The 57,671-nt window shown below is 62.9% G+C and carries 47 protein-coding genes, 1 tRNA gene and 1 riboswitch (2 of these 49 running past the window's edge); of the genes, 25 read left to right on the top strand and 23 right to left on the bottom strand.

Features of this window, described 5'->3' with window-relative positions; genetic code table 11:
* Positions 1-302, bottom strand: the 5' portion of a protein-coding gene (apaG, locus tag DMY87_RS04690; protein ID WP_110790078.1) for a Co2+/Mg2+ efflux protein ApaG. Its footprint begins 91 nt before the window's first position; only the first 302 of its 393 coding nucleotides appear in the window; the start codon lies at positions 300-302; its stop codon lies beyond the left edge, outside the window.
* Positions 303-492: 190 nt separating this feature from the next.
* On the bottom strand, positions 493-1,671 hold the full coding sequence (locus DMY87_RS04685; RefSeq protein ID WP_110790077.1) for an O-succinylhomoserine sulfhydrylase: 1,179 nt from the start codon (positions 1,669-1,671) through the stop codon (positions 493-495).
* Positions 1,672-1,720: 49 nt separating this feature from the next.
* A riboswitch (SAM riboswitch) is annotated at positions 1,721-1,799 on the bottom strand.
* Between the two features lie 73 nt (positions 1,800-1,872).
* On the opposite strand from DMY87_RS04685, the gene DMY87_RS04680 reads away from it, so the two are divergent.
* Complete coding sequence (locus DMY87_RS04680) at positions 1,873-2,973, top strand: 2'-deoxycytidine 5'-triphosphate deaminase (RefSeq protein WP_110790076.1); 1,101 nt, start codon at positions 1,873-1,875, stop codon at positions 2,971-2,973.
* A gap of 71 nt (positions 2,974-3,044) precedes the next feature.
* Positions 3,045-3,118 (top strand) — tRNA-Gly (locus DMY87_RS04675).
* Positions 3,119-3,172: 54 nt separating this feature from the next.
* On the opposite strand, the gene DMY87_RS04670 is transcribed toward DMY87_RS04675, so the two are convergent.
* Together DMY87_RS04670 and DMY87_RS04665 are read right to left on the bottom strand one after the other, a co-directional pair.
* Positions 3,173-3,652 (bottom strand): hypothetical protein, encoded by a 480-nt coding sequence (locus DMY87_RS04670; protein ID WP_110790075.1) that lies wholly within the window; start codon positions 3,650-3,652, stop codon positions 3,173-3,175.
* Positions 3,653-3,760: 108 nt separating this feature from the next.
* A complete protein-coding gene (locus tag DMY87_RS04665; protein WP_110790074.1) occupies positions 3,761-4,315 on the bottom strand; it encodes an NADPH-dependent FMN reductase in 555 nt (184 codons plus the stop codon).
* Between the two features lie 53 nt (positions 4,316-4,368).
* Here DMY87_RS04665 and DMY87_RS04660 point away from each other — a divergent pair, with 53 nt between their 5' ends.
* Positions 4,369-5,916 carry a VOC family protein gene (locus DMY87_RS04660; RefSeq protein WP_110790073.1) on the top strand — a complete coding sequence of 516 codons (1,548 nt, stop codon included), beginning with the start codon at positions 4,369-4,371 and terminating at the stop codon, positions 5,914-5,916.
* Here DMY87_RS04660 and DMY87_RS04655 read toward each other — a convergent pair.
* Complete coding sequence (locus DMY87_RS04655; RefSeq protein ID WP_110790072.1) at positions 5,865-7,808, bottom strand: glycosyltransferase family 2 protein; 1,944 nt, start codon at positions 7,806-7,808, stop codon at positions 5,865-5,867. The genes DMY87_RS04660 and DMY87_RS04655 overlap by 52 nt on opposite strands.
* Positions 7,809-7,907: 99 nt before the next feature.
* On the opposite strand from DMY87_RS04655, the gene DMY87_RS04650 reads away from it, so the two are divergent.
* The gene (locus tag DMY87_RS04650) at positions 7,908-8,801 is read left to right on the top strand and encodes a transporter substrate-binding domain-containing protein (RefSeq protein WP_110790071.1); all 894 of its coding nucleotides are present in this window, start codon (positions 7,908-7,910) and stop codon (positions 8,799-8,801) included.
* A gap of 24 nt (positions 8,802-8,825) precedes the next feature.
* On the opposite strand, the gene DMY87_RS04645 is transcribed toward DMY87_RS04650, so the two are convergent.
* From DMY87_RS04645 to DMY87_RS04625, 5 genes are all read right to left on the bottom strand, one after another.
* Positions 8,826-9,239: a tellurite resistance TerB family protein gene (locus DMY87_RS04645; RefSeq protein WP_110790070.1), complete on the bottom strand. Its 414-nt coding sequence runs from the start codon at positions 9,237-9,239 to the stop codon at positions 8,826-8,828.
* Between the two features lie 124 nt (positions 9,240-9,363).
* Positions 9,364-10,086, bottom strand: coding sequence for a thermonuclease family protein (locus DMY87_RS04640; protein WP_110790069.1), 723 nt, complete (start codon positions 10,084-10,086; stop codon positions 9,364-9,366).
* A 12-nt stretch (positions 10,087-10,098) separates the two neighbouring features.
* Entirely contained in the window at positions 10,099-10,767 is a 669-nt protein-coding gene (locus DMY87_RS04635; RefSeq protein WP_110790068.1) for a S24 family peptidase, read from the bottom strand.
* A 114-nt stretch (positions 10,768-10,881) separates the two neighbouring features.
* Positions 10,882-11,529, bottom strand: a complete 648-nt coding sequence (locus tag DMY87_RS04630) for a response regulator (RefSeq protein WP_110790067.1) — start codon at positions 11,527-11,529, stop codon at positions 10,882-10,884.
* A gap of 121 nt (positions 11,530-11,650) precedes the next feature.
* Positions 11,651-12,199 (bottom strand): hypothetical protein, encoded by a 549-nt coding sequence (locus DMY87_RS04625; RefSeq protein ID WP_425353462.1) that lies wholly within the window; start codon positions 12,197-12,199, stop codon positions 11,651-11,653.
* Between DMY87_RS04625 and DMY87_RS04620 the strand changes: the two genes are divergently transcribed.
* Positions 12,186-12,542 (top strand): DUF952 domain-containing protein, encoded by a 357-nt coding sequence (locus DMY87_RS04620; RefSeq protein ID WP_110790065.1) that lies wholly within the window; start codon positions 12,186-12,188, stop codon positions 12,540-12,542. The two genes, DMY87_RS04625 and DMY87_RS04620, sit on opposite strands and share 14 nt — an antisense overlap.
* A complete protein-coding gene (locus DMY87_RS04615; protein ID WP_110790064.1) occupies positions 12,542-13,630 on the top strand; it encodes a quinone-dependent dihydroorotate dehydrogenase in 1,089 nt (362 codons plus the stop codon). Before DMY87_RS04620 ends, DMY87_RS04615 begins: the two co-directional genes overlap by 1 nt.
* On the opposite strand, the gene DMY87_RS04610 is transcribed toward DMY87_RS04615, so the two are convergent.
* The 3 genes from DMY87_RS04610 to DMY87_RS04600 are packed head-to-tail and all read right to left on the bottom strand — an operon-like array spanning position 13,606 to position 15,755.
* On the bottom strand, positions 13,606-14,949 hold the full coding sequence (locus DMY87_RS04610; protein WP_110790063.1) for an MATE family efflux transporter: 1,344 nt from the start codon (positions 14,947-14,949) through the stop codon (positions 13,606-13,608). The two genes, DMY87_RS04615 and DMY87_RS04610, sit on opposite strands and share 25 nt — an antisense overlap.
* 35 nt (positions 14,950-14,984) lie before the next feature.
* Positions 14,985-15,482 (bottom strand): CAP domain-containing protein, encoded by a 498-nt coding sequence (locus DMY87_RS04605; RefSeq protein ID WP_110790062.1) that lies wholly within the window; start codon positions 15,480-15,482, stop codon positions 14,985-14,987.
* Between the two features lie 6 nt (positions 15,483-15,488).
* Entirely contained in the window at positions 15,489-15,755 is a 267-nt protein-coding gene (locus DMY87_RS04600; RefSeq protein WP_110790061.1) for a DUF6460 domain-containing protein, read from the bottom strand.
* Positions 15,756-15,910: 155 nt separating this feature from the next.
* On the opposite strand from DMY87_RS04600, the gene DMY87_RS04595 reads away from it, so the two are divergent.
* The 5 genes from DMY87_RS04595 to pdeM all read left to right on the top strand — a co-directional run bounded on the left by DMY87_RS04595 (position 15,911) and on the right by pdeM (position 21,536).
* Positions 15,911-16,849 (top strand): class I SAM-dependent DNA methyltransferase, encoded by a 939-nt coding sequence (locus DMY87_RS04595; RefSeq protein ID WP_110790060.1) that lies wholly within the window; start codon positions 15,911-15,913, stop codon positions 16,847-16,849.
* A 118-nt stretch (positions 16,850-16,967) separates the two neighbouring features.
* A complete protein-coding gene (locus DMY87_RS04590; protein ID WP_110790059.1) occupies positions 16,968-17,606 on the top strand; it encodes a DUF6198 family protein in 639 nt (212 codons plus the stop codon).
* A 69-nt stretch (positions 17,607-17,675) separates the two neighbouring features.
* A complete protein-coding gene (locus DMY87_RS04585; protein ID WP_110790058.1) occupies positions 17,676-18,194 on the top strand; it encodes a hypothetical protein in 519 nt (172 codons plus the stop codon).
* Between the two features lie 58 nt (positions 18,195-18,252).
* Positions 18,253-20,760: a ligase-associated DNA damage response DEXH box helicase gene (locus DMY87_RS04580; protein WP_110790381.1), complete on the top strand. Its 2,508-nt coding sequence runs from the start codon at positions 18,253-18,255 to the stop codon at positions 20,758-20,760.
* An 89-nt stretch (positions 20,761-20,849) separates the two neighbouring features.
* On the top strand, positions 20,850-21,536 hold the full coding sequence (pdeM, locus tag DMY87_RS04575) for a ligase-associated DNA damage response endonuclease PdeM (protein WP_245408833.1): 687 nt from the start codon (positions 20,850-20,852) through the stop codon (positions 21,534-21,536).
* Between the two features lie 10 nt (positions 21,537-21,546).
* Here pdeM and DMY87_RS04570 read toward each other — a convergent pair whose 3' ends face one another.
* Entirely contained in the window at positions 21,547-22,101 is a 555-nt protein-coding gene (locus DMY87_RS04570) for a dihydrofolate reductase family protein (RefSeq protein WP_110790056.1), read from the bottom strand.
* Between the two features lie 89 nt (positions 22,102-22,190).
* Here DMY87_RS04570 and DMY87_RS04565 point away from each other — a divergent pair, with 89 nt between their 5' ends.
* A complete protein-coding gene (locus tag DMY87_RS04565; RefSeq protein ID WP_110790055.1) occupies positions 22,191-22,739 on the top strand; it encodes a winged helix-turn-helix transcriptional regulator in 549 nt (182 codons plus the stop codon).
* Here DMY87_RS04565 and DMY87_RS04560 read toward each other — a convergent pair.
* From DMY87_RS04560 to DMY87_RS04550, 3 genes are all read right to left on the bottom strand, one after another.
* On the bottom strand, positions 22,699-23,490 hold the full coding sequence (locus DMY87_RS04560) for a TIGR02186 family protein (RefSeq protein ID WP_425353468.1): 792 nt from the start codon (positions 23,488-23,490) through the stop codon (positions 22,699-22,701). The genes DMY87_RS04565 and DMY87_RS04560 overlap by 41 nt on opposite strands.
* A gap of 19 nt (positions 23,491-23,509) precedes the next feature.
* The gene (locus tag DMY87_RS04555) at positions 23,510-24,427 is read right to left on the bottom strand and encodes a sulfite exporter TauE/SafE family protein (protein WP_110790053.1); all 918 of its coding nucleotides are present in this window, start codon (positions 24,425-24,427) and stop codon (positions 23,510-23,512) included.
* A 204-nt stretch (positions 24,428-24,631) separates the two neighbouring features.
* Positions 24,632-28,480 carry a peptidoglycan-binding protein gene (locus DMY87_RS04550; protein WP_110790052.1) on the bottom strand — a complete coding sequence of 1,283 codons (3,849 nt, stop codon included), beginning with the start codon at positions 28,478-28,480 and terminating at the stop codon, positions 24,632-24,634.
* Between the two features lie 395 nt (positions 28,481-28,875).
* On the opposite strand from DMY87_RS04550, the gene DMY87_RS04545 reads away from it, so the two are divergent.
* The 3 genes from DMY87_RS04545 to DMY87_RS04530 all read left to right on the top strand — a co-directional run bounded on the left by DMY87_RS04545 (position 28,876) and on the right by DMY87_RS04530 (position 34,470).
* Positions 28,876-30,669, top strand: a complete 1,794-nt coding sequence (locus DMY87_RS04545) for an acyl-CoA dehydrogenase C-terminal domain-containing protein (protein WP_110790051.1) — start codon at positions 28,876-28,878, stop codon at positions 30,667-30,669.
* 195 nt (positions 30,670-30,864) lie between these two features.
* Positions 30,865-32,073, top strand: coding sequence for an acetyl-CoA C-acetyltransferase (locus tag DMY87_RS04540; protein ID WP_110790050.1), 1,209 nt, complete (start codon positions 30,865-30,867; stop codon positions 32,071-32,073).
* A gap of 180 nt (positions 32,074-32,253) precedes the next feature.
* The gene (locus DMY87_RS04530; protein ID WP_110790049.1) at positions 32,254-34,470 is read left to right on the top strand and encodes an FAD-dependent oxidoreductase; all 2,217 of its coding nucleotides are present in this window, start codon (positions 32,254-32,256) and stop codon (positions 34,468-34,470) included.
* 63 nt (positions 34,471-34,533) lie between these two features.
* Here DMY87_RS04530 and DMY87_RS04525 read toward each other — a convergent pair whose 3' ends face one another.
* Entirely contained in the window at positions 34,534-35,571 is a 1,038-nt protein-coding gene (locus tag DMY87_RS04525) for a glycerophosphodiester phosphodiesterase family protein (RefSeq protein WP_245408816.1), read from the bottom strand.
* A 151-nt stretch (positions 35,572-35,722) separates the two neighbouring features.
* On the opposite strand from DMY87_RS04525, the gene DMY87_RS04520 reads away from it, so the two are divergent.
* Positions 35,723-37,438 carry a GH32 C-terminal domain-containing protein gene (locus tag DMY87_RS04520; RefSeq protein WP_110790048.1) on the top strand — a complete coding sequence of 572 codons (1,716 nt, stop codon included), beginning with the start codon at positions 35,723-35,725 and terminating at the stop codon, positions 37,436-37,438.
* A 26-nt stretch (positions 37,439-37,464) separates the two neighbouring features.
* Here the strand turns inward: DMY87_RS04520 and DMY87_RS04515 are convergent, their stop codons facing one another.
* On the bottom strand, positions 37,465-38,925 hold the full coding sequence (locus DMY87_RS04515; RefSeq protein ID WP_110790047.1) for a serine/threonine protein kinase: 1,461 nt from the start codon (positions 38,923-38,925) through the stop codon (positions 37,465-37,467).
* A gap of 14 nt (positions 38,926-38,939) precedes the next feature.
* The gene (locus DMY87_RS04510; protein WP_110790046.1) at positions 38,940-39,680 is read right to left on the bottom strand and encodes a metallophosphoesterase family protein; all 741 of its coding nucleotides are present in this window, start codon (positions 39,678-39,680) and stop codon (positions 38,940-38,942) included.
* Between the two features lie 157 nt (positions 39,681-39,837).
* Here DMY87_RS04510 and DMY87_RS04505 point away from each other — a divergent pair, with 157 nt between their 5' ends.
* Positions 39,838-41,331, top strand: coding sequence for a pyruvate kinase (locus DMY87_RS04505; RefSeq protein ID WP_110790045.1), 1,494 nt, complete (start codon positions 39,838-39,840; stop codon positions 41,329-41,331).
* A 10-nt stretch (positions 41,332-41,341) separates the two neighbouring features.
* Here DMY87_RS04505 and DMY87_RS04500 read toward each other — a convergent pair whose 3' ends face one another.
* The gene (locus DMY87_RS04500; RefSeq protein ID WP_110790044.1) at positions 41,342-44,848 is read right to left on the bottom strand and encodes a hybrid sensor histidine kinase/response regulator; all 3,507 of its coding nucleotides are present in this window, start codon (positions 44,846-44,848) and stop codon (positions 41,342-41,344) included.
* Between the two features lie 196 nt (positions 44,849-45,044).
* Between DMY87_RS04500 and mscL the strand changes: the two genes are divergently transcribed.
* The 6 genes from mscL to DMY87_RS04470 all read left to right on the top strand — a co-directional run bounded on the left by mscL (position 45,045) and on the right by DMY87_RS04470 (position 53,147).
* Complete coding sequence (gene mscL / locus DMY87_RS04495) at positions 45,045-45,470, top strand: large conductance mechanosensitive channel protein MscL (RefSeq protein WP_110790043.1); 426 nt, start codon at positions 45,045-45,047, stop codon at positions 45,468-45,470.
* Positions 45,471-45,611: 141 nt separating this feature from the next.
* Positions 45,612-46,781, top strand: coding sequence for a pyridoxal phosphate-dependent aminotransferase (locus DMY87_RS04490; protein WP_110790042.1), 1,170 nt, complete (start codon positions 45,612-45,614; stop codon positions 46,779-46,781).
* A gap of 178 nt (positions 46,782-46,959) precedes the next feature.
* Positions 46,960-47,988: a UDP-glucose 4-epimerase GalE gene (gene galE, locus DMY87_RS04485; RefSeq protein WP_110790041.1), complete on the top strand. Its 1,029-nt coding sequence runs from the start codon at positions 46,960-46,962 to the stop codon at positions 47,986-47,988.
* A 187-nt stretch (positions 47,989-48,175) separates the two neighbouring features.
* On the top strand, positions 48,176-49,246 hold the full coding sequence (locus DMY87_RS04480; RefSeq protein ID WP_110790040.1) for an HlyD family secretion protein: 1,071 nt from the start codon (positions 48,176-48,178) through the stop codon (positions 49,244-49,246).
* A 1-nt stretch (position 49,247) separates the two neighbouring features.
* Positions 49,248-52,031, top strand: coding sequence for a ribosome-associated ATPase/putative transporter RbbA (rbbA, locus tag DMY87_RS04475; RefSeq protein WP_110790039.1), 2,784 nt, complete (start codon positions 49,248-49,250; stop codon positions 52,029-52,031).
* A gap of 3 nt (positions 52,032-52,034) precedes the next feature.
* Positions 52,035-53,147, top strand: a complete 1,113-nt coding sequence (locus DMY87_RS04470; RefSeq protein ID WP_110790038.1) for an ABC transporter permease — start codon at positions 52,035-52,037, stop codon at positions 53,145-53,147.
* Between the two features lie 106 nt (positions 53,148-53,253).
* Here the strand turns inward: DMY87_RS04470 and katG are convergent, their stop codons facing one another.
* A complete protein-coding gene (gene katG / locus DMY87_RS04465) occupies positions 53,254-55,431 on the bottom strand; it encodes a catalase/peroxidase HPI (RefSeq protein WP_110790037.1) in 2,178 nt (725 codons plus the stop codon).
* Between the two features lie 241 nt (positions 55,432-55,672).
* Here katG and DMY87_RS04460 point away from each other — a divergent pair, with 241 nt between their 5' ends.
* Positions 55,673-56,581, top strand: coding sequence for a hydrogen peroxide-inducible genes activator (locus DMY87_RS04460; protein WP_110790036.1), 909 nt, complete (start codon positions 55,673-55,675; stop codon positions 56,579-56,581).
* Here the strand turns inward: DMY87_RS04460 and DMY87_RS04455 are convergent.
* A complete protein-coding gene (locus DMY87_RS04455; protein WP_110790035.1) occupies positions 56,578-57,276 on the bottom strand; it encodes a FadR/GntR family transcriptional regulator in 699 nt (232 codons plus the stop codon). The two genes, DMY87_RS04460 and DMY87_RS04455, sit on opposite strands and share 4 nt — an antisense overlap.
* Before the next feature lie 159 nt (positions 57,277-57,435).
* Between DMY87_RS04455 and DMY87_RS04450 the strand changes: the two genes are divergently transcribed.
* On the top strand, positions 57,436-57,671 hold the 5' portion of the coding sequence (locus DMY87_RS04450; protein ID WP_110790034.1) for an ABC transporter substrate-binding protein. The gene runs 562 nt beyond the window's last position; 236 of the gene's 798 nt are visible here — the first part of the coding sequence; it begins with the start codon at positions 57,436-57,438; its stop codon lies beyond the right edge, outside the window.

Raw genomic sequence — 57,671 nt, 5'->3', positions numbered from 1 at the left:
TAGGTGCCGTACATCATGCCCGAGGGCGTATCGAGCGGACAGCCTGAGGAATATTCGTAACTGTCGCCGGGGTCGAGCCGGGGTTGCTCTCCCACCACGCCCGGACCGCTGACCTCGTCAACCTGGCCGTTCTGGTCGGTGATATGCCAATAGCGATGGGTCAGGCGCACGGTGGAAGCCGAATGGTTGGAGATCACGATCCGGTAGCCCCAGACATAGCGGCTGTCATCCGGGTCGGACTGTTCCTCGAGATAGTAAGGTTCGACCTGAACCTCGATGTCCCGTGTCAGTGCGCGATACATGCCTGGACCTTGCGATATCTGCCTGCGTTCATGACGACATGAAACATCGACGCCGGCAAGACGCACCGGCAAGATGTTTGTGACCATGGCATGGGATAACGACGCAACTGTGTGCGTCAAGGCCGATTGACCAGCCGCAGCATGGGCTGCGGCTGAATATTTTTGGATTTGATGCATTTCTGCGGTAAAATCAGAGCCCTTTCAGGGCCTTGGCAAAATCTTCCAGCAGGTCGTCGGTGTCCTCGATGCCGCAGGACAGGCGCACGGTCCCACCGGAGATTCCGAGTTCCGCACGCGCCTCGTCGGTGAGATTCTTGTGCGTCGTCGTTGCCGGATGGGTGATCAGGCTCTTCGCGTCGCCGAGATTGTTGGAGATCTTGATCACTTCGAGCGCGTTCTGCAGCTTGAAGGCCGCGTCCTTGCCGCCTTTCAGCTCGAAGCAGACCAGCGTCGAGCCTCCGGTCATCTGCTTGGCGATGATATCGGCCTGCGGATGGTCGGCGCGGCCGGGATAGATCACCTTGGCAACGGCCGTCTGCTCGGCGAGCATATCGGCGATCGCGGCGGCATTCGCCGTCTGCTGCTTGACGCGCAGCGGCAGCGTTTCGATGCCCTTCAGAAGCGTCCAGGCATTGAACGGCGACATGGCCGGGCCGGTGTGGCGGAAATAATCGTGCAGGTTCTCGTCGATCCATTCCTTGGACGACAGAACGACGCCGCCGAGGCAGCGGCCCTGGCCGTCGATATGTTTGGTCGCGGAATAGACGACGACATGGGCGCCGAGTTCCAGCGGCTTCTGGAAGAGCGGGGTCGCAAACACGTTGTCGACGATCAGCTTGGCGCCGACCTGGTTGGCGAGCTTGGCCACACCGGCGATGTCGACCACCTCAAGCGTCGGGTTCGTCGGGCTTTCGAGGAACATGACCTTGGTGTTCGGCCGGATGGCGGCTTCCCAATTGGCAAGGTTGCGTCCATCGACCAGCGTGCATTCGACGCCGTAGCGCGGCGCGAGCGTCTCGACGACATAGCGACACGAGCCGAACAGGGCGCGGGCGGCAACGATATGGTCGCCGGCCTTCACCTGGCAGAGAACGGCTGCGGCAACGGCGGCCATGCCCGACGCCATGGCGCGGGCATCCTCGGCACCTTCCAGCAGGCACATGCGCTTTTCGAACATGTCGTTGGTCGGGCTGCCGTAACGGGCGTAGATATAGCCGTCGTTCTCCCCCTTGAAGCGGGCTTCCGCCGCTTCCGAGGTTTCATAGACGAAACCCTGGGTCAGGAAGATAGCTTCGGAGGTTTCGCCGAAGGGAGACCGCAACGTGCCGCCATGGACGAGTTGGGTTGCCGGGCGCCAGTTCTTGCTCATGCCGTTGCCTTTTCGAACACAAAAAAACCGGTCGCGAAAAACGGACCGGTTTACAAGTAACCCGGTCTATTTAGCCACTTGTTTAACGTGGCTGCAAGCCGACCGGCCAAATCACCACGGGATAAGGCTGCCTTACGCCTTCGCGGCCCTTGCGTCAATTGGCGGGCTTTGGTTTTGTCGAGCCCAAACAGGATAGAGAAAATGACCAGTAAATCCGGCATTCTGGCGGACCGTGCCATCGGCGCCTTGTTCGGTGAGGGCCAGCTGAAAAGCGAAGCCATGCTCGACCACGACCAGATCCAGCCGGCGAGCCTGGACCTGCGGTTGGGCGGCAAGGCAATCCGCGTGCGCGCGAGCTTCATGCCGGGCCGGGGCCACACGGTGGCCGAGAAGCTGGAACGGCTGACCCTGCACGAGATCGACCTCGAAAACGGGGCGGTGCTTGAGACCGGCTGCGTCTATATCGTGCCGCTGATGGAGAGCCTCGATCTGCCGGCGGAGATCTCCGCCTCTGCGAACCCCAAAAGCTCGACCGGCCGCCTCGACATCTTCACCCGCGTGATGGTCGATTACGCCCAGGAATTCGACAAGGTGCCGGCCGGTTACAAGGGCCAGCTCTATCTCGAAATCTCCCCGCGCACCTTCCCGATCATCGTGCGCCGAGGTTCGCGCCTGTCGCAGATCCGCTTCCGCGTCGGCCATGCACTGCTGGGTGAAACGGAACTGGTCGATCTGCACAAGACAGAGACCCTGGTCGCGAGCGACATGCCGAACGTCTCTGGCGGCGGCATTGCGCTGTCGATCGACCTGAAGGGCTCCGGCCCGCAAGGCCTGATCGGCTATCGCGGCAAGCACCACACCTCGGTCATCGATGTCGACCGCAAGGGCGCCCACGAGGTGCTGGATTTCTGGGAGCCGCTCTACAGCCGCGGCCGCGACGAACTGATCCTCGACCCCGATGAATTCTACATCCTCGTGTCGAACGAGGCGGTGCATGTGCCGCCGCTTTATGCTGCCGAAATGACGCCCTATGACCCGCTGGTCGGCGAATTCCGCGTCCATTACGCCGGTTTCTTCGACCCCGGCTTCGGCCACGCGCCGGCCGGTGGCTCCGGCAGCCGCGCCGTGCTGGAAGTCAGAAGCCACGAAGTGCCCTTCATCCTCGAACACGGCCAGGTCATCGGCCGCCTCGTCTACGAGCACATGCAGGAACGCCCGGAGGGCCTTTACGGCACGGGCCTCGGCTCCAACTACCAGGCCCAGGGCCTGAAGCTGTCGAAGCATTTCCGCCTGCCGGAGTAGTGAAGGCTCCGGCAAAGCCAGCCGCCGGCGCTTGACACCGGCGGCGAACTGGTGGATTTCTCATCCCCGTCGCGGGTGTAGCTCAATGGTAGAGCAGCAGCTTCCCAAGCTGAATACGAGGGTTCGATTCCCTTCACCCGCTCCAGCCTGTTACCTATCTCTCAGGTAGGGCGTTCCAAACACTTCGATGCCAATTCCGCTACAGCCGCTGTTTTACCTCTTTCTGGGCCGCAATGACGGCGGCCCGCAATGTAACGACGCAGATGCTCAATCGGTCGCGAGCATCAAAAGATTGAAATGCGCCTGAGCTTCCCTTTTCGAGCGTTCGGGCGATTATTTCCTGGTCCTCTTTTGAGAAGCAGGAGTAGAAGTTGTCAGCGTCATGAGACGCGAATTCTGCGTCGAGCGTGTGCGCGAAACGATTTCGTAGCCGCGCCATTGCTCGAAGCGGAGTGATGAATCTCGGTTGGAGTCCGAGCGCGATCATCAGCATGACCTTTTGATCGTAGGTCATTTTCATTTTTACCAACGCGTCAGGGTCGATAAAGGCGAGCCGAAATAATTCTTCCATCTCGACTTCGATTGCGATCGCAGATTTTATAATAGCTTCAAACGGATCTGCTGTCGCTATCAGTTGAAAATATTCAGCATCATCCAATCGTTTTAATGGCTTCGGCACTCGCTACACTCCTGCATGAAAACATTGGGGTTCAAATTTTCCTGATAAAGTCCATTTAGATCTAGCTCCCAAGCTGGATAATAGGGTTCTGCCCGCTCCAATTCTCCTTCACTTCTCCCCCGCAAACCGCCCAAACGCCGCCAGCAAGTCCCCCAGCCGCTTGGCCGTGGCCTCATCCGTGAGCTTGCCGTCTGCATCGAACAGCGTATGCGCCCGTGACACCATCAGCCGCTTTTCCGAAAACACCCGGCAGCCGAGCGTGTGCAAGACGCTGAGCCAGGCGTTCTGGCTGAGCAGCGTGCCGAAATTGCCGGGCGAGGCGCCTGTCAGCGCGAAGGCTTTGCCGCCGAAGACTTTTGCCATGTCCGAGGAGGGGCGGGACAGCCAGTCGATGGCGTTCTTGAAGGTGCCGGGAATGCCGTTGTTGTATTCGGGGGTGAACAGGATCACGCCGTCGGCGGCGATGATCTTGTCCTTGAGGGCAGCTACGGCGGCCGGAATGCCCTCAGATTCTTCAAGATCACCGTCATAGAGCGGAATGCCGTGGATGGTGGCGGCCTCCAGCGTGTAACCCTCGCCCTTGATCTCTGTTGCGGCCTTCATGAGCGCCGTGTTGAGCGAGCCCTTGCGCAGGCTTCCCGAAATGCCGAGCAGTTTTGCCATGTCTTTTCCTCGTCTCGATTTGTTGTAAGGGAGGGTAGAACAGGGAGACGAACATGACCAGCGGCCTGCACCACATCACGGCGATCACCCGAAAGATCCAGGCCAATGTCGATTTCTATTGCGGTTTCCTGGGCCTGCGCCTCGTCAAGCGCACCGGCGGCTTCGAGGATGCGGCCCAACTGCATCTGTTCTACGGCGATGCGGTGGCGAGCCCCGGTTCGCTTGTCTCCTTCCTTGCCTGGGAAGACGGCTCTCCGGGCCGCGTCGGGCATGGCGCTGCAAGCGAAATCGCCTTTGCCATCCGCCCGCAGGCGATCGGTTTTTGGCTGACCCGGGCGTTGCAATCGGGAATCGGAACGGAAGGGCCGGCCATGGAGTTCGGCGAGCCGGTATTGCGGCTGAAGGATCCCGACGGCATCATCATCAAGCTGGTTGGGACTGAAACGGTCAGGGGCGGCGCGCCTTGGGGCGTACGCGGCATCGAGGTTGAGGACGCGATCCTCGCCTTGCGCGGCGCGACGCTTCTGTCCGAGCATCCGGCGGAGACCGCCGGTTTTCTGACCCGCCATGGCAGGTTCACGGCCGCTGAAACGGCCGGCAGCATTACCCGCATGACATCGCAGAGCGGCCAGATCCTCGACGTCAGAGATGCGACCGGCTTCTGGCCGGCGGCCCCCGGCACCGGCGCCATCGACCATGTGGCGCTCCGCCTGCCCGACGTCGCCGCCGTCAATGGTGAGGTCAAGGCGTTGGCGGTCGAGGGGATCGATGCGGTCAATGTGCATGACCGCAAATATTTCTATTCGCTCTATGTGCGCGAGCCGGCCGGAGGCCTGATCGAACTGGCGACCGATGACGGTCCGGGTTTTGCCGCGGACGAACCGCTGGAAACGCTGGGAACCACTCTCTTCATTCCCGAGCATTTTAGCCTGCGCCGTGAGGACATCGTACCCATGCTGCCGCAGTTCGGCCTGCCCGGCGAACCGCGCATCCTCTACCGCGACCTGCCCTTCGTGCACCGCATCCACGAAGCGGAGGTTCCGGATGGATCGACGCTGGTCCTGCTGCACGGAGCGGGCGGCAATGAGGCGAGCCTTCTGCCGCTCGGCCGCAAGATCCTGCCCGCAGCGACGCTGATCGGACTGCGCGGCCGCGCGACCGAAGAAGGCGTCGCGCGTTTCTTCCGGCGCTTCGGGCCGATGCAGTTCGACCAGGCGGACATCCGTGCCGAAGCGGAAGCCTTTGCCGGCTTCCTCGAACAGGCCGGGCACGCTTACGGTCTGGCGTCAGGGAAGACAGCCTTTCTCGGCTATTCGAACGGCGCGAACCTGCTGGCGGCGGCCATGGAGCTTCATCCGGGTCTGGTTCACCGCGCAGTCCTCCTCCGACCGATGGCGGTGCTCGAGCCGGAGCCCGCAAGCAATCTGGCGGGAGCCGACGTGCTGATCGTTGCCGGTGATCAAGACCCCTATCTTGGGCATTCCGAGCAGCTCTCCGAGCGCCTGATGCGGGCAGGCGCCGATGTCAGCTACAAGCGCGTGGCCGCCGGTCACGCGCTTTCGGACGAGGACGTGGCCGTGGCGAGAGAATTTCTCCGCTGATCGATGACCACCCGGCTCGGGCTGTGCGGGGTCTTGTTCCAGTAGAAGGGGCGCAACCGAAGCTCGATCACGGCCTTCCAGGCGGCGAGCGACACGCCCATCCAGTAGACGGGGATCATCGCCCACTTCCAACCCATGCCGTGTTTCTCCCGGTCGGTCATCGGGGTCGCGCCAAGCGCGAAGAAGACGGCATAGCTGCCGATGATGTTGAAGATGTCGATGCCCAGCATCATCGAGGTGAAGACGCCAGGCTGGGGCGCCGGGATCTGCATCAGGGACAGGATCGACAGCGTGACGAAGATCAGCATGCCGGGATGGCTGAGTGCCGCCACCAGCATGCCGCCGACGAGCAGCTGCGAAACCAGGAAGGAGAGCCAGCCCATCTCCCGGCAGGTCCGGATCGGTTGACGCATCATCACCAGCCAGGTCTGCAGCCAGCCCTTGTACCAGCGCGTCCTCTGCCCAAGCCAGACCCGGAAATTCACCGGCGCGTCCTCGAACGTCGGCAGCGTCAGGGTCGCGGCGCGGTAGCCCATGCGGTAGAGCCGCATGCCGAGATCGGCATCCTCGGTGACATTGTACGGATCCCAGCCGCCGCTTTCGATCAGTGCCTGGGCGCGGAAATGGTTGGATGTCCCGCCCAGCGGCAGCGGCATGCGGTGAAAGCCGAGCGCGGGCAAAAGGCGTCGGAACAGCGCGGAATATTCCAGCGCGAAGATGGCGCTGACCCAGCTTTCGCCGGCATTGGCAATGACCAGCGGCGCCTGCAGGCACACCAGGTCCGGCGGACCCATGCAAAAACCGTGATAGGCTTCGCGCAGCTGTTGCGGATGCGGCCGATCTTCTGCGTCGTAGATGGTGACGAAGCTGCCGCGCGCGCCTGCAAGCGCATAGGTCAGCGCCTTCGGTTTGGTCCGGGGTGCCATGGAGGGCACCGCGATCACCTCGATATGGGGGCCGGGCCCAGCCGCGCGGATGGCGGCCAGCGTCTCCGCATCATCCGCTTCGCAAACCAGCTTGATGTCGAGCCGACTTTTAGGCCAGTCGAGGGCATCGAGCGCCGCCAGCAATTGCGGCACGACGGCAGCTTCGCGATAGATCGCGACCATGACGGTATAGATCGGCACAGCCCCCGCATCTCCCTCGAATGCCAGCTTTCGCACGGGTTGGTTTTGACCATAGGCAACCACGAAAAGGCGGAGGAAAAGGCCGCCGAGATGAAAGGCCGAGACCAGGAAATGCGCAAGGCTCAGGCTGAGATAGGGCGCGATGGTTGCCGCAAGCGTCACCACGCTGAGAAAGAGGCCCGCGAGGAAGCCCTGATCGCCGGTGACGACGAGGCGTGCCGACAGCGGCCGCGCCGTCTCGAAAAGTTGGTGTACGGCGTGATGCGCCCGCCGTTCTTCGCCGACCTGCCACACCGCGCGCCGGATCGCAGAAGGCGTGGTGGTTACGCAGGCCTCAGCCAGGTTGCCGCTGCGTTTCAGCCGGGCATTCATGCTCTCGATCTGGGTAATGGTCGGCACAAGCGCCATCACCGGTGGACGATCGGGGTAGTGCAGCCGCAGCATGCGCGGCTCTGTCAGCTGGCTGTCGATGGCGCGGTGGTCGTCGACGAGTTCTGCTGGGATTTCGGCCAGGAAGGGGAGGCCGTACATGCGTGCGAGCCCGGCAAAATAGGCGTCCTCTTCGATCTCGCCGCTCGACAGCAGTTCCTGCTCGATCGTCGTTCCGCGTTGCATGGCGGTGCGTGCCATGCGCGCCATGAGCGGTTTCGAGATGCCGAGCGTGTGCAGCAGACGGGCTTCTTCCCGCAGAGACGCCGTGGTGTCAGGTCCGAGAGGTCCGCGCTCTCCTGGCCTGTCGTTACGCAATGCTGACGGACGGCGCATGGCAACAAGCCTCGGGCCGTATTCCCTCGTCCACACCAACCTGATACACGTCACCGGATCACGACGACGCCCCCACTTGCCCGGTAGAAGATGATAGAGATGCGCGTTAAAGTTACATCCCTAGATTTTGCGGGGTTGTGCCGGCGGATCGCGGCCTTTGCTCTCGTCCTGCCCCTGCTGGCACCGGTTCCGGCTGGAGCCCAGGCGGAGACTGCGGGCCAGCCCGCAGACCTGCCCGTGCTCTTCGATGCGCGCGAACGGCTGGTGCGGCCGGATATCAGCGGCATGCTGCGTCTGCGGTTTCTGACGACGACGGATTTTCCGCCCTTCAACTTCACCGACCAGGCCGACCGCCTCTCCGGTTTCCATATCGATCTCGCGCGGGCGATCTGCGAGGAGCTCTCCATGCAGGCACGCTGCCAGATCCAGGCCTTGCCGTATGAACAGCTGGCAGATGCGCTGGATGCGGGGCAGGGCGAGGCCGTGCTGGCCGGCGTCGCGGTAACGCCGGAACTGCGCAAGCGCTTCCGGTTCACCAGGCCCTACCTGCTGCTGCCGGCCCGTTTTCTCGTCGCGCGCGACAGGAAGCTTGCCCGGCCCGACGCCGAGAGCCTGTTCGGACGGCCGGTCGGCGTGGTGGAGAATACGGCCCATGCCGCAATGCTGAAGGCCTTCTTTCCCGATATCCGCGCGGTGCCGTTCAAGGATCGTGACAGCCTGATGCAGGCGCTGACAGACAAACGCATCGATGCCGTCTTTGCCGACGCGCTGCAGTCGTCCTTCTGGATGCAGAGCCCGGCCGCCAGCAATTGCTGCGCCTTTCTCGGTGGCGCCTATCTTTCGGAAAGCCATCTTGGCGAAGGCATGACCGTGATGGTCGCCGGCAAGGATCAAAGCCTGGCCGCAGCGCTGGAAAGTGCGCTGGCCATGCTCTCGAAGAACGGGCGCCTGGAAGAAATCTATCTGCGCTATTTCCCGGCCGGGCTCTACTGAGAGCGCCGGACGCGGATAAGCGGATCAGGACCGACGGTAACGGGCCGATGCACTGCGCTCCAGTGCCGCACAGGTCAGCTTGTCGAGGCCGAAGCGATCGCGCAGCAGTTGCAGCAGGCGAAGTTCCTCCCGCTTGACCGAAAGGTCGACCGCAACGATTTCAACGGCCAGCGCGTAGGCCGTCTCGTGCAGCCATTCCGGCAGCGCGTCGCGGATCGTTTCCAGCGCAATGTCCAGGCCTTCGGGGCCAGCCAGGATCTTCGCACAGCGTTGTGAGACTTCGAGCAGGTCCTCTTTCTCGAAGTCGTCGAAAACCGGCAGGATGTCGATCAGCTGGCCGATCCGCACGAGTTCGGTTTCGGCCATGGCATTGTCGACCGCAGAGGCCATCACCATGACGAAGATCAGGGCTTCCTGCGGCGAAACGTGGTTGGTCATGGGTGTCTTGTTCCTGTTGCTCGCGAAAGAGTAGGAAGTGCGGTCCCGCGTTTCAAGCGAAGGACGGTTCTTTCATGGCGATCCGGCTGGGTGGCGAGGTGACGCGGCAATCATACACTCACGTCTAGCGCACGGCATCACCAAAAAGCCCGCGTCTTTCCGCGCGCGCAAGTTCCGTCAGTGGAAAGAGCGAGGATTTCGGCTCGGCTTCGGCCCAGCCCTGCTTGGCGAGCCAGGCGGAGACATCCTGCAGGCCGATCCAGCAGCGTGTGCGGATTTCGCCCTGCCAGGCGGCGCTGGCCGTCTCGCAGGCAAGAGAGCGGTTGCGGATGAAAAGGCGCTGCTGCGTGCGGGCCATCACCCCGCAGGCCCAGCGGCCATCGCTGGCATCCGGGCAGGTTCGCTCCAGCGCGGTTGCCGAGATGTCGACCAGCCGCACGGTCTGTGTCTGGCCGAAGCCGATGACGCCGGCCTGCAGGCTCGTCGGACGGTGCAGCAGAACCACCTTGGCCTTCGCCCGCTTCGGCGGATCGGCCAGCGGCGCCCGGGCCGCAACCCGCTGGAGGTCGCCGGTGTCGGAATAGGCCGGCGACGCGAATTGCTGTGGCTCTATGGCGCGCACCCGACGCGGGGTCTGGAGCGCTGCAGCCGTGACGGCAGGGTCCGTGGAGGCCTCAGGCGCCGCGCTCACATCCGGCAGGTCGAGTTCGGCAGGGTCCGGCACGTCGAGATCCTGCATGTCGTAATCAACGGGATCTTCGCGGAAACTCTGGCCGGCAGTCACGACGAGAAAGCCCCAGACAAGGAGCCCGATCACGCCCGCGATGAAGGTGACGGTCCGTCGCATAGGTTCGAATTCCTACTGGCTCGCCCAGATGATCCGCGCCACCCATTCCACATCGCTCATCTCGAGGCTGCGCGGCGGGTGTTCCGGATTGAGGGATTGCAACTCGATGGTCTTGGCACTCTGACGGGCGAGGATCTTGGCCATGACCTCGCCTTCGCGGGTCTTCACCACGACGCGGTCACCACGCCTGACCTGCGCACCCGGCTCGACGATCAGGATGTCGCCGTCCCGGTAGAGCGGTTTCATGCTCTCGCCCTGGACTTCGAGTGCGTAGACCCCGTTGTTGCGGCCGGGTGCTGCCGGAAACTCGACGAGATCCCAGCCCTGACCGGCCGGAAAGCCGCCATCGTCGAAAAAGCCGCCTGCGCCCGCTTGCGCCATGCCGAGCAGCGGGATGGAGCTTGCCTGCGGCGGGAAGGACCCCTCCGGCAACTGGTTTCCGCGCAGGCCATCAGGCGACACATAGCGCATGAACTGGTCGAGGCTGGCGCCCGTCGCCTCCAGCACTTTGGAGATGGATTCGGTTGACGGCCAGCGCATGCGGCCATCGGCGCCGACGCGCTTGGACTTGTTGAAGGAGGTGGGATCGAGGCCGGCACGGCGTGCGAGACCGGAAGGCGTCAGCGCGTGCTGCTCCGCCAGCCTGTCAATCGCGGCCCATATGCTGTCATGCGAAAGCATTTTCGCGCCCCACCCGGCGCCGAGAGATCGGATGATCCCGTCCGGCAGTCGGCAGAACCATAATGGAGCACGCCCGTCGAGTAAAGCGAAAAGGAATAAAATCCTCTAATCCGCTCAGGCGACCATCGCCATATTGATCTTGCCGAGCTGGATCACCGCCTGGGTGCGGCTGTCCACCTTGAGCTTCAGCAGGATGGCCGAGACATGTGCCTTGATCGTCGCTTCCGAGACGCCGAGTTCATAGGCGATCTGCTTGTTCAGCAGGCCTTCACCCAGCATGCCGAGAACGCGGCTCTGCTGCGGGGTGAGCGTGCGCAATCGGTTGATCAGGTCGGCGACATCTGGGTCTGTTTCCTGCCCGCCGGTATAGCTGGCGGGTGTGGCGATATCGCCTTCCAGGACCGACTGGATGCCGGCGCGGATATCCTCGATGCCGGCCGACTTCGAGATGAAGCCGGAGGCCCCGAGTTCGAGCGCCCGGCGAATGGTGACCGGATCGTCGGTGGCGGACACGATGACCAGCGGCAGGCTTGCGAATTCGGCCCTGAGCGACATCAGACCGGAAAAGCCGGAGACACCCGGCATGGCGAGGTCGAGCAACATCAGGTCGGCATCCGGATGGCTGGCCGCTGCCTTGCGCGCGGCTTCGAAATCGCCGGCCTCGATAATGGTCTGGGGTCCGTCGATGCCGGTCACGGCCTGACGCAGAGCGCCACGAAAGAGCGGATGATCGTCGGCGATGATGAAGGTCGATGCAGCCATGTCAAAGCCCCCTCCCAAGAGCGATGTCAAAGTGCGCGTGATCGCGTCTTCATCTTTTAGCGCTTGCAGGCCCACTAGACAATGGTTGTGCGCAGATTGCCCCTTTGGACGCGCAGAAGTTTCATGTCCGGTCGGGTGTGGGTTTGGCCTCGTCATCGCGGAATTCCTGCACGAGGTTGAAAAAGGCGCGCATGAAACGCTCCATGATGCCGATGGAGCGGTCGATCTCGGCGTCGCTCGGAAGCGGGGCTGCCGCCGCCGGACGCCCGGAAGCCAGCTGCCGTTCCAGGGTCTCAACGCGTTTTTCAAGCCGGGCGAGATCCGCGTCATAGGCCGCGCGCTCGTCGGCGCCCATGCGGCAGGTCAAGGTGCCCTCAGCCTCGGTGCAGAGTGTCACGGCGCCGGTCTGACGGTCCAGCCGGACGAAGCCGTTTTCCGATCTTTCCAGTGTGTAGCGATCGTTCGCGCCGTCTTGCGCGGCGGCGAGTTGCGGCAATGCCGGGGCAATGAGGCATGCGAGCGCGATCAGCAGTCCCGCTGGTTTCAAGTCACACATCGTCACCTCCTCTTGATCCGACAGTCCTGTAGCGTGGACATTTGGCGCGGTTTGCGGCAAACCGCAGCCCGACGCCTGATCATCTGCGAGGAGCCGGACCGTGGTGAAGACCATATACAAGATCGTGCCGCAAGAATTATGGCAGGAGGCCCGCAAGCAGGGTGTTTTCCAGGGCGCGCCGATCGACCGCAAGGATGGCTATATCCATTTTTCCACCGCCGCCCAGGCCGTTGAGACCGCGCGGCTGCACTTTTCCGGCGAGACGGATCTCCTTCTGGTGGCAGTGGATGCGGCTGTCTTCGGCGAGGCCTTGAAATGGGAGCCGTCGCGCGGCGGCGATCTCTTCCCGCATCTCTTTGCCGACCTGCCGCTCGATGCCGTGATCTGGGAAAAGCCGCTGCCGCTGGGGCCGGATGGCACCCATGTCTTCCCTGCTGATTTTGATGAGGTGCCCTGATGCTCGATCTGTTTTCGCTCGGCCGACGGGGCCTGTTCCTCTTTGATGCCGAAACCGCGCACGGACTTTCGGTCGCGGCCCTCAAGACGGGCCTCGTGCCCGCCTGCAGAGCCCCCGCCGATCCACGCCTTGCCCAGACCGTGGCAGGTCTCCGGTTTGAAAACCCGCTCGGCATGGCCGCCGGTTACGACAAGAATGCCGAGGTGCCGGATGCGCTGCTCGGGCTCGGCTTCGGTTTTGCCGAAGTGGGAACGCTGACCCCGAAGGCGCAGTCGGGCAATCCGAAGCCGCGCATCTTCCGGCTGGAACGCGACCGCGCGGTGATCAACCGCCTCGGCTTCAACAATGAGGGCCATGAGGCGGCGCTCAACCGCCTGTTGGCCCGTGGCAACCGCCCCGGCGTCGTCGGCGTCAATATCGGTGCCAACAAGGATGCGCCGGACAGGATTGCGGATTATGTCGCCGGCATCCGCCGCTTCTATTCCGTGGCGAGCTATTTCACCGCGAACATCTCCTCGCCCAACACGCCGGGCCTGCGTGACCTGCAGGCGAAGGAAAGCCTGGATGCGCTCCTCTCCGCCGTGCTGGCCGCCCGCAAGGAGGAGGCGATCCGGGCCGGCAAACGCCTGCCGGTCTTCCTGAAGATCGCGCCTGATCTCACAGAGGAAGGTTTGGACGATATCGCGGAAGTGGCGCTCGCCCATGATCTCGACGGCCTGATCGTCTCCAACACCACGCTGTCGCGTGATGGTCTCTCCGACCGCACCCATGCCGACGAGGCGGGGGGCCTGTCCGGCGCGCCGCTCTTCGACAAGTCGACGGCGGTGCTGGCACGCATGCGCAAGCGGGTCGGCCCGGCCCTGCCGATCATCGGGGTCGGCGGCGTGTCGTCGGCGCAAACCGCGCTCGAAAAGATCCGCGCCGGTGCAGACCTGGTGCAGCTCTATTCCTGCATGGTCTATGAGGGCCCGGCTTTGCCCGGCCGCATCGTCAAGGGCCTCTCGACCCTCCTGGACCGCGAGGGGGTGTCAAACATCCGCGACCTGCGCGACACGCGGCTCGATCACTGGTTGTCGGCAAAGGTCTGATCGGTCTTTGCCTTCAGGCGCGACAGAAGCAGCAGGCCGCGCAGCGCCAGGAACATGTTGAGCGCGATCCATAACCCGTGATTGCCGAGGAGAGGCACGAGCACGGCCACGCTTGCGAGATAGCCAAGAAGCGCCAGGATCATCATGTTGCGCATCTCGGACGACCAGGTCGCGCCGATGAAGACGCCATCCATCTGGAAGGCCAGCGCCCCGGTGAGCGCCGTCAGAGCGGCATAGAGCAGATAGGTTTGCGCCACCGCCCGCACATCGCCGGCGGTGGTGATGAAGCCGACGATGGCGTCGCCGAAGGCGAGGAAGAAGCCGAGGCTGGCGATCGCAAGACCGAAGGACCAGAGACCGGTCAGTTGCACCGCCTTGACGAAGGCCGGGCGGTGGCGGGCGCCGACCGCTTCGCCGACGATCTGTTCGGCGGCTGTCGCCATGCCGTCGAGATAGAAGCTCGCGATCATGAAGAAATTCATCAGGACGGCATTGGCGGCGAGCGTCACGGCACCGAAACCGGAACCGATGCGGGTCATCGCGGTAAAGGCTGTGATCAGCGAGAAGGTGCGGATGAGGATGTCGCGGTTGAGCCGGAAGAGCGCCATGAGTTTGGCACCATCGGTCAGCATCGACATCCGGGGCATGGCCGACTTACCGTAACGCCAGAAGACGAAGCCGAAACCGGCCAGCATCGCCACCGTTTCCCCGAGCACAGTGCCCCAGGCGACCCCGGCAATGCCGTAGCCGAAGGTGAGACCGAGAAGGATCGACATGGCGATGTTGACGCCGTTGAGCACGATCTGGAGGGCGAGCCCGACCTTGCCCAGTCCCCGCCCGAGCACGAAGCCAAGCAGGGTGAAATTGGCAAGCGTGATCGGGGCGGCGAGGATGCGGATGCCGATATAGGTGGCCGCTGCCGTCTGCACGTCCCCGGCAGCCCCCATCAGCGCCGGGCCGCCGGTGATGATGATCGGCGCCACGAGCAGTATCAGCAGGCCGAAGCCGACCGAAAGCACGATCGACCGCCAGAAGACGGCAAAGAGTTCATCTGCTTCACCGCGCCCCTGCGCCTGCGCCACCAGCGCTGTCGTCGAAGCGCGCAGAAAATTGAGGCTGGCAAAGAGCAGGTCGAAGAGGGCTGCTGCGATTGCGAGACCCGCCAGGGCTTCGGCAGACCCCGAGCGTCCAACCACGGCCGTATCGGTCAGCCCGAGCAGCGGCGTCGTGACGAAGCCGAGCGTCATCGGCACCGCGATCGCAAGCACGGTGCGGTGGGAGACCTCGATATCTCGAAAGGGCGTGGACGGACTGGTCATCGCATGCTCCGGCAGGGACCGGAGCGGAGAATCGCTCAGGCCGAGAGTACCATGGCCCAATAGGGGCGGTTACCGGAAGAGGAATCCCAGGCGACGGCGACCCCGAGGCCGTTGAAGTTGCCGAGCATGTTGTCGAGATGGCGCTTCGAATCGATCCAGGCCTGCACCGCGCGCTGCACCGTATCCTGGCCGGCGGCGATGTTCTCGGCGGCCGGCAGGGGTACACCATGGCCCTTCATGCGCGCAGCAAAACTGTCGTTGAAGCCGATCAGATGGGACATCTTGCCGGCGCGCGCCATGCGTTTCGCCTGGGCGACCGCCGCGATCTCGGCTTGCGCATTGCGGCTGAGGGCGGAGAGACCGCGCGACTGTCGCAGCGTATTGACCATGGTGAGTGCCGTCGTCGTCTCCACGCGCGACTGTCCGTCGGAGGGAGACAAGACATCGGTCGTGCGGCAGCCGGCCATCGCGGCGGCGAAGCCGCCGGCAGACAGGAGAAGAAGCCGCCGGCGCGGCAGGGAGGGCATGGCCATCAGCGATCAGTTCCGGGATGCGAAGAGGCGCAGAATGATGAAGGCCGGGATCACCACAGTTGCGCCGATGAGGAAATACTGGCCCACTCGGCCCAGCGCATCGAAGCCGGTATGCCAGAGATCGATGATGAAGTAACGGACGCCGTTGATGAGGTCCATCGGCTCGAGCCCGAAGACGGCCATGACGAAGCCGACGATCAGCGAGACGACGATCAGCTTGACCAGCGTCCTGCCGGGTGTGTCGCCGAGAAACCGATTGATGCCGTCAGCCATGCCTGTCTCCTGTTGTTGGCCAGAGATATGGGCGACCCGCCCAGTCCATGCAAGCGGATGGGGCAGGTCCTGCCGATAGGACTTGAGTTTTTTCTGCCGATCGGTCAAGACCGCGCGCCTTGCCCGCGTTGGAAAAGGTCTTGAGGAACGGGCCGATGCACCCCACGCAATTCTCGTCCGGCGACGTGATCGCCGATCGTCGCGCCGATTATGCCCGCATGCTCGCCGACAATGGCGAACATGAGGCCGCCGTCGAACTGATGGAGCAGGCGCTGGAACTGGCGCCCGACTGGCCGGCGGGCCTCGTGCGCCTCGCCGATTATGCCGAGAAGGCGGGTGTTCCGGACAAGGCCGTGGCCGCATTGCGCAAGGTGCTGGAACGCGACGCCGAGGATCTCTTCGGCGCCCGCCTCAAGCTCGCCTTGCTCGGCGCGGAGGAGGTGCCGGACGCGCCGCCGAGCGCCTATGTCGAGGCGCTGTTCGATGATTATGCCGATCGCTTCGACAAGGCGTTGGTCGAGCGGCTCGACTATACCGTGCCAGGCAAGCTCGCCGCGCTGGTCGCCGAGCACCATCCCGAGCGGTTTCACACGACAGTCGATCTCGGCTGTGGCACGGGTCTCTTCGGCGCGGAAATCCGTGAGCGGACCGCCCGTCTCGAAGGCTTCGACCTCTCGGTCAACATGCTGACCAAGGCGGAGGAAAAACAGCTTTATGATCTTCTGGCCAAGGCGGACTTGTCGCTCGATAGCACGGCGTCCGGCCTCTTTGCCGATGACTTGCCCCAGGCGCGCGCCGATCTCGTCTCCGCGGCGGACGTGTTGATGTATTTGGGGGATCTCGGCAACGCCTTTTCGCTAGCCTCGGCGCTTGCCGCACCGGGCGCGCTTTTTGCCTTTTCGGTGGAGGATGCCGGCGAGGGCGACGGGTTCCAGCTCGCGCCCAGTCTGCGTTACGCCCATAGCGAAGCCCATGTTCGTGCGCGCCTCACCGAAAACGGCTTCGAACTGATCACCCTGCGCCGCACGACCATTCGCATGGATGGCGGCAAACCGGTCTTGGGCATCCTGTTTCTTGCGTCGAGAAGGCCTTGAAAAGCAGCTTTCTTGCGATTTCTCCGATAGGTCAGCTTTCCTGACCCATCGCTATTGCGATCCGGTGATTCTCGCGTAGCATTTCGGCTTGGGAGGCCACCTTTTCCGGAGAGATGTGATGGCGCAAATGACGAGCATGCTGGGCATCTGGAATTCCAATCCCACCCGCCACACCCCGGCGGAGGATCTGCAGGGCCTTGTGGCCGGCAGCCTGATTGCAGCCCTCGGGCTTTATTTCCTTGCCAAGGTTGGCCTTCTGACGGGCGGCATGGCCGGACTCGCCTTCGTCCTGCACTACTGGAGTGGCTGGAGCTTCGGTCTGCTTTTCTTCCTGCTGAATCTGCCCTTCTACATCCTGTCCTTGCGCCGCGTCGGGCTCGATTTTACCATCAAGACCTTCATCGCCGTCGGTCTGACCTCTTTCCTCGTCGAAATCGAAAGCCGTTTCCTTTTGATCGAAAGTATCGCGCCGCTTTGGGCCGCAGTCCTCGGCGGACTGCTGCTCGGCTTTGGTCTCTTGGCGCTCTATCGCCACCGCGCCAGCCTCGGCGGTCTCGGCATCCTCGCTGTCTACATCCAGGATCGCTTCGGCATCCGCGCCGGCCTGGTGCAGCTGGCCTTCGACCTCTGCGTCATGGCCCTCGCTTTTGCCGTCGTCAGCCCAGGCGTGGTGCTCTATTCGGTCATCGGCGCCGTGGTGCTGAACCTGTTCCTGGCCATCAACCATCGTTCGGACCGCTACATCGCGCTGAGGTGAAGACCCGGATTGCGGAGAGACGGGAATATTCGTATACTTATCTCGCCTTCAGGTTGTGAAAGGTCGCCCATGGCAGAGGACAGAGAGTTTCAGAATAGCCTCGTCAATCATCTCTCGTCTTTGATTGACGGGATGAAGATGCTCAATCAGAGCGTCGCGAACAACCTTCAGACGACGCATCGTTTCGATGCGGAGTTCATCAAGCTCTCACGTCAAAACATGCAGCTGCGCGACGATATGATCGCTTTTCGGTCCGAAATGCACGGAGATTTTCACGATGTTCGCTCCGAAATGACCACGCTGAAAAGGGATGTAGCAACCCTGACAGGAGAAATGATTTCTTTCAGAACTGAGATGGCAAAGTTCCGAACTGAGGTGAACACGCGCCTGGACGCACTTTTCCACCGTGTCGGAGAACTTGAAAACACCGCCGAAGGCTGCGCCACGCAGCTCCGCGAACTCGCAATCGAGGCGCGCAGCCAGTACAATGAGATCCTGAACGCCTTGCAGGGCAATCTGCAAAACCGTCGCGCGATCGAGGATCTGAACGAACGGCTTGAAGCCCTGGAACGGCGTTTCGGCGTCTGACGATACCGTCGCGCCCTTATCCCCTTCTCTTTCCGCCTGCGTCCACTACCTTGGGGCCGTGAGCACCTCTGATTCCGATCTCTCGCAATTGCCTGCCCCCTTCCTTCGCTGGTTCGGCGAAAAGGGTTGGCGGCCGCGTGCGCACCAGCTGGAACTTCTGTCCCGCGCCAAGGGCGGCGAAAGCCTGCTTCTGATCGCGCCCACCGGCGCCGGCAAGACCTTGGCTGGGTTCCTGCCATCGCTGACCGAACTCACCGAGCGCGGGCCTAAGAAGCCGGGAGAAGCCTTTACCGGCATCCATACGCTCTACATTTCGCCCTTGAAGGCGCTCGCCGTCGACATCGAGCGCAACCTGATGAAGCCGGTCATCGAAATGGGGCTTTCGATCACCATCGAGAACCGCACCGGCGACACCCCAGCCTCCAAGCGTCAGCGCCAGAAGACCAACCCGCCGGATATCCTGTTGACGACCCCGGAGCAGCTGGCGCTGCTCATTTCCCATTCCGATGCCGTCAGGTTCTTCAAGGATCTGCGCTACGTCATCTTCGACGAACTGCATTCGTTGGTCACGTCCAAACGCGGCCACCTGCTGTCACTGGGATTGGCACGCCTGCGTCGCCTGGCGCCGGGCCTCAAGACCATCGGCCTCTCGGCCACCGTCGCCCAGCCGATGGACCTGCGCCGCTGGCTGGTTGGCCAGCGGACGGACGCAGAAACCGCAGCCGGCCTGATTACCGTGGTCGGTGGCGCCCGGCCGAACATCACTATCCTTGAGACCGAAGAGCGCATCCCCTGGTCGGGTCATTCCGCCCGCTATGCCATCCCCGATGTCTACAAGGTGCTGAAGGACTTCCAGACGACGCTGCTTTTCGTCAACACCCGGTCCCAGGCTGAAATGCTCTTCCAGGAACTCTGGACCGTGAACGATGACAACCTGCCGATCGCGCTCCATCACGGCTCGCTTGATGTCTCGCAGCGCCGCAAGGTCGAGGCGGCCATGGCCGAAAACCGGCTGCGCGCCGTGGTCGCGACGTCGACGCTGGATCTCGGCATCGACTGGGGCGATGTCGATCTGGTCGTACATGTCGGTGCGCCGAAGGGCGCCTCGCGGCTGGCGCAGCGTATCGGCCGCGCCAATCACCGCATGGATGAGCCGTCGCGCGCCATTCTGGTGCCGGCCAACCGCTTCGAGGTCATGGAGTGTCAGGCGGCGCTTGATGCCAACTATCTTGGCGCCCAGGACACGCCGCCGGTGGGGGAGGGCTCGCTCGATGTGCTCGCCCAGCATGTGCTCGGCATGGCCTGCGCGGCCCCCTTCGATGAGGAGGATCTCTACGGCGAAGTGGTGAGTGCACTGCCCTATGCCGCACTTCCGCGCGAAACCTTTGCCCGCATCGTCGATTTTGTCGCGACCGGCGGTTATGCCCTTCGGACTTATGAGCGTTATGCCCGTATCCGCAAGACCAAGGAGGGCCTCTGGCGTGTGTCGAACCCGCAGGTTGCCCAGCAATATCGCCTGAACCTCGGCACCATCGTCGAGATGCCGATGCTGAATGTCCGGCTGGTGAAGCGCAACCATCTGGGCTCGATCGGCCGGGGCGGCATGACGCTGGGCAAGGTCGAGGAATATTTCTTCGAGCAACTGACCCAGGGCGACACATTCCTTTTCGCCGGCAAGGTGCTGCGGTTTGAAGGCATTCGCGACAACGAATGTCTGGTCTCCAACGCCTTCTCGCAGGATCCAAAAATCCCCGCCTATGCGGGCGGCAAGTTCCCGCTTTCGACCTATCTCGCCGAGCAGGTCCGCGCCATGCTGGATGATCCCGCCCGCCGCACCAGCCTGCCGGATCAGGTCCGCGACTGGCTGTCACTGCAGGCGGAAAAATCGGTGCTGCCGAAACGCGGCGACCTGCTGATCGAGACGTTCCCGCGCGGCGAGCGCTTCTACATGGTCATCTACGCCTTCGAGGGCCGTCTCGCCCACCAGACGCTGGGCATGTTGCTGACTCGCCGCCTGGAGAGGATGGGCGCAAAGCCCCTCGGCTTCGTCGCCACGGACTATGCACTCGCCGTCTGGGGCCTGGAGGATATGGGCTCGCGGATCGCAAGGGGCGCGCTCAGCCTGTCCGACCTCTTCGATCAGGACATGTTGGGCGACGACCTCGAAGCCTGGCTCGACGAGAGTTGGATGCTGAAACGCACCTTCCGCACCTGCGCCGTCATCGCCGGCCTGATCGAAAAACGTCATCCGGGCAAGGAAAAGTCCGGCCGCCAGGTGACGGTCTCGGCCGATCTGATCTATGACGTGCTGCGCAGCCACGAGCCTGATCATATCCTGATGCAGGCGACGCGACAGGATGCCGCCGCAGGACTTTTGGACATCGCCCGACTTGCCGATATGCTGGAGCGAATCAAGGGCCATATCCTGCACAAGCGGCTGGACCATATCTCGCCGCTCGCCGTGCCGGTGATGCTGGAAATCGGCAAGGAGCCGGTGGCCGGCGATGCGCAGGAGCATGTGCTCTCCATGGCGGCCGACGACCTGATCGCCGAGGCCATGGCCTGACGCCGGAGGCGACCGGCATGACGAAACGCCGGGAACGGCAGGACCGACGTATGACGAGCTTGACCGCACGGCGCCTGGCGCCGCCTGACATGGCCGAAATGGCAACCGAGATCGCACTCTGCGGCGTTGCAGCGGTCTGCGATCTGAGCGGCGCGCTTTATCTGCCGGACTTGGACACGCTTGTCGTCTCGGACCTGCACCTCGAGAAAGGTGCTGCCTTTGCCCGCCGCGGCCAGCTTCTGCCGCCTTACGATACTCAGGCAACACTGAGGCTCCTCGACGCTGTCGTGACGCGTTACCAGCCGAAGACGGTGATCAGCCTGGGGGACAATTTCCATGATCGGATCGGTTCGGCTCTGATGCCCTTGCCCTTCCGCGAGATGATCCTGGCGATCGCCCGCGGCCGCGATCTCATCTGGATCAACGGCAACCACGATCCTGACGGAACGACGGGCCTGCCCGGTATCTGCGCCGATGAGATTGCGCTTGCCGGCCTCACCTTCCGGCACGAACCGTCACTGGCCCATGGCAAGGGCGAGGTTGCCGGACATCTGCATCCCTCGGCCACCGTGCGTCGGCGCGAAAAATCCGTGCGCCGCCCGTGTTTTGCGACCGATGGCAATCGTCTGGTGATGCCGTCCTTCGGCGTGACGACAGGCGGTCTCGATCTGCGGCACAAGGCCTTCACCGGCCTGTTCGCCCGCACCGACCTGATCGCCCACCTGCTCGGCCGCGACCGGATCTACTCCGTACGTTTCGGCAATCTGCTCGGCTGAAACAGCGGGTTCAGCCTGCACCGACGGAATAACGCAGGATCACCGCGCCGGTGTCGACGGGGTTTGCCGCGATCAGCGCCAGCCGCCGTTCCTGACCGGGCTTGAACAGGGGCGTCCCCTTGCCGAGCAGGACGGGCACCACGCAGACCCGCAATTCGTCGACCAGCCCCGCCTCCAGGAGATCGTGTTGCAGCGCGGCACTTCCGAACACGAAGATGGTCTTGCCTGGCTCGGCCTTCATCTGCCTCAGGTCCGTCACGGCATCCTTGATGATGCGCGTGTTGTTCCACGATGCGTCGCTCAAGGTCCGTGTGGCGACGCCCTTGGGCTTGGCATTCATATAGGCCTTGATCTCAAGCTCGTCCGTCGCGTCCGGCCAGTGAGCTGCCATGCCCTCATAGGTCTTGCGGCCGAAGACGATGAAGTCAGTCTCCTCGCCGAGAGACAGGGCATAATTCCGCAGATCCGCGCCCCAGGCGAGAAGATGAAATGCCAGGTCCCAAGGGGTGTCGCCCTCGAAATACCCGTCCAGCGACATCAGGTTCCAGCCCACCAGTTTCCGCATGATTTTCCCCTCGCTCCGGTTGCGTATTGCAACTGGTTGATTGCTACCCCAACTGGTGGCATTACGCAATCGGTTTCGGAGGCCACTCAATGACGATGCAGCGCTCGGGCTGTCCCATCAATCTCACCCTGGAGGTGATCGGCGATCGTTGGAGCTTGATCGTCATCCGGGACGTGATGTTCGGCAATCGCAGGCATTTCCGCGAATTGTTGCAGCAGTCGGAGGAAGGCATTGCTTCCAACATCCTCGCCGATCGTCTGAAGCGTCTGGTCGCTTGTGATCTTCTGTCACGCAGGGACGATCCGACGCACAAGCAGAAGGGCGTCTATTCGCTGACGGAAGCGTCGATCCAGCTGGTTCCCCTGTTGGCGATGATGGGCGCATGGGGGCGGCGCCACCGGCCTGTCAGCGAGGATCTGTCCATCCGTGCGGAACTGCTGGAAAAGGGTGGCCCGCCGCTCTGGGAAGACTTCATGGCCGAGCTTCGGGTCATCCATCTCGGGGCCGCGCGAGAGCCGAATGCCCGAGATGTCCTTGCCGACCTGACGGCCGCCTATCTGGCGGTGAAGGCGCGCATGGCGGAGGACGCCGCGATCCTCAATCCTTCCGGAACACCAGGCTCGCCAGCCAACCCGTGATCAGCGCTGTCAGAACGGCGAACAGGCCGTAGAGAAGCGGCTGTTCATGGGCGGCTTCCGTGATCGCCTCTTCGAGACCGGTCTTGATCACGCGCAGCGGCAGTTCCTTCTCCGCAATGAATTCGCCAGATTTGAACAGATAGGCATGCACCATGTGTACACCGTCCGGAATGTTCGCGGGCAGGCGCAGCGTCGCCTTAAACAGGCTCGACGAGACGAAGCGCACGCCATTCGTGTCGCGCTGGTAAAGACCCTGGCTCTGTTTCAGTCGCCGGAATGCGTCGCGGAATTCCGCGAGATTGGCGGCGGTGGAGATGTAGCCGGTCGGCGTCAATGCCAGATGATCGATGCCGATGTTGCGCGACGTCAGCTCGCGTGCCGCAGAAATTTGCTCGACTGGCCGCGTGCTGGCCAGTGAATACGAGATCGGCATCTGCTCGAAGGTCATCGAACTGCGGTTGACCCAGATCCCGAACAGCCGCTCCTTGCGCCGCACCGTCGTCCAGTCGCTGGGGCCTTCGAGGGTCACCACCACGTCGTATTGGCCGATGGCGAGCAACAACTGGTCGGTATTGGCAAGAGCCCCGAAAATGGTGAGGTCGGCGCCGGAGAAATCCGACGTGATCGCGATTTCACTGGTCGAGGTGCCGATGTCGAGGCTTTCCTTGCCGGTGAAATCGAGCGCCAGCGGGTCTTGCGCTGAGGCCGGAAGGGCGAAGAGCAGCGACAGCAGAAACGCGGAAGCAAGGATGGGGAGGCGCGTCATCTGCTCAGCCCCCGATCGCAATCGAGTAGATGTCTTCCGGCGGCACGACGAGTTCGATGGCAAGACGCACGCCGACTGCGAGAACCAGCAGGCCGAGCAGCGCCCGCAGCTGTTCGCCACGCAGTTTTTGCCCGACACGCACGCCGTATTGCGCCCCGATCACGCCCGCCACCATCAGGATGAAGGCAAGCACGATGTCGACCGAATAGTTCGTCGCCGCCTGCACGATCGTCGTATAGGCCGTGGTGAAGATGATCTGGAACAGCGACGTCCCGACGACGACGTTGGTCGGGATGCGCAGGAGGTAGATCATCGCCGGCACCATGATGAAGCCGCCGCCGACACCCATGATCGAGGTGAGGATGCCGATCGCAAAACCCAGCGCCAGGATCGGAATGACGCTCAGATAGATCTTCGACTTCTTGAACCGCATCTTGAAGGGCAGACGGTGCACCCAGTTGTGCTGGCCGGGTCGCTTGAGCGGTGCCGTCTCGTTGCGCGCCGCGCGGCGCAATGCCCGCAGGCTTTCCGCCAGCATCAGCCCGCCGACCGTGCCGAGAAAGACGACATAGAGCAGCGAGATGATCAGATCCAGCTGGCCAAGGCGTCTGAGCCAGGAGAAGATTCCCACACCGATACTCGCGCCTGCAAGACCGCCGATCAGCAGCACGGTCCCGAGCTTCATGTCGAGCGAACCGCGACGGAAATGGGTGATGGCCCCAGACACCGACGAAGCGACGACCTGGTTTGCACCGGTGGCGACCGCGACGACGGGCGGGATGTTGTAGAAGATCAGGAGCGGCGTGATCAGGAAGCCGCCGCCGACGCCGAACATGCCCGAGAGGAAGCCGACAGCCGCGCCCATGCCGAGGATGATGAAGATATTGACCGACAACTCGGCGATCGGCAGATAGATCGTCACCTTCGGACCTCAAATGCGATTATCCGCGCTTTCGGCGCGGATCTCGTTCGGACCTGAGCGGCCCCGTTTTTGGATCAGTTCGAAGGGATCAAGTCCTTGATCGCACTTGATCCCTCGGCATTTCCTTCTTGCGCCCGCATATCCCGCGAGTCAATTCAGCATCCCTGCATAGGCAAGGATTTTACGTCTTTTGTGACGGCGCGATCACTTGTTGCGGGCCAGCAATTCCTTGACCAGCTTGTCGCTGACCTGGCCTGTCGGCTCCGCGCCGATCGAGGTCTGGAAGGCCTTGATTGCCGTCACGGTCTTGGCACCCATCACGCCATCAGGATTGCCGGCGTCGAAACCGTTCTTGTTCAGGATCGCCTGGATGTTGCGGATCGCCTTCTTCATGTCGATGCTGGCGGTCTTCAGGCCCTTGCCGGCCCATTCATCCGGGATATTCGCGGAATTCGCATCCGGCTCGAGCGGCGTCGCCTTCCACAGATCGACCTCGGCGCGGGCGCGCTCCAGCTGGTCCGGCTTCATGGCATTGGCCACTTCGTCTCGCTTCTGGGCGGCGTCCTTGTCGCCTCCCTTTGCCGCGATTGCGAACCATTTGTAGGACTGGACGAGGTCCGGCGCCGCGCCATTGCCGCGCGCAAAAAGGATCGCAAGGTTGAACTGGCTGTCGGAAACGCCGCGCTCGGCAGCCTTGCCGAACCATTCGACCGCCTTGGCATAGTCCTGCGCGCCATCCTTGCCGGAGGCATAGATGACCGCGAGATTGTGCATGGCGCTGGCATTGCCGGCGGCTGCCGCCAGTTCGTAATAGCGCTTGGCTTCCTTGATGTCAGGCGCGAGGCCGGTTCCTTTCTCCAGGAAGTTGGCCAGGCGATATTGCGCCAGCGCAAAGCCCTTGTCAGCCGAGAGTTTGTACCATTTGGCGGCCTCGGCAAAATTGCTGGCGACGCCGCGTCCCTCGGTATAGCGCGCGCCGATTTCAAACAGCGCTTGCGGATCGCCATTCTTTGCCGCGATCGACAGGGACGGCGGGGTGATCTCGGCCGGCACGACAATTTCCGCTGCCGGTGCGGCAGCGGCGACGGAGACGGCGGCCGGTTGCGGAAGTGCCGAGGGTGCGGTCGATGCCATTGCCGGCGCGGACGTATTGTCCAGTGTCTGGGCAGGCGCGGTCGCGGCGGGAGCCATCAACGCGTTGACCGGTGGGTTGGTCGGCGCGGCAGCGGTGATCGTGACAGGGGCGGTGGACGGCGAAGCGACGGCGGCGGCAGGAGGCTCTGTTGCCTCGGCTGGCGTTTCCGTGGCTTCAGCGGCCGTGGCCTCGCGGGCATTCGGTCCGGCCGCATCGGTTGCTGGTGCCATTTCGCTGACATTGTCGGAGGCGGTCGGCTCGGCAGGCGGCGTCACCAGGGCATTTTCGTCCGGCGCGACGTCTTCGACAGTGGCGGGTGCATCGCTTCTGGTCAGCGTGTTGACCAGCGGCATCGCCATGGCAGCCAGCAGGATCGCGCCGACGGCCATCAGGATCGGCCGGCGATAGCGGGCAAACAGCGATGACTGACCGTGTTCGGTCGCTGCTTTGCCCTTGCCGTTGGTCTGACCGGCGGATTTTGCAGACGCCTTGGCCGAGGGGCTGGCCTTCTGCGTCTTGTTCATTTCCATCGCGGCGGCCTGGGCGGCACGGCGTGCGGCGGCAATGTAGTCGGTGCGGTCGCCGCTTTCCGGCTCGGAACCGGAGGATTTCGAAGCCTGTTGGCTGGCGCGTACGCGTTCCAGGATCTTGCGCACATCGGGTGCGCCCGAACCGGGTTCCAGCAGTTCGTTCGCCTCGTCGGGTGGCAGCACGTCGGCGGCATCAAGCGATGGCGCCGGATCGACGACCTGGCGGGCTTCTGCCTTCGCGACCGGAGCCGCCTTTGCCTTCTTCCCCGGCATCAGCTTCTTGCCGAGCCCGGCCAGCAGGCTGGGCTTGGAAGCCTTTTTCTCGCGCGCCGCATCGATGACGGGCATTGCCGTCATCGTCTGGGCGAAATCGTCGGCAGCTGCCAGCAGCTCCTGGTCGATCGGATGGGCAGGAGCAGCGGCAGGCTCCGGCATTTCCGGCGGCTTGACGCTGGCAGCCGGGGCCTGTGCATCGGTGCGGCGTGCCGGCTGCGCGGTTGCAATCGGTGCCTGGGCGAACATGACAGCCGAATCCTGCCGCTGCGAGGATTCGTGCAATTCGTCGAGGCGTCCGGCGATCTGTACCAGCGTGTCGTGCAGCGCTTCGAAGGTACGGTGAGTCCGCTCCTCGGAATTGCGGGAATAGTCCTCAAGCTGCTTCAGGTGATCCGAGAGCGCCGTCAGCGCCGAGAGATCGGCGGGCTGTGCCGCGCCGTTCAGAATGTTGCGCTGGGTGAAATTCGCCATCACCGTTTCGGCGGCCTGGCGCGCGGCCTCGATGATGTATTCGTCGCTGGTCGCGACGTAGTCTTCCAGCGCGGAGATCCGGCCAGCCACTTCCGGATCGGCGGAAGGCTGGCTGATCAAAGCGGAAAGATGTGCGATCTGTTCTTCAAGGCCGCGCAGGCTGGCGCTTTCGCTACCCGGCACGGTGGCGCTGGTTTCCTCCAGCCGGTCGACGACGGCATTCAGCCGGTCCTCGAGATTGCGCAGGGCGCTGTCATCGATGACGGCAGACGCATGCGGCGCATCGAGATCTTCGATCCGGCGTGCAAGGATCTCCAGCCGATCTGCCAGACGGTCATTCCCGGCGCCGCTGTCCAGCGCATCGATCTTGCGCGAGATGTCGGCGAGGTAGCCGGTCAGTTCCGGCGCCGCAGCCGGTGCCTGGCCACGTTCCAGCATGTAGGACAGCTGGTCCAGCCGTTCCTCCAGACGCACGGCGCCTTGTTCGGCCGAGAGCTGTTCGATCCGCATCGTCAGGATTTCCAGCCGCTCGGCCAGTTCCTGCGAGGAATCCGCCTCGGGCATGCGTCGCTCAGACAGGGATTCAATCTGGCGGGCAAGCCCGACCAGTCGCTCTTCGAGCCGGTGGAATGTGGCCGGGTCGTTGGCCGTGCCGCTCGTGCGGCTATTGGCGGCGATCGCGCGGGTAATCTCGTCAAGGCGCAGATCGAGGCCGGCGAACTGTTCCATCACCATGCGTTCGTTCGGGTCGATATGTGCGCCGATGTGTTCCAGCGCGCTGGCCACGGTCATCAGCTTGTCTTCGAGCGCCCGGATGGTTCGGCTGTCACCCATGGTGCCGATCTGGGTCTTGATCTCATCGAGGCGGTCGGCCAGCCGGATGATCTCGTCGCGCATGGCGCCGGTGTCTTCGTCGAAGCGCACTTCGACATCGCTCCAGCGCTGCTCCATGCGCTGAACGCTCTCCTCGCGGGCAAGCCCGTCCATCAGCGAGCGCAGCGCGTTGAAATCCTGCTTCAGCCCATCCGTGCCCGGCATCCGGGAGGTGTCGAGCTGCTGGATGCTGTCCGCCAGCCGTGCGATGTCGGCACGCATGTCGTCCTGCGGCCGGTGTTCTTCGGCAATCGCCCGGATGGCGCGCATCTCGTTGCGCAAACCTGCGATCTCGCGTGTGAGGGTTTCTGTCACGTCCTGGCGCAATTCCTTGCGAAGGGTCGCGATGGCATCGTTGACATCGTGAAGGGGCGCCGGGCTGGGCGCGATCGGGGCGGTGGCACGACCATCGCTGCGGGTGCTGAATCCGGGGCGCGGCTCAGAGAGCGGCGGCGTGCGCACGGCCATGCGGGGCGGCTGTTCGTCGCCGCGATTGTACAGGCTGCCGCGATCGGCGCTGAGCGCACGGCTTTCCTCCAGCGCCTTCTGACGCTGGCGGATTTCGGCGAGCGGATCGACGCGGCGCGCGGGTTCCTCCACGCGAGGGCGAGGCAGCGGGCGGGGCTGGGCTTCCGGGACTGCGGCCCGGGCGCCCGACTGGTTCATCAGGCCCTCGATCCGTGCCTCGAGCCCTTCGATGGTACGGCTCAACGCATCCAGCGAGGATGGGCTGCCGGGGCGCGGAGAGGAGGATCGAGATCCGTTCATGGTTCTGCTCGCTTCATGATGCGGGGAGGGATGCGCCCCCCGATGCGTCCGGTGCCGCTGAATTCGTCCTCCGTCTCCCGCCGGAGAGCCCGGCTTTGCTGGGCTTGGTGGGAATCGCGGCCGGATCATCGGCTTTCAAACGCAACCTTTCATGAAACATGGTAAACAAGCCGTTAAGTCATGCTTAAAAATTGGAAAACGGGTGCGTTGCGTTCCGTTCGATATGCCCGGCGCAAGCCGGTTCAGGCAGCCTGTTGTGGAGGAGGGGGGCTGCGGGACGAGAACCGAAAAACAAGCGACCCGTAAATTTTGACGTTTACGCGCACGTCAATTATTTGTATAAGCCGGAACAGTCCGATCCCGTCGGAACCGAAGTCTTTGGAGGAAGATGACCGATGCCTGTCTACAAGGCCCCCGTAAACGACACGCTTTTCATTCTCAACGACGTCCTTGGTCTCGAGCGGTACAACAACCTGCCGGGCTTCGAGGATGCGACCCCCGACATGATCGAGGCGATCGTCGGCGAGGCGGCCAAGCTCGCGGAAGAGCAGCTTTTCCCGCTCAACCTCTCCGGCGACCAGGAAGGCTGCGTCCGTTCGGATGATGGTTCGGTCAAGACGCCGAAGGGCTTCAAGCAGGCTTATGACGCCTATTGTCAGGGTGGCTGGCTGGGCCTCGCAGTGCCTGCCGAATACGGCGGCCAGGGCCTGCCCTACACCCTGCATTCGGCTGTCGGTGAATACATGTCGTCGGCCAACATGGCGCTGATGATGTATCCGGGCCTGACCCAGGGCGCAATCGCCGCGATCCTGGAACACGGCTCCGACGAGCAGAAGCAGAAATATCTGCCGAAGATGGTCGAGGGTGTCTGGACCGGCACGATGAACCTCACCGAGCCCCATTGCGGCACGGACCTCGGTCTGCTGCGCACCAAGGCTGTTCCGAACGGTGACGGTTCCTATAAGATCTCCGGCCAGAAGATCTTCATCTCGGCCGGCGAACACGACATGTCGGACAACATCATCCACTTGGTGCTGGCCCGCATCGAAGGCGCACCTGAGGGCACCAAGGGCATCTCGCTCTTCATCGTGCCGAAGTTCATGGTTGGCGATGACGGCTCCGTCGGTGCCCGCAACACGGTCACCTGCGGCGCCATCGAGCACAAGATGGGCATCCACGGCAACGCCACCTGCGTGATGAACTATGACGAGGCGACCGGCTATCTGATCGGCGCCGAGAACAAGGGCTTAGCTGCCATGTTCGTCATGATGAACGAGGCCCGCCTCGGCGTCGGTCTGCAGGGCCTCTCGATCTCCGAAATCGCCTATCAGAACGCGGCCAACTATGCCCGCGAACGCATCCAGGGCCGCTCTCTCTCCGGCGTCAAGGCGCCGGAAAAGAAGGCTGACCCGATCATTGTGCATCCGGACATTCGTCGTGTTCTGCTGACCATCAAGGCGTTCAACGAAGCGGGCCGCGCCTTCACGCTGTGGACGGCGCTGAAATCCGACATCGCACATCGCTCGGGCGACGCCGCTGAAAAGCAGCTCGCCGACGACGTGCTGGGCCTGATGACGCCGATCCTCAAGGGCGTGTTGACCGACAAGGGCTTCGACCATGCCGTCATGGCCCAGCAGGTCTATGGCGGTCATGGCTACATCGAAGAATGGGGCATGAGCCAGTATGTCCGCGATGCCCGCATCGCGATGATCTACGAAGGTGCCAACGGCATCCAGGCGCTCGACCTCGTCGGCCGCAAGCTCGGCCTGAACGGCGGCCGCGCCGTGATGGCGCTGTTCAAGGAAATTGGCGATTTCTGCGAGGAGAACCGTTCGGACGAGAACCTGTCGGCCTACACCAAGAGCCTGAAGAAGGGCTTGAACGACCTGCAGGCTGCGACCATGTGGTTCATGCAGAACGCCATGGCCAAGCCCGACAATGCCGGTGCCGGTTCGACCGACTATATGCACCTCTTCGGCCTCGTCGTGCTCGGCTACATGTGGGCGAAGATGGCCAAGGCGGCAAACGATAACCTGGCCGCAGGTTCGGGCGATGCCGACTACTACAAGAACAAGCTGTTGACCGGTCGCTTCTACATGGAGAAGGTCATGCCGGAAACGGCCCTGCGCAAGGCCCGCATCGAAACCGGCGCCGACAGCCTGATGGAAATGGCCGCTGAGGCGTTTTGAGTTTTTGCCCCTCACCCTACCCTCTCCCCGCATGCGGGGAGAGGGGAAGCCGCCGCTGCGGTATGGGTAACGGTCCACGCGGCCTATGAGGGTTCCTCCTTCTCCCCGCCTGCGGGGAGAAGGTGCCGGCAGGCGGATGAGGGGCATCGCCCCGTCAAGATCAAGGCGCCCCTGTGCGCCCAAGGGAGAGAGACGATGACTGAAGTCTTCATTTACGATCACGTGCGCACGCCCCGCGGGCGCGGCAAGAAGGACGGATCGCTGCACGAAGTGCCGACCCCGCGCCTGGCCGCCAAGACGCTGGAAGCGCTGCGCGACCGTAATGGCCTAGACACATCCACCGTTGACGACATCATCTTCGGCTGCGTCGATCCGGTCATGGAAGCCGGCGCCGTGATACCGAAGGCCGCCGCCTTCGAGGCCGGTTACGACTTCGCCGCCCCCGGCATCCAGATCTCGCGCTTCTGCGCGTCTGGTCTCGACGCGATCAACCTCGCAGCCGGCAAGGTCATGGCTGGCTCGGACGACATCGTCATCGCCGGCGGTGTAGAATCGATGTCCCGCGTCGGCATGGGCATGTCGGGAGGCGCCTGGTACATGGACCCCTCGGTCAACTTCCCAGGCTATTTCATGCCGCAGGGCGTCTCCGCTGACCTGATCGCCACCAAATATGGCTTCACCCGCGACGACGTCGATGCCTATGCCGTCGAGAGCCAGAAGCGCTCCGCCGCCTCCTGGGCTGCCGGCAATTTTGCCAAGTCCGTCATCCCGGTGAAGGATGGCAACGGCCTCGTCATTCTCGACCGCGACGAACACATGCGCCCCGGCACCGACATGCAGTCGCTGGCAAGCCTCAAGCCCTCCTTCCAGATGCCCGGCGAGATGGGCGGCTTTGAAGCTGTCGCCATCCAGGCCCATCCGGAAATCGAGCGCATCAACTACATCCACCACGCCGGCAATTCGTCTGGCATCGTCGATGGTGCTGCCGCCGTCCTCGTCGGCTCTAAGGCTGGTGGTGAGGCGATGGGCCTGAAGCCCCGCGCCCGCATCCGCGCCTTCACCAATATCGGCTCCGACCCGGCGCTCATGCTGACCGGCCCGGTCGATGTGACCGAAAAGCTCCTGAAGCGCACCGGCATGAAGATCTCTGACTTCGACCTGTTCGAACTGAACGAGGCCTTCGCCGCCGTCGTCCTGCGCTTCATGCAGCATTTCAACGTCGACCATTCGAAGATGAACGTCGCCGGCGGCGCGATCGCCATGGGCCATCCGCTCGGTGCCACCGGTGCGATGATCCTCGGCACGGTGCTGGACGAGCTGGAACGCCGCGATCTGAACACCGCGCTGGTCACGCTCTGCATCGGCGCCGGCATGGGCACGGCCACGGTTATCGAGCGCGTTTGAGGCTTTGCATGAAAGCCCCTCACCCCGCCTCCGCTTCGCTCGGCGCACCCTCTCCCCGTAAACGGGGCGAGGGGGACCGGAAACGTAGCGGCACCCGCCTTCTCCCCGCCTGCGGGGAGAAGGTGCCGGCAGGCGGATGAGGGGCAATTTACGCCAAGAAATTCAGGGAAGAGGAATCCCATCATGACCTACAAGAACTTTACCATTGAGACCGATGCAGACGGTATTGCCCTCGTCACCTGGGACATGCCCGACAAGTCGATGAACGTCTTCACCGTCGAAGTCATGGACGAGATCGAGAAGATCCTTGAGCAGACCGTTGCCGATGACGGCATCAACGGCGTGGTCTTCACATCCGGCAAGTCGTCCTTCTCCGGCGGGGCCGATCTCACCATGATCAAGGGCATGTTCTCCATGCTCGAAGAGGAAAAGGCGAAAAACCCGGCAGCCGCCGTCCAGAAGCTCTTTGACGCCGCCGGTCGCATGACCTGGCTGTGGCGCAAGATCGAGACCAACGGCAAGCCCTGGGTCTCCGCCATCAACGGCACCTGCATGGGTGGTGCGACCGAACTGTCGCTCGCTTGCCATGGCCGCGTCGCCTCCAATGCCAAGTCGGTCAAGATCGGCCTGCCGGAAGTCAAGGTCGGCATCTTCCCCGGCGCCGGTGGCACGCAGCGCGTCGCTCGCCTCGCCAACACGCAGGACGCCCTGCAGATGATGACCACGGGCCAGACGCTGTCGGCCGCACGCGCCAAGGCGATGAACCTCGTGCACCAGGTCGTCGAGCCCGGCGAACTCATCAATGCTGCCAAGCAGATGATCAAGGACGGTCTGAAGCCGGTCGCCCCCTGGGACGAAAAGGGCTTCAAGGTTCCCGGCGGCGGCATCTGGACCCCGGCGGCGGCCCAGCTCTGGCCGGCCGCTTCCGCCATCCTGCGCCGCGAAACCGCTGGCAACTATCCGGCAGCACTTGCGATCCTGAAGAGCGTCTATGAGGGCCTGCAGGTGCCGTTCGACACGGGCCTTCGCATCGAGCAGCGTTACTTCACCGAGATCGTCCAGACCACCGAAGCCTATTCGATGATCCGCTCGCTCTTCGTCTCGATGCAGGAGCTGAACAAGGGCGCCCGCCGCCCGGCAGGTCAGCCGAAGTCCGAGATCAAGAAGGTCGGCGTCGTCGGCGCCGGTTTCATGGGCGCTTCGATCGCCTATGTGACCGCTGCGGCCGGCATCAATGTCGTGCTGATCGACCGTGATATGGAAGCCGCGGCTAAGGGCAAGACCCATTCGGAAGGCCTCGTTGCCGGTGCTGTCGGTAAGGGAAAGCTGACCAAGGACGAAGGCGACAAGCTTCTGTCACTGATCACGCCGTCTGACGACTACGGCACGCTCGCCGATGCCGACCTCGTCATCGAAGCCGTCTTCGAGGATCGTGACGTCAAGAAGGCCGTTATCGAGAAGGTCGAGGCGGTGTTGCCGGAAGGTGCGATCTTCGCCTCCAACACCTCGACGCTGCCGATCACGGGTCTCGCCGGAAACTCCAAGCGCCCGGTTGATTTCATCGGTATCCACTTCTTCTCGCCGGTCGAGAAGATGATGCTGACCGAAGTCATCCTCGGCAAGGAAACCGGCGACAAGGCGCTCGCCGTCGCCCTCGACTACGTCGCCGCGATCAAGAAGACCCCGATTGTCGTCAACGACACCCGTGGCTTCTTCGTCAACCGCTGCGTCCTGCGTTACATGGCCGAGAGCTACAACATGCTCATCGAAGGCGTACCGCCGGTCATGATCGAAAATGCCGCGAAGTTCGCCGGTATGCCGGTCGGCCCGCTGGCGCTCAACGACGAAGTGGCAATTGACCTCTCCTACAAGATCCTGAAAGCCACTGTTGCCGATCTCGGCGACAAGGCTGTCGATCCGCGCCACATGGAACTTGTTGCCCGCATGGTCGAGAAGGAAGAACGCTTCGGCCGCAAGAACGGCAAAGGCTTCTACGATTACCCGGCAAAGCCCGCGAAGAAGCACATCTGGCCGGGCCTGAAGGATCTTTACCCGCAGCAGAAGCCGGAAGCCGTCAACGTCAAGACCCTGCAGGAACGTTTCCTCGCCACCATCGCGCTGGAAGCCGCCCGCACCGTCGAGGAAGGCATCGTCACCGATCCGCGCGAAGCCGATGTCGGCTCCATCCTCGGCTTCGGCTTTGCGCCTTACACCGGCGGCGCCTTGTCCTACATCGACGGCATGGGCGTGAAGACCTTCGTGGAGCTCTGCGAACGCCTCGCCAAGGACTACGGCCCGCACTTCACCCCGACGCCGCTCCTGAAGGACATGGCCGCCAAGGGCGAAACCTTCTACGGCCGGTTCAATCCCTATGGTGAAGCCGCCAAGGCGGCCTGAAGACCTGAAGTCACGCAACAGATTGAAGAAGGCGGCTCTCGGGCCGCCTTTTGTTTGGCATCATCAGTTGGTCAGCTCATATGACCGGCGCAGCCCTTCCTGCTCCAGCCAGGCGATGACAGCCTCCGGCTCGTCCGTCTGGATGATCGTCACACCCCGATCGACGAAGAAGCCCCAGACATCTTCGGGACGTCCGGTCTTCAGCGCGAGATAATCGCCACGCCCGCCAGCCACCATGCCTTCAGGGCGGTCTGTGATGGGATAGGTATTGATCCACAGATGCGCGTTGTTGCGAATGGCGGCAGCCCGCGCCAAAGGCGACAGAAGCGGCCCGCCATCCGCAGTGATCGGCTGCGATGCGTCGCGGTGCCAATGCACGAGTTCGGCAGCCGGCGCCCCGATTGACGACTCCGTTCGGTCGATGAAGGCCGGCTCGGTGACCGCATCGTCGGCGAGGATCGGCATGAAGGCGATGTCGGGGCCGATGGCGCGGCGGATGTCGCGGGCCAGTTGCAGCCGGTCTGCATCCCAGACAGCCAGCTTGAGCAAAACGCCATCGGGCATGCCGAGGCTGCGGGCAATATCGGCGACTTCGACCAGCGCTTCCGGCTCGATCTTGTTGTCGATGTTGATCATGATCCGACCACGTGCATGCAGCATGGCCTCTTCGAGCGTGAACACATGCTCTTCGGTTGACCTGCGCTGTCCTTCGACGAGGAGTTGGCACGCGCGCAGTTCGCCGAGCGTGTGGTCGGCAACCTTTCCATGGCACGTGGTGGTGCGGTCCAGCGTTTCGTCATGCATGATAACCAGAACACCGTCCTTCGAGCGGCGCACATCCAGTTCGACCATCTCGACACCGATGGAAACGGCGTGATCGATGGCGGCAAAGGAGTTCTCGGCGCGCATGATGACGCCGTCTTTCTTCCATCCGGCGCGGTGGGCCACGACCATGACATGATCACGGTTGAGATTGGCGTTGAGCAGCCGGTCGTGGATGAGGGACACCCGGTTCGATGGCGGAATTGGCGCAAGGCTGGCCGCACCGGTAACGAGGCAGAGCAGAAGGCCGAGGACGAGAACGGCGAGACGCATGAGCATGGCTCCGATCTTTCAGGGTCGTCCTGTCGCCTTATGTGGTTCGGATGAAGTGCCGGTGACGGTTTTCTGAAGCCTCTGTGACAGGCAGCGATGGAACAGCGCGCCACGCGACGCCGTTCAACGACGGACGTGACACGGAAGGGAGAAGCATATGCCAGCCATCAGCGGAGTGCCGAGCGGACACAAGGCGATCGAGATGGAGCTTCCCGTCAACGCCGTGCTGCATCTCTGGCTGAAGGCGGTGACCCTGGATGAACCGGGTTCCGTGTCGCTCTACAGTGTCAACGGAAAGTTCGGTGAGGTGCAGGCGATCAACGCCGAAGAAAACTCGTTCCGCATCTACCACGTCTTCGGTGGCGGGATCGTCACCCTCGCTTATGATACGGCGATCACGTCACTCTCGGTCGCCTACTGGTTCACGCCGTCGGATGTGCTGGAAACCGGCATTACGGTCGTTCACACCAACCCGGCCAACGAACCCCCGGATCTGCCCGACGGCTATCACTTCCGCCCGCCCTTCGGCTGGATGAACGATCCGAACGGTTTTGGCCGTTTCGGCAGACGCCCGCATCTGTTCTACCAGCACTATTCGCACGGCCGCATCTGGAACAACATGCATTGGGGCCATGCCGTCTCGCCGGACTATTTGCGTTGGCGCCATCTCCCGGTCTTTCTCTTTCCCTCGGAGGAACTGTCGGTCCGCCCGGACAAACGCGGCGGGGCTTTTTCCGGATCTGCGATTGCAAGGCCGGACGGGCCGGGGCTTCGTGTCTTCTTCACCGAGAAGATTGCCGACCGGATACCGGAGCAGGAAATCCAGCTGACAGCGACATCCGCCGATCTCTTCAGCGCCGGGGCTGCAGATGTCCTGCTGCCCCGGCGTCCGGACGGCGAAGGTCTGACCTTCGATTTTCGCGACCCCTACGTGTTTCGTGGTCCCGACGGGCTCTGGAAGATGCTGCTCGGCAGCCAGAGTGCCGAAGGGGGTGTGGTGCTGCTCTACGAGACGACGGACAACACGGCCGCCGGGGGGTGGACCTATGTCGGGAAGCTCTACACCGAGACGCGTTACGAAACATCGGCGCTCGAATGCCCCTGCCTCCTGCCGGTGGACGGCGACGCCCGCGATCCCTCAACGCGCTGGGCACTGATCTACGGGCTGATGAACGGCGAGGACAAGGAAACCGGCCGGCGCAATCTCACGATGATCGACATAGGCTGGTTTGATGGCCGCAGCTTCGCCAAGTCCTTTGGCCGCGAGCTCGACTTCGGGACCGACAATTACGCATTCCAGGCTTTCGTTGATGGCGGCACGCCGGTGGGCATCGGCTGGCTCGGCAACTGGGCCGACACCGGTCCGACGATCGATTTCCCGTCAGCCATGAGCCTGCCGCGCACGCTGTCTCTGGACGGCGACGAACTTTTGACCCCGCCGATCGGGGCGGCTGAAAGTTTGAGGGCCCGAATGATCGACCGCACGCGACTGGTCGCGGGGCAGGTGGTGTCCTTGCCGCATGGTGCTGCCGAGATCGTCTTCGAACTGGCCGAGGCAGGATCGGAATTCCGGCTCGAATTCGACCATCCGGAGGTCCGCCTGGGGCTCTCCCAGCATGGCGAGGGACTGGAGATCCTGCATGGCTTCCTCGACCGGACGGAAGAGCCTCCGGGGCCGCGCTACATCGCGAAGGCCGCCGGGGCGAAGCGTGTGCGCGTGTTTCTCGACTACGGCTCGCTGGAGGTCTTTGCCGACGGCGGGCGATTGGCCGGCACGAAACGCATTGCCGGGTTCGAACCGGTGCGGGCCTTGCGGCTCATCGCCGAACCGGGGGCCGTGACGCAGGCGACAGTGTGGTCGCTTCGGCTATAGGGCATTGGGCGGCCTGAAACTGGCACTCACGCATGGCCGGCAAGAGCGGTCTCGGCGTCTGTCGCCTCCGTCTGAGTCGCGACGGAGGCACTCGCCCCGCGCACCCGCACCACCGTGACCGAGCACGGCGCAGACGCTGCCACTTCGCCGGAGACGCTACCCATCAGTGACCGCAGCGTCGAATTGGCCCTGGCGCCCATCACCACATGATCGACATTGTTGTCGCGGGCGAAGGTCAGGATCGCCTGGGCCGGCGAGACGGCTTCCAGAACGTGATAGGTGATGTCCGACTCGTCGGCGCCGAGCGGTGCGGCCCAGTGCTTCAGCGCGGCCAGTCGCATGACGTGTTTGCTATTGCCTTCGGCATCGAGATCGTCGTCCAGCGCGATGCGGGCGATCTTCAACACGTTGACGCAGGCGATGCGGGCATGTGGGGTGTTGCGGATGATGCGCTTGGCCGTCTCCCGCAAGGCTTCCGCCAGCTCCTGGCTCGCAGCATTGAGATCGATCGCCACCATGACGATCGGCGCAGAGGCGAGGATCGCGGCCGCCCCTTTCGGCTTGATCAGCTCGATCGGATCGGGGTTCAGCATGCGCTTCACCACCTTGCGCCAGCCGTCCCGGCTGGTTTTCTCCGCGCGCGCGGTAAGCCGCACATTGTAGAGATCGCCAAGATCAAGGGCGAGCTGTGCCGCCGACTGGTAGCGCCGGGCCGGATCGACCTCCAGGCAGCGCAGGATGATCTCCTGGCAGGCCTTGGAGACCATCGGGTTGAGCTCGCGCGGCGGCGGCGGATCCCACCAGAGCCGTTTCTTCAAACCGCTCATCCGCTGCGGATCGCCGAACGGCCGCCGACCGGTCGAAAAGAAATACATCAGAACGCCGAGCGCAAAGAGATCGGAGCGGAAGTCGGAGCGTACGCCGAGGATCTGTTCCGGCGCCATATAGGGCGCGGTGCCGTAAGGCAGGCGGAACTCCTCGTCCATCAGGTCCGGCAGCTCGAGATGCCGCGCGAGCCCATAATCGACCAGCACCGCCTCGCCGGTATCGCGAAACAAGATGTTCGACGGTTTGATGTCGAGGTGAACGACCTTCTGTCGATGCAGGTCGGAGAGCGCCGTTGCGATCTTCGAAGCCGTCTCGACGACTTCCGGCTGCGAGCAGGGCAGGCGCTCCAGCAGCGGATAGAGCGATTTTCCCGGCAGGCGTTCGACGACGATATAGGGCTGGCGCGAAAAATCGCCGCGCGCCACGAAACGCGGCACATGCGGTCCGCTGATCCTCGGCAGGATCATCAGCTCCATCTCGAAGCCGACGATGGTCGCCGGATCGGTGCCCGAGCCGATGCGCGGCACTTTCATGAGAAGTGGCCCTGGATGATCGGGATGGGTCACCTCATAGAGCTTCGCCATCCCGCCGGTATGGGCGAGCGTGCCGAGGGTGAAGCCGTCGATGACGTCACCTTCCTCGATGCGTGTCCGTGCCATATGTCCCGCTCCCCTTAACGTCCCCGGTAAAGCCGTTGGGCAAGCCCTTCCGGCAATGAGGCGGCGCGGATGGCGGTTGCCGCACCGTCGATGTCATAGGCAGTCCAGCGGAAGGAAAGCTCGCACGCCCCTGTGTCGTAGAGCGCCCAGGCCGCCGCCGGATTGCCGTCGCGTGGCTGGCCGACGGATCCGACGACCGCAAGCCAGCGTCGTGGGGGACCGACGGGAATGCCGATATCGGAGGTTGGAACGAAGGTCGTGACCTTGCCGCCCAGACCGAGACCATAGAGAGCCGGCGCATGCACATGCCCGCAAAAGCTGAGCCGTGCGCTGCACCCCTTGAAATGCGCATCCGCATCGCTGCGATCGTTCACATAGGTGAAACGCGCCGGTGCCGAGCCTTCTGCATGCACATAGAGCCGATCCTCGTCGGTGACGGAGACCGGCAGGCGTGCGAGAAAGTCGCGATGTCTCGGCTCGAGCGTGATGCGGGTCCAGTCGATCGCGATGCCGGCAGACGCGTTCATCGCATAGGAGGGATCGCTGATCGCCTGATCGTGGTTGCCACGCACGGCAATGGCGCCCTCGGCGACCATGTCCATGCAGGTCTCCACGCACCATGTCGGGTCGCCGCCGTAACCGACGATATCGCCGAGAATGACGAAGCGGTCGGCGCCGCGCGCGCGGGCATCGGCAAGCACGGTCTCAAACGCCTGCCGGTTGCCGTGGATGTCGGACAAAATTGCGATATTCATGCCCTCGTCAGCCCTCCCAGCTGCGTTGGATGGTGGCAGCATAGAGCGCTTCGGTGCCCGCGGCTATTCGCCGGAAGGCGAAGGCTTGATTGATGTCACGTGCCCGTCAAGATTGTCGGTGTAGCGTACCGGTAGGATCAGCCGGAACAGTTACGTCATGACCATTACAGCCGCCAATGTGCCCGCCTTACGTGCCGCTGCAGCCCTCGAGGAGCTTCTTGCGCTCCGGGCGCAAATCGTCGACGATGCCGAACAACGGAAGATCGCGATCGGTGCCGAGGGAAGTTCTGTGGAAGACCCGGCGATCGACAATCTTTGCCACTATCTGGCTCTGCGCCATCATGACATTCGCCCCCTGCAGCGGCGCCTGATGACGCTCGGCCTATCCTCCATGGGGCGCCTTGAAGGCAGGGTGCTCCCGACGATCGATGCCGTGCTGCAGGCGCTGGCCGCATTGGCGGGTGGCCGCCAGGATCTGCATCACGCCCCCGAGGAAAGCGCCTTCTTCGCAGGCGAGGCGCGCCTGACCGAAGCGACCGCCGACCTGCTCGGAATGCGCGGCGCGGGCCGGCGTACCCGCATCATGGTGACACTGCCGGGCACGGCGGGTGACGGACCTGACATGATCCTCGACCTTGCCCGGGCCGGCATGGATGTCGCCCGAATCAACTGCGCCCATGACGGCCCTGAAATCTGGCGGGCCATGACGGCCTATGTGCGCCAGGCCGGAAAGGTGGTCGGGCGCGACATCAAGGTTCTGATGGATGTCGCGGGACCGAAGATCCGGACCGAGGCTGTGGCAACTGCCGAGAAGAAGGCGCGCCTGCAGGTGGGCGACCGGCTGCGCCTGGTGGCCGAGGGTGAACCGTACCTTGACGAGACCGTCCGTTTTTCCGCCACGGTCTCGTTGCCGGAAATGGTGACACGGCTCACGGTCGGCGACCGGCTGCGTTATGATGATGGGAAGCTGGAAGCAGTGGTGGAGAGTGTCGCGGCCGGAGAAGCCGTGGTCGTGGTGAAACGCACCAAGGCGGGTGGCACAAAGCTGAAGCCGGAAAAGGGCGTCAATCTGCCCGATACCGCCTTGGGCCTTTCTCCGCTGACTGCCAAGGACGAGACCGATCTCGAAACCGTCATCGAATGCGCCGATCTGATCGGCTATTCCTTCGTCAGCCGTCCCGAGGATATCGACCTTCTCGATGAGGTCCTCGCCCGCCGAGGGCAAGGCGACCGGCCGCTCGGCCTGATTGCCAAGATAGAGCAGCCGCTGGCGCTGACCAACCTGCCTGGCTTGATCGCAAGAGCCCGCAGACGGGGTGCCTTCGGCGTCATGATTGCACGTGGCGACCTCGCCGCGGAGATCGGGTTCGAAAGGCTGGCGGAGATGCAGGAGGAAATCCTCTGGCTCTGTGAGGCAGCCTCCGTTCCCTGCATCTGGGCGACCCAGGTGCTGGAGGACATGGTCAAGGAAGGCATCCCGACACGGGGCGAAATGACAGATGCGGCCATGGCCGCAAGGGCGGAATGCGTGATGCTGAACAAGGGACCCGCGATCGTCGATGCCGTCTCGCTGCTCGATCGCCTGCTCGGCCGCATGGATGGACATCTGTTCAAGAAGACCCCTACGCTGCGCGCGCTGAAGAGCTGGTAAGGCTTTGCGTCTACTCCGCAGCCGCCCGGCGCTGGGATGAGATCTGGGTCATGAAGGCTCGGAGCGCCGCCGGGCGCACCGGTTTGTGCTGCAGCGTGATCGAGTGACGCTCGGCTTCGGCGCGGACCTCTGCCGAACGATCGGCCGTGATCAGAAGGGCTGGAATATCAGACTTGGTGAGTGCCCGCAGCCGCAGGATCGCGCCGACACCACTACCGTCGCCGAGATGGTAGTCGGCAATGACGAGGTCCGGGGCGGGCGTGTTGTCGACAGCCGCATCCATTTCGGCGATCGAACCGGCGCACAGGACGTCACAGCCCCAGCCGGAAATCAGCAGCTGCATGCCTTCCAGGATCTTCGGCTCGTTGTCGATGCACAGCACGCGGAAACCGATGAGCGAAGGTGTTGCGCGGCTATCGGCCGGCAGTTTCACCACACCCTCGGAAGCAGGCTTCGCGACATCAAGCGGCATGGACACCTTGAAGGTCGTGCCTTTGCCCGGCTTCGAGGCCAGTTCCACCGGATGATGCAGCACGCGCGCGATGCGGTCTACAATCGACAGGCCGAGGCCAAGGCCAGACGCTGTGCGCATGCCTTCTTCCAGGCGGGCGAATTCCTTGAAGACCGTCCGGAATTTCGATGACGGAATGCCGATGCCGGAATCGGTGACCTGGATCACCACCTTGTCGCCCTGCCGCCGCGCGCCGACCACGATCCGGCCGGAAGGCGTGTATTTGATCGCATTCGACACGAGATTCTGGATCAGGCGACGCAGCAGGGTTGGATCCGAACGCACCGAAAAGCGCGTCGGCATCACCACGAGCTTGAGGTTCTTTTCGCGCGCCATCGGGGCGAAGTCGGTCTCGATCTTCTGCAACAGACCGTTGAGCGGCACGCTGGAGAAGCGCGGTTTCATCGCGCCTGTATCGAGCCGCGATATGTCGAGCACGGCGCCGAGAATGGCTTCCACCGATTCCAGCGCGGAATCGATGTTTTCGACCAGAGCACTGTTTTCCGAATCCCCCAGCCGTTCGACCAGCGACGAGGAATAGAGGCGCGCCGCATTGAGCGGCTGCAGGATATCGTGGCCGGCGGCGGCAAAGAAGCGTGTCTTGCCGATATTCGCCTCGTCAGCGGCTGCACGGGCTTCGGCCAGTGCATGGTTGACGCGGGTGAGTTCGGCGGTGCGTTCGCTGACGCGCTGCTCCAGCGTCTCGTTTGCCTGTTTCAGCGCCTGATCGGCCTCGACGCGGGCCGTGATGTCGCTGAAGGTCGCGACCAGACCCTTGTCCGGCATCAGATTGCAGCGGACTTCAATGATCCTGTTTCCGCCCGACAACACCATCTGGAAGGGATGATCGAATTGGTGGAAGCCGTGAATGACGGAGGCGACGTCTGTTGTTGCCACGTCGCCCCGCTGGGCCAGGATCGCGATCATGTCGGCGAGCGGAAAACCGACCTGACCCACATGTTCGGGCAGGTCGAGCAGGCTGCGGAAGCGGCGGTTCCAGATCGTCAGCCGATCGGAGGCGTCGAAAACCGCAATGCCCTGCTCCATCTGGGCAAGGGCGGTCTGCAGCATGTCCTGATTGTATTGAAGGGCTTCCGAAGCCTGGTCGAGCAGCCAGACGGTATCGGCGGACGGGTCCTCTGCCTTTTGCAGGATCAGCGACAGCACGAGGCGGGCCGAGGACGAGCCGATCGCGCTGCCGAGCAGCTGTTCGGAGAAATGGATGAAGGCCATGTCCGCCGGGCTGTCATCGGCAAGCTTGCGGCCCGCCGCCTGCTCATAGGAGCGGAAGGAACGCTCCATCCGCTCGTTGCCCAGGTAACGCGCGATGGCGGCCTTGAGATCGCCGACGGCGACGCTGGTCTTCCAGCCGCGCGTGGCGAAGTTGGAGCGCGGCTGGCGCTTGATGAAGATCGCCGACTGGATGCGCTCGACCGGGCGTGGATTGCGGCTGAGCGAGCCGACGACGAAGGCGAGCGTATTGATCAGCAAACTGAAGATCGTCGCATTGACCAGCGGGTCGGCATAGCGCGGCTCGAACATCGAGAGGCCGGGCAGCAGGAAACCGAGGACGCTGGAGGCGATCCAGGAATGGTCGGTCGCACCGAGGCTCGGCAGGAAGAGCAGATAGGCCCAGACGAGGAAGCCCGTCGTCAGGCCCGCAATCGCGCCGCGTGCATTGGCCCGCCGCCAGATCAATCCGCCGAACATGGCGGGCGCGATCTGGGCGATGGCGGCAAAGGAAAGGAGGCCGATTTTCGCGAGGCCCGTCGTGTTGTCGGCAGAACGGAAATAGACATAACCCAGCGCCAACACGCCGAAGATAGCCGTGCGGCGGATATGCAGAAGCGTCTTGGCGAAGTCTTCCCGCTGGCTGGGTCGCCCAAGCAGCCGCTGGCGCAGGAAGATCGGAAGAACCATGTCGTTCGAGATCATGATGGCGAGCGCAACGGACGCGACGATGACCATGGCGGTGGCTGCCGAAAAGCCCCCGATGAAGGTGATCAGTGTAACCAGGCCGTTGCCGGCCTCGAGCGGCAGCGACAGCACATAAAGGTCGGCATCGCCAGTGCCGCCGAAGGTCATGATGCCGCCGATCGCGGTCGGCAGCACGAAGATGTTGATGGCGATCAGATAGAGCGGCATCAGGATGCCGGCGAGCTTCAATTCGCGCGGCGTCCGGTTCTCGACCACGGTCACATGGAATTGCCGTGGCAACATGATGATGGCAAAGGCCGAGAGCAGGATCAGCAGAATCCAGCGGCTGGCGGGTGTCTGGTGCGACAGGGCTGCCATGACGTCAGCGCTCTGCGTCGCCCGCTGCCAGAGATCCGCCGGGCCATCGAACATCGTGTAGACGACGAAAATGCCGAGCGTGAAAAAGGCGACGAGCTTGACCACGGATTCCATCGCGATGGCAAGGATCAGGCCGTCCTGATGCTCGGTCGCATCCGTGTGGCGGGTGCCGAAGACGACGGCGAAGCAGGCGAGTAGGAAGGCGACGATCAGCGGCAGGTCGATGAAATAGAGATTGCCCGTACCGATCCCGTAAGCGGAGGGGTCCATGACCGCCGCAACAGAGCTTGAGACCGCCTTCAGCTGAAGCGCGATATAGGGGATGATCCCGACGAGATAGATGATGGTGACGAGCAGGCCGACGATCGGGTTCTTGCCGTAGCGGGCGGCGACGAAGTCGGCGCCGGAGGTGATCTTCTCGGTCTTGGCAAGCTCGACGATGCGCCTGAGGATCGGCATGCCGAGCGTATACATCAGGATCGGCCCGATATAGATCGCCATGAATTCGAGGCCCCGCTCGGCCGCCAGACCCACGCCGCCGAAATAGGTCCAGGACGTGCAGTAGACGGCAAGGCTCAAGGCATAGACCATGGGCCGGCCACCGGCCGGCACGCCTGATATCTTCGACTTGCGGTCTCCATAGCTTGCCACGGCAAACAGGAACAGCAGATAGCCGAGTGCCGCGACAACGATGATCCAGCCTGGGAGCACGCTTTCCTCCTCGTCGTACCCTGGGCCAACTCTAGGGGAAGTCTTCAGATTTTGAAATCGTCCCGGCCGTTGATCTAAAGTCGAAGAGAAATCGCAAAAGGTCGAAAATCACCATTTCCGAATGGACGAATTTTCATTAACCATGGCTCGGACTGTCGGGGACGGCGGTTGAGATGGCAGGACAAAGGAGCAGGGTATGCTGAACGAATTCAAGACATTCATTGCACGCGGCAACGTCATGGACCTTGCTGTCGGTGTGATCATCGGCGGGGCCTTCGGCCTGATCGTCAATTCTCTGGTTCAGGACATCGTCATGCCCGTCGTCGGCGTGGTGTTCGGCGGTTTCGATTTTTCCAACTACTTCATCGCGCTGAGCAGCAAGGTGACGGCCACCTCGCTCGCGGCCGCCCGCGAGCAGGGCGCCGTCTTTGCCTATGGCAACTTCATCACCGTGGTCATCAACTTCCTGATCCTTGCCTGGATCATCTTCCTGATGGTCAAGGGCGTGAACACGCTGCGCAAGTCGCTCGAGAAGGAGGAGCAGAAGGTTGCCGACGCTGCCCCGCCGCCGGCCGATATCCAGCTGCTGACCGAAATCCGCGATCTCCTGAAGAGCCGCTGACCGAAGGCAGAATGCGGTCGGGATCGCGTCCCGGCCGCGCTCATCCATCACCCGGATCGATCCCTTCCTCACGGAATATCATGGGATTTTTGCCCGGGGATCGGTTAGACAGGGCACTTCGATTCAAGGAGAGCCCACCGCATGTCTTTGCTGGAAAGCCTGAGCCCGCGCGCCCTCGCAGCCCCTGAAAGCGGCATCGTCGAGATCATCAATTATGCGCGCGGTCGCGATGGCCTCTTGCCGCTCTGGGCGGGCGAGGGCGATCTGCCGACGCCGGACTTCATCAATCGCGCGGCCAGTGAAGCGCTTCTCGGCGGCGAGACCTTTTACACCTGGCAGCGTGGCATTCCCGAACTGCGCCAGGCATTGTCCCGTTATTACCAGCGCCATTTCGCGGTCGATCTGCCGGCCGAGTGCTTCTACGCAACCGGCTCCGGCATGCAGGCGATTGCGCTCGCCGTCCAGGCGCTGACCTCGCCGGGTGATGAGATGATCTATCTCTCGCCCTGCTGGCCGAACATCGTTGCCGCCATCGATCTGGCCGGCGGCAGGTCGGTCGGCCTGCCGCTGACCTTCGCGGAGGGACGCTGGGTTCTGGATCTCGACCGGCTGGAAAAGACCATCACGCCCAAGACCCGTGCGCTGTTCATCAACACGCCTTCGAACCCGACGGGCTGGACCGCCACCCGCGAGGATCTGAAGGCGATTCTCGATATCGCCCGGCGCCATGGGATCTGGATACTCGCTGACGAAATCTACGCGCTTTATTATTACGGTGGCGCCGAACGCGCTCCATCTTTCCTTGACGTCATGGAAGAGGGCGACCGGGTGGTCTTCGCCAATTCCTTCTCGAAAAACTGGTCGATGACCGGCTGGCGTGTCGGCTGGATCGTAGCCCCGCCGGAGCTTGGGCAGGTGCTCGAAAACCTCATTCAGTATTCGACGTCAGGCGTTGCGCAATTCATGCAGCGCGGCGCGGTCGTGGCGCTTGACGAAGGCGACGAGTTCGTCCGTCAGAACATTGTCCGCGCAACCGCGTCGCGTGACATCCTGTGCGATGCCCTCATTGCCACAAATCGGGTCGAGACGTTGAAACCCGAGGGCGCTCTCTACGCCTTTCTGAAGATCGACGGCATTACCGACAGCCGACAGGCAGCGCTCGACATCGTCGACCGGACGGGTGTCGGTCTGGCGCCGGGAACGGCTTTTGGCGAGGGCGGTCTGCCGTTCCTGCGAGCCTGTTTCCTGCGCAATCCGGCACATATCGAGGATGCGGCAGACCGGCTCGCCGGCTTCATCAAGGCGTTATGAGCCGCCGGCATTGGTCGAAGGGTGGAAACTGCATAAAATGCGAGTAAATGCATTTACCTGTCTTTCAGCAAAACTCGTAAAATGCAATCAGTTTCAATCACTTGAGGCCGCTTGATAAGCACTCGGAAAGATAAGGCGTGCTTCAGTCTTCCCCATAAGAAAATGCGGGAAGAAAATCATGGCGATCTTGGTAACCGGCGGCGCCGGCTATATCGGCAGCCACATGGTCTGGGCTTTGCTGGATGCGGGCGAAGAGGTCGTGGTCGTCGATCGGCTCTCGACGGGCTTTCGTTGGGCCGTGCCCCCGCAGGCGCGTTTCTATCTCGGTGACATCGGCAAGCCATCGGTCTTGAAGCATGTCTTCGCGGAAAACGACATCGAGGCCATCATCCATTTCGCCGGTTCGATCGTGGTGCCGGATTCCATTGCGGATCCGCTCGGTTATTACGAAAACAACACCGGCAACACCCATCGCCTCCTCGCAGCCGCCGTGAAGGCGGGCATCGACAAGATTATCTTCTCCTCGACTGCGGCCGTCTACGGCACGCCCGACACCTCGCTTCCGATCCGCGAGGACGCACCCCTCAGGCCCGAGACGCCTTATGGCCAGTCGAAGATGATGAGCGAACAGATGCTCAAGGATACGGCCCGGTCGCATGGTCTCAACTATGTCGCCCTGCGCTATTTCAACGTGGCCGGCGCCGATGTGAAGGGGCGTAGTGGCAATTCGGCCATCGGAGCGACCCACTTGCTCAAGGTCGCCTGTGAGGCCGCGCTTGGCCGGCGCAAGTCGATGTCCGTCTTCGGAACGGACTACGATACGCCCGATGGCACTGGCGTGCGCGACTACATCCACGTCAACGATCTCGTCGATGCGCATCTGCGTGCCCTCTGCTACCTGCGCAAGGGCGGCGGTCCTCTGGTTGCCAATTGCGGCTATGGGCGTGGCTATTCCGTGCTCGACATCATCGATGCGGTTCAGCGCGCGACGAACCGGACCTTCGAAGTCGACTATACCGATCGCCGCCCGGGCGACGCAGGTCTCGTGGTCGCGGATTCCACCTTGGCACGCACGGTCCTGGACTGGCAGCCGAGATATGACGATCTCGACGTGATCGTCGAGACGGCGCTGGCATGGGAGCGGCATCTCGAAGCGATGGCGGCCCCGGATATCAAGGATCTTCGCAAGCTCGCCATCGGGTTCTGATACACAGTTCGTTGCGCCAGAAGAGCACCGCCCCGCTTCGTCGGGGCGGTGTTTTCTGTCTGTCGGTTGCCTGCGGCTGTCATTTCTTGATTTGAATCAAGATCAATGCTGCGCCGCAGTCCTATCACTGCACACGGAAGCGCCGGCCGCTGATTGGGCAAGGCGTATTGTGTTGCGGAGAGACGAGATGGCGATGCGACAGGGCGGATTGTTGGCTGCAGTGGTGATTGTCGCAGTGGCAGGTGGTGCCTACTACGGCTGGAAGACCTATGCCGGCGACGGACTGCCAGACAATATCGCCAGCGGCAATGGCCGCATCGAAGCGGTGGAAATCGACATTGCGGCCAAGGGCGGCGGCCGGGTGAAGGAGATCCTGGTCGGAGAAGGCGATTTCGTCACCGCCGGCCAGACCCTTGCGCAGATGGACACCGACCAGTTACAGGCCGGTCTTCGCCAGGCCGAGGCCGAACGGCGCCGGGCAGAGATCGGCGTCGAAACGGCCAGGAGCCTCGTTGCTCAGCGCGAAGCCGAACGGGCGGCCGCGGTGGCGACCGTCGACCAGCGCGAGGCCCAACTCGACGCGGCGTCCATCAAGCTTGCGCGGGCGGAGCGGCTGATCCAGAGCAACACGACCAGCCAGCAGGCGGTGGACGACGATCGGGCGAACGTGGCCAGTGCCAAGGCCGCGCTCGCCGCTGCCAAGGCCCAGGTGGCGGCCTCAGACGCTGCGATCAGCGCGGCAAAGGCACAGATTGTCAATGCCGAGGCGGCAGTTGATGTGGCGGCGGCGGTCATCGAGAAGGTCGGTGCAGACATTGCCGACAGCGTCCTGCGTGCGCCGCGCGACGGCCGCGTTCAGTACCGTGTTGCCCAGCCGGGTGAAGTTCTGGCCGCCGGTGGCCGCGTGTTGAACATGGTGGATCTCGCCGACGTCTATATGTCCTTCTTCCTTCCCACTGCCGAAGTCGGACGGATCGCGCTGGAGAGCGAGGCACGGATCGTTCTCGATGCGGTGCCGAACTACACGATCCCCGCCCGCGTCAGTTTCGTCGCCGATGTTGCGCAATTCACCCCGAAGACGGTGGAGACGGATGAGGAGCGTCAGAAGCTGATGTTCCGCGTCAAGGCGACGATCCCGAAGGAACTGCTGAAGAAATACATCCACCAGGTGAAGACCGGGCTGCCCGGGGTGGCCTATGTCAATCTCGACCCGAAGGCGCCCTGGCCGGAAGCCCTCACCAGCACGCTGGTGAAGTGACATGGAAGCCTTATCGCGCAGTGACGCGGGGCAAAGCCCCGTGGTGCGCCTCGGTGGCGTGAGCCTCGCTTATGGCAAGACGCCGGCTCTGAGATCAGTCACCCTCGACCTGCCCGCTGGCGTGATGGTCGGCCTGATTGGTCCGGACGGCGTCGGAAAATCAAGCCTGCTCTCGCTGGTGGCGGGGGCTCGCGTTATCCAGTCGGGCCGTGTAGAGGTCCTTGGCGGCGATATGGCCAACGCGAAACATCGCCGCGACAGCTGCCCGCGCATCGCCTACATGCCACAGGGTCTGGGCAAGAACCTCTATCCCACGCTTTCCGTTTTCGAGAATGTCGAATTCTTCGGACGCATTTTCGGCCAGGACCGGCATGAGCGGGAGCGACGAATTCGCGGTCTGCTGAAGGCGACGGGGCTGGCGCCCTTTTCCGACCGCCCGGCCGGCAAGCTGTCCGGTGGCATGAAACAGAAGCTTGGCCTGTGCTGCGCCCTCATTCACGATCCCGATCTGCTGATTCTTGACGAGCCGACCACCGGTGTCGACCCCTTGTCGCGCCGGCAATTCTGGCAGTTGATCGACGATATCCGTGCCGGCCGTCCCGGCATGAGCGTGATCGTCGCCACCGCCTACATGGAGGAGGCGGCGCGTTTCGACTGGCTGGTCGCGATGGATGACGGCCGGGTTCTGGCGACAGGCGCGCCGGCCGACCTGCTCGCCCGAACGCAGACGACCAATCTCGACGCGGCCTTCATCGCACTTCTCCCGGAAGAAAAACGAGGCCGGCACGAGGTCCTGTCGATCCCACCGAGGTCCAGCACCGGGGCGGTTGAGACAGCAATCCGGGCCGAGCACCTGACCATGCGCTTCGGCGATTTCACGGCGGTCGACAATGTCAGTTTCGAGATCCCGCGTGGTGAGATCTTCGGCTTTCTCGGCTCGAACGGCTGCGGCAAAACCACGACGATGAAGATGCTGACGGGCCTGCTCGCGGCAAGCGAGGGCAAAGCGGAGGTCTTCGGTCACCCTGTTGACCCGAAGGACATCAGCATCCGCCGCCGTGTCGGTTACATGAGCCAGGCGTTTTCGCTCTACGGCGAGCTCACCGTTCGCCAGAACCTCGATCTGCATGGTCGGCTGTTCGGCATGGCGGAAGCCGAGATTGCACCGCGGATCGCGGAACTGACAGACCGTTTCGGGCTGACCCCTGTGATCGACGAATTGCCCGACAGCCTTCCGCTCGGTGTTCGCCAACGCCTGTCGCTGGCGGTCGCGCTGATCCATCGGCCCGACATCCTGATCCTCGACGAGCCGACCTCGGGCGTTGATCCTGTCGCCCGTGACGATTTCTGGCAGATCCTGGCCGACCTGTCCCGGCGTGACAATGTCACCATCTTTGTCTCGACCCATTTCATGAACGAGGCGGAGCTCTGCGATCGGATATCCCTGATGCATGCCGGCCGGGTGCTGGTGACGGACACGCCGAAGGCCATCATCGCGAGCCGGACGGCAGGAAGTCTTGAAGAAGCCTTCATCGGCTACCTTGAACAGGCGATCGGCGAAACGGTGGCCCCCACCGCCGGCTTTGACGAAGAGATCGCCGAAACGGCACAAGCGCCAGCACCATCTCTGTCGCCGGCTTCCCCCAAGAGGAGGCCGCTCATCGACCGTCGTCGTCTCCTCGCCTTCAGCCGCCGCGAGGCGCTGGAGCTGCGCCGCGATCCCATCCGAGCGACACTTGCCATGGTCGGCAGCCTGATCCTGATGTTCGTCGTCGGCTATGGCATCAATCTGGATGTCGAAAACCTCACCTTCGCCACGCTTGACCGCGACGACACGGTGCTCAGTCGCGAATACATCGCCGAGATCTCAGGTTCGCGTTACTTCATCGAACGACCGCCGATCTCCGACTATGCCGAGCTCGACCGGCGCATGCGTTCCGGTGAAATCAGCCTCGCCATCGAAATCCCCCCCGGTTTCGGGCGCAATCTTGAAAGGGGCGGGCCTGCCGTCGAAATCGGCGCGTGGATCGACGGAGCCATGCCGATGCGGGCCGAGACGATATCGGGCTACGTCCAGGGCATGCATGCCGGCTGGCTTACCCGAAAAGCCCGGGAGCTTTACGGTGATGCAGCCGCCGGACGCTTTGGACTGGAGCTGCGTTACCGCTACAATCCGGGGGTCGAAAGCCTTGTGGCCATGGTGCCCGCCGTTATTCCCCTGCTCCTCATGCTGATCCCGGCCATGTTGTCGGTCCTCAGCGTCGTCCGGGAAAAGGAACTCGGCTCGATCACCAATTTCTACGTGACACCGGTGACCCGGCTCGAATTCCTGCTCGGCAAGCAGATCCCCTATCTGGCGATCGCCTTCGCGAATTTTCTGATGCTGACGGCCTTTGCCGTCTTTGCCTTCCGGGTGCCGTTGACGGGCAATTTCTGGGCCCTTGCTCTCGGCGCGTTTCTCTATGTTTTCGCGTCCACGGCGCTGGGGCTGCTCTTGTCCAGCTTCATGAAAAGCCAGATCGCGGCCATCTTCGGCACCACCCTGATCACGATCATTCCGGCCGTGCAGTTTTCAGGCATGTTGTCGCCGGTCTCGGCGCTGCAGGGGGCGGGCGCGTTGATCGGGCAGATCTATCCCGCAAGTCATTTCGTCACGATCTCCCGCGGCGTCTTTTCCAAGGCGCTGGGCTTCGCCGATCTGGGGGCGCCGCTGGTGGCGCTTGCAATCGTCGGGCCGGTGTTGCTGATCGCAGGGACCTTTCTCCTCAAGAAGCAGGCGGAGTGAACGATGCGACTGACCACCATCCTTCAACTCGGCATCAAAGAGTTGCGCGGTCTCGCCCGAGATCCTGCGCTGATGCTCCTCATCGTCTATGCCTTCACGGTGAACATCTATACGGCGGCGACTGCCGAGCCGGAAACGCTCAACAAGGCGGCAATCGCCATTGTCGACGAGGATCGGTCCCCGGTCTCGGAGCGCATCATCGCGGCTTTCTATCCGCCTTATTTCCTCCCGCCCAAGCTGATTACACCGGCCGAAATTGACGACCGGATGAATTCGGGTCTCGATACTTTCGTGTTGGATATCCCGCCGAACTTCCAGCGTGACCTGTTGGCAGGCAAGGCATCACAGATCCAGCTGAACATCGACGCGACACGCATGACCCAGGCCTTTACCGGCGGCGGCTACATCCAGCAGATCGTCACCAAGGAACTGAACAGCTTCCTGGATCGTGGCCGTGGCACAACCACCGTGCCGGCCAATCTCGTGCTGCGGTCACGCTTCAACCCAGAACTCGACAAAAGCTGGTTCGGGTCGGTCAACGAGGTCATCTCGGCGGTCACCATGCTGTCGATCATCCTGACCGGCGCCGCCCTCATCCGCGAGCGTGAACACGGCACCATCGAGCATCTGCTGGTCATGCCGGTCAGCCCGTCGGAGATCATGCTGAGCAAGATCTGGTCGATGGGTCTCGTCGTTCTGCTGGCCACGATATTCTCGTTGCTCGTGGTGGTCGAGGGAGCCTTGCAGGTGCCGCTGCATGGATCGATCCTCTTGTTCATCCTGGGGGCGGCCTTGCAGCTCGTCGCCGCGACCTGCATGGGCATCTTCCTTGCAACGGTTGCAGGCTCCATGCCGCAGTTCGGCCTCCTGCTGATGCTCGTGCTCCTGCCTCTGCAGATCCTCTCGGGCGGCATGACGCCAAGGGAAAGCATGCCGGAAGTGATCCAGTGGATCATGACGCTCGCGCCCAACACCCATTTCATGATCCTGGCCCAGGCGGTGCTGTTCCGGGACGCCGGGATCACGGTGGTCTGGCCGCAGCTTTTGGCGCTGGTCGCCATTTCCAGCGTGTTTTTCGCCCTTTCGCTGAAGCGGTTTCGCACCTTCTTGCGTTGAGGCTCTAACGGCCAGCTCTCAACGCAAAAAAGCCGGAGACGCGGCGGCATCTCCGGCTTTCGAGGAAACCGGCACCCGCAAGGGGGCGCCGGTCCATGAGGTCGCGTCAGGCCTGAAGGTCGAAACGATCCGCGTTCATCACCTTCGTCCAGGCGGCAACGAAGTCCTTCACGAACTTTTCGCTGTTGTCGTCCTGGGCATAGACTTCGGCATAGGCGCGCAGGATCGAGTTCGAGCCGAACACCAGGTCGACGCGGGTCGCGGTGTACTTCACGGCGCCGGTCTTGCGGTCGCAGATGTCGTAGGAGTTCTTGCCCGTCGGCTTCCAGGTAAAGCCCATGTCGGTCAGGTTGACGAAGAAGTCGGTCGTCAGCTGGCCTTCGCGGTCGGTGAACACGCCATGCTTGGAGCCGCCGAAATTGGCGCCGAGCACACGCAGGCCACCGAGCAGCACGGTCATTTCCACACCCGTCAGACCCATCAGCTGGGCGCGGTCGAGAAGCATCTCTTCCGGGCTGACGACATAGTCCTTCTTGGCGAAGTTGCGGAAACCGTCTGCGAGCGGCTCGAGCGCTGCAAAGCTTGCTGCATCGGTCTGCTCGGCAGTGGCATCCCCACGACCGGCGGCGAAGGGAATGTCGACGGTGTAGCCGGCAGCCTTGGCAGCCTGTTCGATGCCGACATTGCCGGCAAGCACGATGACGTCTGCGACGCTGGCGCCGAATTCCGCGGCGATCAGTTCAAGAACCGACAGCACCTTGCCGAGACGGGCCGGCTCATTGCCTTCCCAATCGCGCTGCGGGGCGAGACGGATGCGGGCGCCATTGGCACCGCCGCGCATGTCGGACTGGCGATAGGTGCGGGCGCTGTCCCAGGCGGTTGCAACCAATTCGGAGACCGACAGGCCTGAAGCGGCGATCTTCGCCTTGACGGCGCCGACGTCGAAATTCTCAGGGCCGGCCGGAATCGGATCCTGCCAGATCAGGTCTTCTGTCGGGGCTTCCGGGCCGATGTAGCGAACCTTCGGGCCAAGGTCGCGATGGGTCAGCTTGAACCAGGCGCGGGCAAACGTGTCCTTGAAGTATTCAGGGTCGGCCATGAACTTTTCGCAGATGGCGCGATAGGCCGGATCGACCTTCATCGCCATGTCGGCATCGGTCATCATGGGCATGCGACGGACAGACGGATCGGTCGCGTCAACCGGCATATGCTCTTCCTTGATGCCAACCGGCTGGTACTGCTGGGCGCCAGCAGGGCTGTGCGTCAGTTCCCAGTCATAGCCGAACAGCAGCTCGAAATAGCCCATGTCGAATACGGTCGGGTTCGTCGTCCAGGCGCCTTCGATGCCGGAGGTGACAGCGAGGCTTGCCTTGCCGTTCTGGTTCGGGTTGAGCCAACCGAGGCCCTGGTTTTCAACTTCGCCGGCTTCCGGCTCGACGCCGAGGGCCTGGGCATTGCCGTTGCCATGCGCCTTCCCGACGGTGTGGCCGCCAGCGGCGAGTGCTGCAGTTTCTTCGTCGTTCATCGCCATGCGGGCGAAGGTTTCGCGAACCTGCGCGGCGGTGGCCATCGGGTCCGGCTTGCCGTTCACGCCTTCCGGATTGACGTAGATGAGGCCCATCTGCACGGCGGCAAGCGGGTTTTCCATCGTGTCAGGCTTGGTGACGTCGTCGTAACGGTTGTCGGACGGGGCGAGCCACTGCTTTTCAGCGCCCCAATAGACGTCCTTTTCCGGACCCCAGATGTCGGGGCGGCCAAAGGCGAAGCCGAAGGTTTTCAGACCCATGTCTTCATAGGCGACGGTGCCGGCGAAGAGGATGAGGTCGGCCCAGGAGATCTTGTTGCCGTACTTCTTCTTCAGCGGCCACAACAGGCGGCGGGCCTTGTCGAGGCTGGCATTGTCGGGCCAGGAATTGAGCGGAGCAAAGCGGATATTGCCGGTGCCACCGCCGCCACGGCCATCGGCCAGACGGTACGAGCCGGCGGAGTGCCAGGCGAGACGGATCATCAATCCGCCGTAGTGACCCCAGTCGGCCGGCCACCATTCCTGGCTGTCACGGAAGAGAGCCTTCATGTCCGCCTTCAGGGCGGAAACGTCGAGCGACTTCACGGCTTCGCGATAGTCGAAGTCCGTGCCCAGCGGGTTCGTCTTCGTATCGTGCTGGTGCAGGATGTCGAGGTTCAGTGCGTTCGGCCACCAGGCCATGACGGTGGAGCCGGTTTCGGTGTTCGAACCGTGCATGACCGGACATTTGCCGGCGCCATTGTTGCTCATTGTATCCATAATTGCCTCCTAGAAGAACCCGCGTGTGGCTGGCTGCAGCCGCCTTCATCCGTTGAAACACGGCAGCGTCACAGCCTGATGAAGTGCCGGCAAGAGGCGGGGGGCCAGTGCCGGCAGCCGGTCATTTGGCCCGCGCATTGCGATAGGATCGCGGTCCGGCCGGCAGCTTCTGGAATTGTTCTAGCAAAGCGATTCGATTAATGTAAGTTAGAAAAACTGATAAGTTCCATAGGTTTTGGTTATGATAAATTTCACGCTCCGCCAGTTGCGCTATTTCGATGCGCTGGCCCGCCACGGCCATTTTGGCCGTGCGGCCGAGGCGTGTTCGATTTCCCAGCCAGCACTTTCGGTGCAGATCAAGGACCTTGAGGAAGCGCTCGGCGCCGAACTTTTCGAGCGTTCCGCGAGGCAACTCCGCCTATCGGCCTTCGGTGAAGAATTCCTGCTGCGGGTGCGCGACATCCTGCGCTCGGTCGATGAACTGGGCGATCTCGCCCGCGCCCATCGCCGCCAGCTGGTGGGGAGACTGCGGATCGGCGTGATCCCGACGGTTGCGCCCTATCTTCTGCCGGCCATGATCTCCAGCCTGACCCGCGCCAATGCCGATCTCGACATCCATGTGCGGGAAACCGTGACGCCCAAGCTCATCCAGGAACTGGCCGACGGACGGCTCGATACGGCAATTGTAGCACTGCCGATATCCGAGCCATCAATGCAGGAGATCCCGCTGTTCGATGAGAGCTTCGTGCTGGTCAGGCCGCTGGAGGATGAGGCCAAGCCGGTGCCGAACAAGGATATGCTGCGCGAAATGCGCCTTCTGCTTCTTGAGGAAGGACATTGCTTCCGCGAGCAGGCGCTGTCCTTCTGCGACATGGGCTCGGTGCGGCCGCGTGAAATCCTTGATGGCAGCTCTCTGACAACGCTGGTGCAAATGGTGGGTGCCGGCATCGGCGTGACGCTCATCCCCGAAATCGCCATGTCGGTCGAGACGCGCTCGGCCGCCGTCTCGGTTGCCCGCTTCCAGGAGCCGCAGCCATCGCGCACCATCGGCATGATCTGGCGCAGGACGAGCCCGATCGCCCGGCAGCTGACAGAGGTGGCGGACGTCGTGCGCCAGGCAGCGGGCGAGCTGCGGGCAGCGGTGGCTTAAGGCTCCAGTCCGGCACAGCGGGCCGTGTTGCGGATATGGGTTTCCATCTCCAGCTTCGCCCTTTGGCCGTCATTGGCGCGGAGCGCCGCAATGATCTTGCGGTGTTCGCCGATCGATTCGCGCATGCGTTCCGGATCGGTGATCGGGATCGGCTGGCGCTGCGTTTCCGTCACCTGATCACGCACGGTCTGGTAGAGCGCCTTCAGCATGGCGTTCGAGCAGGCGGAGACAATGGTGCCGTGAAAGTCGAGGTCGGCTTCGACATTGGCAAGCAGGTCCTGGTTTGCCCAGCACTCTTCCATGGTGCGGGTTGCCTGCTCCATCCGCTCAAGCTGCAATTGCGTCAGACGACCGGCTGCAAGCCTTGCGATCTCGCCTTCCAGCAGAATTCGGGTCTGGAATACATCGAAGACGGAATAGCTGTCGGAATAACGCCACGGGGCCATATGGCCCGGTGCCCCGCTCGCGCTCTGGGCGGGCTTGACGACGAAGGTGCCACGCCCGGCTTCGGTCTTCAACAGGCCCAAGGTTTCCAGCGTCAGCAGGGCTTCGCGCAAGGAGGCACGGCTGATGCCGAACTTCTGCGAGAATTCCCGCTGCGACGGGATTTTCTCACCGGCCTTCAACTGGCCGGAGTGAATCATGGTCTGGATCTCGCGTGCCACCGATTGTGGAACAAGCGTCTTGTTGAACATGCGATTCCTTTTCCCGACCGGTGCCATCTGGCATCGGCATTGTATTTTTTCACAAGCCACCTTGCCAAGCGGAAACGAGCATGCTTGTTTGGCCTGACTGGTCTGACCAGTTAGACCAAATGTAGATTGAGTCATGTTCAAAAAACAAGGGGAACTCTCATGACACGCGCATCGAGCATCAAGACAACACTTCTCGCGGGCCTGTTTGGCGTCTTTGCCACGGCGGCCGCGAACGCTGCCGATTTGACCGTCGGCGCCAATATCGGCAACGTGCCCTGGGAATTCGAAGATGCCAGCGGCAAGGTCACCGGCTTCGAGGTCGATCTCGTCAACGAGATTGCCAAGCGCCTCGGCAAGACAGTCGAATTCGTCAACACGCCGTTCAACGGCCTCTT

This window comes from Peteryoungia wuzhouensis, from assembly GCF_003205195.1.
Classification (GTDB): Bacteria; Pseudomonadota; Alphaproteobacteria; order Rhizobiales; family Rhizobiaceae; genus Allorhizobium; species Allorhizobium wuzhouense.
Note: the sequence above shows the minus strand (reverse complement) of the source record. Positions and strands in the feature narration are given on the sequence as shown.

Coding starts and splice junctions, on each gene's coding strand:
- DMY87_RS04685 (WP_110790077.1), bottom strand. CDS start 1,671: ATGAGCAAGAACTGGCGCCCGGCAACCCAACTCGTCCATGGCGGCACG.
- DMY87_RS04680 (WP_110790076.1), top strand. CDS start 1,873: ATGACCAGTAAATCCGGCATTCTGGCGGACCGTGCCATCGGCGCCTTG.
- DMY87_RS04665 (WP_110790074.1), bottom strand. CDS start 4,315: ATGGCAAAACTGCTCGGCATTTCGGGAAGCCTGCGCAAGGGCTCGCTC.
- DMY87_RS04660 (WP_110790073.1), top strand. CDS start 4,369: ATGACCAGCGGCCTGCACCACATCACGGCGATCACCCGAAAGATCCAG.
- DMY87_RS04655 (WP_110790072.1), bottom strand. CDS start 7,808: ATGCGCCGTCCGTCAGCATTGCGTAACGACAGGCCAGGAGAGCGCGGA.
- DMY87_RS04650 (WP_110790071.1), top strand. CDS start 7,908: ATGCGCGTTAAAGTTACATCCCTAGATTTTGCGGGGTTGTGCCGGCGG.
- DMY87_RS04645 (WP_110790070.1), bottom strand. CDS start 9,239: ATGACCAACCACGTTTCGCCGCAGGAAGCCCTGATCTTCGTCATGGTG.
- DMY87_RS04640 (WP_110790069.1), bottom strand. CDS start 10,086: ATGCGACGGACCGTCACCTTCATCGCGGGCGTGATCGGGCTCCTTGTC.
- DMY87_RS04635 (WP_110790068.1), bottom strand. CDS start 10,767: ATGCTTTCGCATGACAGCATATGGGCCGCGATTGACAGGCTGGCGGAG.
- DMY87_RS04630 (WP_110790067.1), bottom strand. CDS start 11,529: ATGGCTGCATCGACCTTCATCATCGCCGACGATCATCCGCTCTTTCGT.
- DMY87_RS04625 (WP_425353462.1), bottom strand. CDS start 12,199: ATGGTCTTCACCACGGTCCGGCTCCTCGCAGATGATCAGGCGTCGGGC.
- DMY87_RS04615 (WP_110790064.1), top strand. CDS start 12,542: ATGCTCGATCTGTTTTCGCTCGGCCGACGGGGCCTGTTCCTCTTTGAT.
- DMY87_RS04610 (WP_110790063.1), bottom strand. CDS start 14,949: ATGACCAGTCCGTCCACGCCCTTTCGAGATATCGAGGTCTCCCACCGC.
- DMY87_RS04605 (WP_110790062.1), bottom strand. CDS start 15,482: ATGGCCATGCCCTCCCTGCCGCGCCGGCGGCTTCTTCTCCTGTCTGCC.
- DMY87_RS04600 (WP_110790061.1), bottom strand. CDS start 15,755: ATGGCTGACGGCATCAATCGGTTTCTCGGCGACACACCCGGCAGGACG.
- DMY87_RS04595 (WP_110790060.1), top strand. CDS start 15,911: ATGCACCCCACGCAATTCTCGTCCGGCGACGTGATCGCCGATCGTCGC.
- DMY87_RS04590 (WP_110790059.1), top strand. CDS start 16,968: ATGGCGCAAATGACGAGCATGCTGGGCATCTGGAATTCCAATCCCACC.
- DMY87_RS04585 (WP_110790058.1), top strand. CDS start 17,676: ATGGCAGAGGACAGAGAGTTTCAGAATAGCCTCGTCAATCATCTCTCG.
- pdeM (WP_245408833.1), top strand. CDS start 20,850: ATGGCCGAAATGGCAACCGAGATCGCACTCTGCGGCGTTGCAGCGGTC.
- DMY87_RS04570 (WP_110790056.1), bottom strand. CDS start 22,101: ATGCGGAAACTGGTGGGCTGGAACCTGATGTCGCTGGACGGGTATTTC.
- DMY87_RS04565 (WP_110790055.1), top strand. CDS start 22,191: ATGACGATGCAGCGCTCGGGCTGTCCCATCAATCTCACCCTGGAGGTG.
- DMY87_RS04550 (WP_110790052.1), bottom strand. CDS start 28,480: ATGAACGGATCTCGATCCTCCTCTCCGCGCCCCGGCAGCCCATCCTCG.
- DMY87_RS04545 (WP_110790051.1), top strand. CDS start 28,876: ATGCCTGTCTACAAGGCCCCCGTAAACGACACGCTTTTCATTCTCAAC.
- DMY87_RS04540 (WP_110790050.1), top strand. CDS start 30,865: ATGACTGAAGTCTTCATTTACGATCACGTGCGCACGCCCCGCGGGCGC.
- DMY87_RS04525 (WP_245408816.1), bottom strand. CDS start 35,571: ATGCTCATGCGTCTCGCCGTTCTCGTCCTCGGCCTTCTGCTCTGCCTC.
- DMY87_RS04520 (WP_110790048.1), top strand. CDS start 35,723: ATGCCAGCCATCAGCGGAGTGCCGAGCGGACACAAGGCGATCGAGATG.
- DMY87_RS04515 (WP_110790047.1), bottom strand. CDS start 38,925: ATGGCACGGACACGCATCGAGGAAGGTGACGTCATCGACGGCTTCACC.
- DMY87_RS04510 (WP_110790046.1), bottom strand. CDS start 39,680: ATGAATATCGCAATTTTGTCCGACATCCACGGCAACCGGCAGGCGTTT.
- DMY87_RS04505 (WP_110790045.1), top strand. CDS start 39,838: ATGACCATTACAGCCGCCAATGTGCCCGCCTTACGTGCCGCTGCAGCC.
- mscL (WP_110790043.1), top strand. CDS start 45,045: ATGCTGAACGAATTCAAGACATTCATTGCACGCGGCAACGTCATGGAC.
- DMY87_RS04490 (WP_110790042.1), top strand. CDS start 45,612: ATGTCTTTGCTGGAAAGCCTGAGCCCGCGCGCCCTCGCAGCCCCTGAA.
- galE (WP_110790041.1), top strand. CDS start 46,960: ATGGCGATCTTGGTAACCGGCGGCGCCGGCTATATCGGCAGCCACATG.
- DMY87_RS04480 (WP_110790040.1), top strand. CDS start 48,176: ATGGCGATGCGACAGGGCGGATTGTTGGCTGCAGTGGTGATTGTCGCA.
- rbbA (WP_110790039.1), top strand. CDS start 49,248: ATGGAAGCCTTATCGCGCAGTGACGCGGGGCAAAGCCCCGTGGTGCGC.
- DMY87_RS04470 (WP_110790038.1), top strand. CDS start 52,035: ATGCGACTGACCACCATCCTTCAACTCGGCATCAAAGAGTTGCGCGGT.
- katG (WP_110790037.1), bottom strand. CDS start 55,431: ATGGATACAATGAGCAACAATGGCGCCGGCAAATGTCCGGTCATGCAC.
- DMY87_RS04460 (WP_110790036.1), top strand. CDS start 55,673: ATGATAAATTTCACGCTCCGCCAGTTGCGCTATTTCGATGCGCTGGCC.
- DMY87_RS04455 (WP_110790035.1), bottom strand. CDS start 57,276: ATGTTCAACAAGACGCTTGTTCCACAATCGGTGGCACGCGAGATCCAG.